This window comes from Roseburia sp. (genome assembly GCF_041325975.1).
GTDB lineage: Bacteria > Bacillota > Clostridia > Lachnospirales > Lachnospiraceae > Roseburia > Roseburia rectibacter.
In genome coordinates, this window is sequence record NZ_JBGLEJ010000004.1 from 1,517,672 (window position 1) to 1,575,342 (window position 57,671).

At 42.2% G+C, this 57,671-nt stretch carries 48 protein-coding genes, 1 tRNA gene, 1 other RNA gene and 1 pseudogene (2 of these 51 running past the window's edge); 36 read left to right on the top strand and 15 right to left on the bottom strand.

The annotated features are described in order from the left end of the window. From ACDD58_RS10665 to ACDD58_RS10690, 6 genes are all read left to right on the top strand, one after another. Window positions 1-487: the 3' portion of a glycerol-3-phosphate responsive antiterminator gene (locus tag ACDD58_RS10665; RefSeq protein WP_117920834.1), read on the top strand. It extends 83 nt beyond the left edge of the window; the window shows 487 of its 570 coding nt (coding positions 84-570); its start codon lies beyond the left edge, outside the window; it ends in the stop codon at window positions 485-487. A 119-nt stretch (window positions 488-606) separates the two neighbouring features. Further along, window positions 607-2,103 carry a glycerol kinase GlpK gene (glpK, locus tag ACDD58_RS10670; RefSeq protein WP_015519905.1) on the top strand — a complete coding sequence of 499 codons (1,497 nt, stop codon included), beginning with the start codon at window positions 607-609 and terminating at the stop codon, window positions 2,101-2,103. Window positions 2,104-2,175: 72 nt separating this feature from the next. After that, on the top strand, window positions 2,176-2,886 hold the full coding sequence (locus tag ACDD58_RS10675) for an MIP/aquaporin family protein (RefSeq protein WP_117920833.1): 711 nt from the start codon (window positions 2,176-2,178) through the stop codon (window positions 2,884-2,886). Between the two features lie 247 nt (window positions 2,887-3,133). Continuing rightward, window positions 3,134-4,570 (top strand): NAD(P)/FAD-dependent oxidoreductase, encoded by a 1,437-nt coding sequence (locus ACDD58_RS10680; RefSeq protein WP_370777372.1) that lies wholly within the window; start codon window positions 3,134-3,136, stop codon window positions 4,568-4,570. Window positions 4,571-4,587: 17 nt separating this feature from the next. Further along, a complete protein-coding gene (locus tag ACDD58_RS10685) occupies window positions 4,588-5,856 on the top strand; it encodes an NAD(P)/FAD-dependent oxidoreductase (RefSeq protein ID WP_118209267.1) in 1,269 nt (422 codons plus the stop codon). Between the two features lie 15 nt (window positions 5,857-5,871). After that, window positions 5,872-6,231 (top strand): DUF1667 domain-containing protein, encoded by a 360-nt coding sequence (locus tag ACDD58_RS10690; protein ID WP_006857089.1) that lies wholly within the window; start codon window positions 5,872-5,874, stop codon window positions 6,229-6,231. A gap of 143 nt (window positions 6,232-6,374) precedes the next feature. Here ACDD58_RS10690 and ACDD58_RS10695 read toward each other — a convergent pair whose 3' ends face one another. Together ACDD58_RS10695 and ACDD58_RS10700 are read right to left on the bottom strand one after the other, a co-directional pair. Next, complete coding sequence (locus tag ACDD58_RS10695) at window positions 6,375-7,343, bottom strand: hypothetical protein (RefSeq protein WP_370777374.1); 969 nt, start codon at window positions 7,341-7,343, stop codon at window positions 6,375-6,377. 295 nt (window positions 7,344-7,638) lie between these two features. Then, window positions 7,639-8,940 carry a fibronectin type III domain-containing protein gene (locus ACDD58_RS10700; protein ID WP_370777375.1) on the bottom strand — a complete coding sequence of 434 codons (1,302 nt, stop codon included), beginning with the start codon at window positions 8,938-8,940 and terminating at the stop codon, window positions 7,639-7,641. A gap of 493 nt (window positions 8,941-9,433) precedes the next feature. On the opposite strand from ACDD58_RS10700, the pseudogene ACDD58_RS10705 reads away from it, so the two are divergent. After that, window positions 9,434-9,745, top strand: a pseudogene (locus ACDD58_RS10705) (flavodoxin family protein); the annotation flags it as partial. A gap of 51 nt (window positions 9,746-9,796) precedes the next feature. On the opposite strand, the gene ACDD58_RS10710 reads toward ACDD58_RS10705, so the two are convergent. Continuing rightward, window positions 9,797-11,488 carry an EAL domain-containing protein gene (locus tag ACDD58_RS10710; RefSeq protein ID WP_370777377.1) on the bottom strand — a complete coding sequence of 564 codons (1,692 nt, stop codon included), beginning with the start codon at window positions 11,486-11,488 and terminating at the stop codon, window positions 9,797-9,799. A 47-nt stretch (window positions 11,489-11,535) separates the two neighbouring features. Then, window positions 11,536-13,254, bottom strand: a complete 1,719-nt coding sequence (locus ACDD58_RS10715; protein ID WP_370777379.1) for a methyl-accepting chemotaxis protein — start codon at window positions 13,252-13,254, stop codon at window positions 11,536-11,538. 299 nt (window positions 13,255-13,553) lie between these two features. Here ACDD58_RS10715 and ACDD58_RS10720 point away from each other — a divergent pair, with 299 nt between their 5' ends. From ACDD58_RS10720 to ACDD58_RS10745, 6 genes are all read left to right on the top strand, one after another. Continuing rightward, entirely contained in the window at window positions 13,554-13,742 is a 189-nt protein-coding gene (locus ACDD58_RS10720; protein ID WP_370777381.1) for a hypothetical protein, read from the top strand. A gap of 598 nt (window positions 13,743-14,340) precedes the next feature. Beyond that, on the top strand, window positions 14,341-16,338 hold the full coding sequence (gene metG / locus ACDD58_RS10725) for a methionine--tRNA ligase (protein ID WP_370777383.1): 1,998 nt from the start codon (window positions 14,341-14,343) through the stop codon (window positions 16,336-16,338). 129 nt (window positions 16,339-16,467) lie between these two features. Further along, complete coding sequence (locus ACDD58_RS10730) at window positions 16,468-17,871, top strand: DUF6056 family protein (RefSeq protein WP_370777385.1); 1,404 nt, start codon at window positions 16,468-16,470, stop codon at window positions 17,869-17,871. 186 nt (window positions 17,872-18,057) lie between these two features. Continuing rightward, on the top strand, window positions 18,058-18,927 hold the full coding sequence (locus tag ACDD58_RS10735; RefSeq protein ID WP_370777387.1) for a hypothetical protein: 870 nt from the start codon (window positions 18,058-18,060) through the stop codon (window positions 18,925-18,927). Between the two features lie 88 nt (window positions 18,928-19,015). Continuing rightward, complete coding sequence (locus ACDD58_RS10740) at window positions 19,016-19,807, top strand: methyl-accepting chemotaxis protein (RefSeq protein WP_370777388.1); 792 nt, start codon at window positions 19,016-19,018, stop codon at window positions 19,805-19,807. 134 nt (window positions 19,808-19,941) lie between these two features. Continuing rightward, on the top strand, window positions 19,942-20,715 hold the full coding sequence (locus ACDD58_RS10745) for a TatD family hydrolase (RefSeq protein WP_118209262.1): 774 nt from the start codon (window positions 19,942-19,944) through the stop codon (window positions 20,713-20,715). Window positions 20,716-20,982: 267 nt separating this feature from the next. On the opposite strand, the gene ACDD58_RS10750 is transcribed toward ACDD58_RS10745, so the two are convergent. Both ACDD58_RS10750 and ACDD58_RS10755 read right to left on the bottom strand, forming a co-directional pair. Further along, window positions 20,983-21,840 (bottom strand): TIGR03915 family putative DNA repair protein, encoded by an 858-nt coding sequence (locus ACDD58_RS10750; protein WP_370777390.1) that lies wholly within the window; start codon window positions 21,838-21,840, stop codon window positions 20,983-20,985. A gap of 127 nt (window positions 21,841-21,967) precedes the next feature. Next, the gene (locus tag ACDD58_RS10755; RefSeq protein WP_186899835.1) at window positions 21,968-23,248 is read right to left on the bottom strand and encodes a putative DNA modification/repair radical SAM protein; all 1,281 of its coding nucleotides are present in this window, start codon (window positions 23,246-23,248) and stop codon (window positions 21,968-21,970) included. Window positions 23,249-24,327: 1,079 nt separating this feature from the next. Between ACDD58_RS10755 and ACDD58_RS10760 the strand changes: the two genes are divergently transcribed. The 8 genes from ACDD58_RS10760 (at window position 24,328) to ACDD58_RS10795 (ending at window position 34,206) form a co-directional block, all read left to right on the top strand. Further along, window positions 24,328-26,421: a methyl-accepting chemotaxis protein gene (locus ACDD58_RS10760; RefSeq protein WP_370777392.1), complete on the top strand. Its 2,094-nt coding sequence runs from the start codon at window positions 24,328-24,330 to the stop codon at window positions 26,419-26,421. A gap of 206 nt (window positions 26,422-26,627) precedes the next feature. Further along, entirely contained in the window at window positions 26,628-27,047 is a 420-nt protein-coding gene (locus ACDD58_RS10765) for a serine/threonine protein phosphatase (RefSeq protein ID WP_370777394.1), read from the top strand. Between the two features lie 10 nt (window positions 27,048-27,057). Continuing rightward, complete coding sequence (gene rsmA / locus ACDD58_RS10770) at window positions 27,058-27,930, top strand: 16S rRNA (adenine(1518)-N(6)/adenine(1519)-N(6))-dimethyltransferase RsmA (protein ID WP_117920820.1); 873 nt, start codon at window positions 27,058-27,060, stop codon at window positions 27,928-27,930. 24 nt (window positions 27,931-27,954) lie between these two features. Next, window positions 27,955-28,548, top strand: coding sequence for a hypothetical protein (locus tag ACDD58_RS10775; protein ID WP_370777396.1), 594 nt, complete (start codon window positions 27,955-27,957; stop codon window positions 28,546-28,548). 58 nt (window positions 28,549-28,606) lie between these two features. After that, the gene (locus ACDD58_RS10780) at window positions 28,607-29,629 is read left to right on the top strand and encodes a SpoIID/LytB domain-containing protein (RefSeq protein WP_370777398.1); all 1,023 of its coding nucleotides are present in this window, start codon (window positions 28,607-28,609) and stop codon (window positions 29,627-29,629) included. A gap of 83 nt (window positions 29,630-29,712) precedes the next feature. Then, the gene (locus tag ACDD58_RS10785; protein ID WP_186899831.1) at window positions 29,713-30,492 is read left to right on the top strand and encodes a M23 family metallopeptidase; all 780 of its coding nucleotides are present in this window, start codon (window positions 29,713-29,715) and stop codon (window positions 30,490-30,492) included. 134 nt (window positions 30,493-30,626) lie between these two features. Continuing rightward, window positions 30,627-32,240 (top strand): GGDEF domain-containing protein, encoded by a 1,614-nt coding sequence (locus tag ACDD58_RS10790; RefSeq protein WP_370777399.1) that lies wholly within the window; start codon window positions 30,627-30,629, stop codon window positions 32,238-32,240. Between the two features lie 373 nt (window positions 32,241-32,613). Further along, window positions 32,614-34,206, top strand: coding sequence for a DEAD/DEAH box helicase (locus ACDD58_RS10795; RefSeq protein ID WP_117920815.1), 1,593 nt, complete (start codon window positions 32,614-32,616; stop codon window positions 34,204-34,206). Between the two features lie 138 nt (window positions 34,207-34,344). Here the strand turns inward: ACDD58_RS10795 and ACDD58_RS10800 are convergent, their stop codons facing one another. Continuing rightward, window positions 34,345-35,694 (bottom strand): MATE family efflux transporter, encoded by a 1,350-nt coding sequence (locus ACDD58_RS10800; protein WP_118209253.1) that lies wholly within the window; start codon window positions 35,692-35,694, stop codon window positions 34,345-34,347. A gap of 235 nt (window positions 35,695-35,929) precedes the next feature. Between ACDD58_RS10800 and ACDD58_RS10805 the strand changes: the two genes are divergently transcribed. From ACDD58_RS10805 to ACDD58_RS10815, 3 genes are all read left to right on the top strand, one after another. Continuing rightward, a complete protein-coding gene (locus tag ACDD58_RS10805) occupies window positions 35,930-36,622 on the top strand; it encodes a response regulator transcription factor (RefSeq protein ID WP_370777401.1) in 693 nt (230 codons plus the stop codon). Between the two features lie 3 nt (window positions 36,623-36,625). Beyond that, complete coding sequence (locus ACDD58_RS10810) at window positions 36,626-39,193, top strand: sensor histidine kinase (RefSeq protein WP_370777403.1); 2,568 nt, start codon at window positions 36,626-36,628, stop codon at window positions 39,191-39,193. A gap of 311 nt (window positions 39,194-39,504) precedes the next feature. Continuing rightward, window positions 39,505-39,927 carry an SseB family protein gene (locus tag ACDD58_RS10815; protein WP_118209241.1) on the top strand — a complete coding sequence of 141 codons (423 nt, stop codon included), beginning with the start codon at window positions 39,505-39,507 and terminating at the stop codon, window positions 39,925-39,927. 126 nt (window positions 39,928-40,053) lie between these two features. On the opposite strand, the gene ACDD58_RS10820 is transcribed toward ACDD58_RS10815, so the two are convergent. Together ACDD58_RS10820 and ACDD58_RS10825 are read right to left on the bottom strand one after the other, a co-directional pair. After that, complete coding sequence (locus ACDD58_RS10820) at window positions 40,054-40,596, bottom strand: NADH peroxidase (RefSeq protein ID WP_006857073.1); 543 nt, start codon at window positions 40,594-40,596, stop codon at window positions 40,054-40,056. A gap of 179 nt (window positions 40,597-40,775) precedes the next feature. Further along, the gene (locus ACDD58_RS10825; protein WP_118209240.1) at window positions 40,776-41,168 is read right to left on the bottom strand and encodes a transcriptional repressor; all 393 of its coding nucleotides are present in this window, start codon (window positions 41,166-41,168) and stop codon (window positions 40,776-40,778) included. Between the two features lie 135 nt (window positions 41,169-41,303). Between ACDD58_RS10825 and ACDD58_RS10830 the strand changes: the two genes are divergently transcribed. Continuing rightward, on the top strand, window positions 41,304-42,398 hold the full coding sequence (locus ACDD58_RS10830) for a DUF6128 domain-containing protein (protein WP_370777406.1): 1,095 nt from the start codon (window positions 41,304-41,306) through the stop codon (window positions 42,396-42,398). A 17-nt stretch (window positions 42,399-42,415) separates the two neighbouring features. On the opposite strand, the gene ACDD58_RS10835 is transcribed toward ACDD58_RS10830, so the two are convergent. Continuing rightward, the gene (locus ACDD58_RS10835; protein WP_370777408.1) at window positions 42,416-42,994 is read right to left on the bottom strand and encodes a GNAT family N-acetyltransferase; all 579 of its coding nucleotides are present in this window, start codon (window positions 42,992-42,994) and stop codon (window positions 42,416-42,418) included. A gap of 85 nt (window positions 42,995-43,079) precedes the next feature. On the opposite strand from ACDD58_RS10835, the gene tadA reads away from it, so the two are divergent. From tadA to ACDD58_RS10860, 5 genes are all read left to right on the top strand, one after another. After that, window positions 43,080-43,562, top strand: a complete 483-nt coding sequence (gene tadA, locus ACDD58_RS10840; RefSeq protein ID WP_117920806.1) for a tRNA adenosine(34) deaminase TadA — start codon at window positions 43,080-43,082, stop codon at window positions 43,560-43,562. Between the two features lie 33 nt (window positions 43,563-43,595). Continuing rightward, an RNA gene (gene ffs, locus ACDD58_RS10845) (signal recognition particle sRNA large type) lies at window positions 43,596-43,858 on the top strand. 72 nt (window positions 43,859-43,930) lie between these two features. Further along, window positions 43,931-44,389 (top strand): hypothetical protein, encoded by a 459-nt coding sequence (locus tag ACDD58_RS10850; protein WP_370777409.1) that lies wholly within the window; start codon window positions 43,931-43,933, stop codon window positions 44,387-44,389. Window positions 44,390-44,650: 261 nt separating this feature from the next. Continuing rightward, window positions 44,651-45,634, top strand: a complete 984-nt coding sequence (pta, locus tag ACDD58_RS10855) for a phosphate acetyltransferase (protein WP_186899825.1) — start codon at window positions 44,651-44,653, stop codon at window positions 45,632-45,634. A gap of 170 nt (window positions 45,635-45,804) precedes the next feature. Further along, window positions 45,805-47,142: an MATE family efflux transporter gene (locus ACDD58_RS10860; RefSeq protein WP_370777411.1), complete on the top strand. Its 1,338-nt coding sequence runs from the start codon at window positions 45,805-45,807 to the stop codon at window positions 47,140-47,142. A gap of 263 nt (window positions 47,143-47,405) precedes the next feature. On the opposite strand, the gene ACDD58_RS10865 is transcribed toward ACDD58_RS10860, so the two are convergent. Continuing rightward, entirely contained in the window at window positions 47,406-48,404 is a 999-nt protein-coding gene (locus ACDD58_RS10865) for an AAA family ATPase (RefSeq protein ID WP_118209236.1), read from the bottom strand. Window positions 48,405-48,419: 15 nt separating this feature from the next. Continuing rightward, complete coding sequence (locus ACDD58_RS10870; RefSeq protein WP_117920801.1) at window positions 48,420-49,862, bottom strand: sodium:proton antiporter; 1,443 nt, start codon at window positions 49,860-49,862, stop codon at window positions 48,420-48,422. A 250-nt stretch (window positions 49,863-50,112) separates the two neighbouring features. Between ACDD58_RS10870 and ACDD58_RS10875 the strand changes: the two genes are divergently transcribed. Further along, window positions 50,113-50,186, top strand: a tRNA-Pro gene (locus ACDD58_RS10875). 84 nt (window positions 50,187-50,270) lie between these two features. Here the strand turns inward: ACDD58_RS10875 and ACDD58_RS10880 are convergent. After that, a complete protein-coding gene (locus ACDD58_RS10880; protein ID WP_370777413.1) occupies window positions 50,271-50,816 on the bottom strand; it encodes a Uma2 family endonuclease in 546 nt (181 codons plus the stop codon). Between the two features lie 212 nt (window positions 50,817-51,028). Here ACDD58_RS10880 and ACDD58_RS10885 point away from each other — a divergent pair, with 212 nt between their 5' ends. From ACDD58_RS10885 to ACDD58_RS10895, 3 genes are all read left to right on the top strand, one after another. Further along, window positions 51,029-52,102 (top strand): 6-phosphofructokinase, encoded by a 1,074-nt coding sequence (locus tag ACDD58_RS10885; RefSeq protein WP_117920799.1) that lies wholly within the window; start codon window positions 51,029-51,031, stop codon window positions 52,100-52,102. Between the two features lies 1 nt (window position 52,103). Next, window positions 52,104-53,684 carry a DNA polymerase III subunit gamma/tau gene (dnaX, locus tag ACDD58_RS10890; RefSeq protein ID WP_370777414.1) on the top strand — a complete coding sequence of 527 codons (1,581 nt, stop codon included), beginning with the start codon at window positions 52,104-52,106 and terminating at the stop codon, window positions 53,682-53,684. Between the two features lie 64 nt (window positions 53,685-53,748). Beyond that, on the top strand, window positions 53,749-54,099 hold the full coding sequence (locus tag ACDD58_RS10895; protein ID WP_186899820.1) for a YbaB/EbfC family nucleoid-associated protein: 351 nt from the start codon (window positions 53,749-53,751) through the stop codon (window positions 54,097-54,099). A gap of 109 nt (window positions 54,100-54,208) precedes the next feature. Here ACDD58_RS10895 and ACDD58_RS10900 read toward each other — a convergent pair whose 3' ends face one another. Both ACDD58_RS10900 and ACDD58_RS10905 read right to left on the bottom strand, forming a co-directional pair. Then, window positions 54,209-54,979, bottom strand: coding sequence for a DUF6062 family protein (locus tag ACDD58_RS10900; RefSeq protein ID WP_370777416.1), 771 nt, complete (start codon window positions 54,977-54,979; stop codon window positions 54,209-54,211). A gap of 221 nt (window positions 54,980-55,200) precedes the next feature. Further along, complete coding sequence (locus tag ACDD58_RS10905; RefSeq protein WP_117920796.1) at window positions 55,201-55,779, bottom strand: tyrosine-type recombinase/integrase; 579 nt, start codon at window positions 55,777-55,779, stop codon at window positions 55,201-55,203. 105 nt (window positions 55,780-55,884) lie between these two features. On the opposite strand from ACDD58_RS10905, the gene ACDD58_RS10910 reads away from it, so the two are divergent. After that, window positions 55,885-56,145, top strand: a complete 261-nt coding sequence (locus tag ACDD58_RS10910) for a carbon storage regulator (protein WP_370777418.1) — start codon at window positions 55,885-55,887, stop codon at window positions 56,143-56,145. A gap of 162 nt (window positions 56,146-56,307) precedes the next feature. Next, window positions 56,308-57,671, top strand: the 5' portion of a protein-coding gene (locus ACDD58_RS10915; RefSeq protein ID WP_370777419.1) for a flagellin. The gene runs 262 nt beyond the window's last position; 1,364 of the gene's 1,626 nt are visible here — the first part of the coding sequence; the start codon lies at window positions 56,308-56,310; its stop codon lies off the right edge, out of view.

Genomic DNA, 57,671 nt, shown 5'->3' on the forward strand with positions numbered 1-57,671 from the left:
TAAGCATGATGATATCAGAGTCATATTTATTTTATTTGGAGATGTCTGTTCTATTGGATCAATTGTAAAGACGATCAGGGATGCAGGTAAGATTGCAATGGTGCATATGGATCTCATCAGTGGTTTAAGTCCAAAGGAGATTGCAGTTGAATTTATTAAAGAACAGACCGAAGCGGATGGAATTATTTCCACGAAGCCGTCACTGATCAAAAAAGCAAAAGAAATGTCTATGTATACAGTACTTCGTGTATTTTTACTGGATTCGATGGCATTTGAAAATATCAGGCAGCAACAGCACATGATAAAACCAGATTTTATCGAGGTGCTTCCGGGAGTAATGCCAAAGATCATTGCACAGATCAGTCATTCGGTAAAAGTACCCATTATTGCGGGAGGGCTGATCACAGATAAAGAAGACGTGATGGGAGCATTGTCAGCGGGTGCGATGGCGGTATCATCCACAAACCATAAAGTCTGGAATATGTAAGGTAAAAAATAATATATTTCAATAGAAAAAAAGAACAATCAATTTTACGAATATTTATAATGCTCTGGGGGGAGCAGTTTAAATATTAAATAAAGCCAAAAGAAAGAGGAGGAAAAAGTATGGCAAAATATGTAATGGCACTGGATGCTGGAACCACAAGCAACAGATGTATCCTGTTCAACGAGAAAGGTGAGATGTGCAGCGTGGCACAGAGGGAATTTACACAGTACTTCCCACAGCCGGGCTGGGTGGAACATGATGCAGATGAAATCTGGGCAAGTATGCTCGGTGTTGCAGTTGAGGCGATGAACATGATCAATGCGACAGCAGAGGATATTGCAGCAATCGGTATTACCAACCAGAGAGAGACAACGATCGTCTGGGATAAGGAAACAGGAGAGCCGATCCATCATGCGATCGTATGGCAGTGCCGCAGAACTTCAGAATATTGCGATACCTTAAAAGAAAAAGGACTTACCGATAAATTCAGGGAAAAAACAGGTCTTGTCATTGATGCATATTTTTCAGGCACGAAGGTAAAATGGCTGCTTGACAATGTACCGGGTGCAAGAGAGAGAGCCGAAAAAGGTGAATTATTATTCGGAACGGTAGAAACCTGGCTGATCTGGAAACTGACAAAAGGCGCTGTTCATGTGACCGATTATTCCAATGCATCCAGAACAATGTTATTTAATATCAACACTCTTCAGTGGGATGATGAGATTTTAGCAGAGTTAAATATTCCAAAATGTATGCTGCCGGAGCCGAAACCGTCAAGCTGTATTTACGGGGAGGCAGATCCTTCTTACCTTGGTGGACCGATCCCGATCGCAGGTGCTGCCGGAGACCAGCAGTCAGCATTGTTTGGTCAGACCTGTTTTAACGCAGGAGAGGCAAAGAATACATATGGAACCGGATGTTTCCTTTTAATGAACACAGGCGAAAAACCGGTATTTTCCAAGAATGGTCTGGTAACTACGATTGCATGGGGACTGGATGGAAAAGTTAATTACGCACTGGAAGGCTCTATTTTCGTGGCGGGGGCTGCGATCCAGTGGTTAAGAGATGAATTAAGAGTCATTGATTCTGCACCTGATTCTGAATACATGGCAAAGAAAGTAAAAGATACGAACGGCTGTTATGTAGTTCCGGCATTTACCGGTCTTGGTGCACCTCACTGGGATCAGTATGCAAGAGGTACGATCGTAGGTATTACCCGTGGCGTCAATAAATATCACATTATCCGTGCAACATTGGAATCTCTGGCATATCAGGTGAATGATGTTCTGGTTGCCATGAAAGCAGATTCCGGAATTGATCTTACCGCTTTGAAAGTTGACGGTGGAGCAAGTGCTAATGATTTCCTGATGCAGACACAGGCGAACATTATTGATGCGCCGGTAAATCGTCCGCAATGTGTAGAGACAACAGCGATGGGCGCTGCATATCTTGCTGGTCTGGCAGTCGGTTACTGGTCAAGTAAAGAGGATGTTATTAAAAACTGGGCAATCGACAAGACATTTGAGCCGCAGATCGATGCCGCAAAGAGAGAAGAAATGATCAAAGGCTGGAACAAAGCAGTCAAATATGCATACGGCTGGGCAAAGGAAGATTAAAAAGAAGGTTTTGTATAGGGAAGGTAAAGATTGTAATGTATTGGTAAAGTTAATTGAATAAGGGGGGATAGTATGTTACCATATATAGCAGAGTTTTTGGGAACTATGATTCTGATCATCTTAGGTGATGGAGTTGTTGCAAACGTAAATCTCAACAAATCTGGCATGAAGGGTGGAGGAACTGTCCAGATCACATTTGCATGGGGACTTGCGGTTATGCTGCCGGCATTTATTTTCGGAGCAGCATCGGGAGCATCGTTTAATCCGGCGCTGACGTTAGCACTTGCAGTTGACGGAAGTTTTGACTGGGCAATGGTTCCGGGATATATCATTGCACAGTTTGCAGGAGCGTTTGTTGGAGCGGTGATCGTATATCTTTTGTTTAAAGGACAGTTTGATGCAACAGAGGATCAGGCGACAAAACTTGGGGTGTTCTGTACAGCGCCTTCTATTCCGAACATGGGACAGAATATTTTCAGTGAGGCAGTTGGAACGTTTATCCTTGTATTTGCGATCAAAGGTATGGCAAATGTGCCGGGACTTACCGATGGACTTGGAAAGTTTCTTGTATTTGGAATCATTGTATCGATCGGTATGTCACTTGGTGGACTGACCGGATATGCGATCAATCCGGCAAGAGATATCGGACCGCGTCTTGCACATGCCGTTCTTCCGATTAAGGGAAAAGGAACATCCAACTGGGGATATGCAGTTGTTCCGCTGGTGGGACCGGTGATCGGAGCAATTGCTGCAGTACTGCTATATGGAGCAATTCCATGGTAGACCGTATGTTTGTCATGCGATAAGTAACTTTATATGACAATTTTATATTTATGACAGTAGATGTGCATGTGGAACCTGCAATCTATTGTTGAGGGGCAAGAGAGAAGAGAGCCTGACAGGATAATCGCAACAGCATGGGTGCGCTTACTTGTCAGGCTTTTTTATTCATAGGAGATTACATCTTATGAATGAAAAAGCCCTCCGGGTTAGATACCAGAAGAACAAAGTAAAAAAGGAGAGATGGAAAATGTATGACGTAATTATCATCGGAGCCGGTGTATCCGGCGCAGCAGCGGCGAGAGAATTGTCGCGTTATAATGCAAAAGTATGTGTGATAGAGAAAGAGGAAGATGTCTGCTGCGGCACATCCAAGGCAAACAGTGCAATCGTACATGCGGGATATGATGCAAAAGAAGGTTCCCTGATGGCAAAATTAAATGTACGGGGAAATGCCTTGATGGAGCAGCTTTCCAAAGATCTTGATTTTCCGTTTAAGCGGATAGGTTCTCTGGTTGTCTGCAAGGACGAGGAGGATATGCCAAATCTGAAGGCGCTTTATGACCGCGGTGTGGCAAACGGTGTGCCGGGACTGCGCATTTTATCGAAAGAGGAAGTACATGAAATGGAGCCAAATCTTGCGGATGATATCTATGCGGCTTTATATGCGCCGAGTGCCGGGATTGTCTGCCCATTTCATTTAAATATAGCACTGGCTGAGAATGCAAATGCAAACGGTGTGGAATTTAAGTTTGATACGGAAGTAACAGATCTGAAAAAAACAGGGGAGATCTGGGAGGTTCATACGAATCAGGGCGTGTTTGAAACAAAATATGTCGTCAATGCGGCAGGTGTTTATGCGGATAAATTTCACAATATGGTCAGTGAAAAGAAAATCCATATTACACCAAGACGCGGCGATTACTGCCTGCTTGACAAGAGTGCCGGAAACCATGTGAGCCACACGATCTTTGCACTTCCAGGTAAATATGGAAAAGGTATTCTGATCACGCCGACGGTACATGGAAACCTGTTATTAGGACCTACTGCGATTGATATTGAGGACAAAGAAGGAACGAACACGACAAGAGAAGGCTTAGATCAGGTTATCGCCGGGGCGAATCTGAATGTAAAAAATATTCCGATGCGTCAGGTTATCACTTCTTTTGCCGGACTTCGTGCACATGAAGATGGTCATGAGTTTATCATTGAAGAGGCAGAAGATGCAAAAGGCTTTATCGACTGTGCCGGAATCGAGTCACCTGGGCTTACGAGCAGTCCGGCGATCGGAGAAATGGTTGCAGGTCTGTTAAAAGAAAAAATGCATTTGGAAGAAAAGAAAGATTTTATCGCAACGCGCAAAGGCATCTTAAATCCAAATACTTTAAGCAAAGAAGAAAGAGTGGCCTTAATTAAGGAAAAACCGGAGTATGGCAATATTATCTGCCGCTGTGAGATGATCACCGAGGGAGAAATTATTGATGCCATCAGACGCCCGCTCGGTGCAAAATCACTAGATGGTGTCAAACGCCGCACAAGAGCCGGAATGGGACGCTGTCAGGCGGGATTCTGCTCGCCGAGAACAATGGAGATCTTAGCAAGAGAGCGCGGTGTGAGTCAGTCTGAGATCACAAAATCAGGCGGAAATTCAAAAATTATTGTCGGAACCAACAAGGACAGATTGTAAGAGGGAGGAGCCAGAGCATGAAAACATATGATATCGTAATCATCGGAGGTGGACCGGCAGGGCTTGCGGCTGCTGTTTCTGCAAAAAATAACGGAATTGATGACATATTGATTTTAGAGAGAGACAAAGAATTAGGCGGTATTTTAAACCAGTGTATCCACAATGGTTTTGGTCTGCATACATTTAAGGAAGAACTGACAGGTCCGGAATATGCGGGAAGATTTATCTCGCAGGTAAAGGAACTTGGAATTGAATATAAATTAAATACCATGGTCATGGATATCAGCCATGAAAAAGTAGTTACTGCAATGAACCGCGAAGACGGTCTGTTTGAAATTCAGGCAAAAGCAGTTATTCTTGCAATGGGATGCCGCGAGAGACCCCGTGGAGCGTTAAATATTCCGGGATACCGCCCGGCAGGAATTTATTCTGCAGGAACGGCACAGCGTCTGGTAAACATCGAAGGGTTTATGCCTGGACGCGAAGTTGTCATTTTGGGTTCCGGCGATATCGGCCTGATCATGGCAAGAAGAATGACACTTGAGGGCGCAAAGGTTAAGGTTGTGGCAGAATTAATGCCATATTCCGGTGGGCTGAAACGTAATATCGTACAGTGCTTAGATGACTATGGAATCCCGTTAAAGTTAAGCCACACGGTTGTGGATATTAAGGGAAAAGAACGTGTAGAGGGAATCACGTTGGCTGAGGTTGACAGCAAGGGAAAACCGATCCCAGGAACTGAGGAGGAATATAGCTGCGATACACTTTTACTTTCTGTCGGACTGATCCCGGAAAATGAGATTTCCAAAGGTATGGGGGTTGACATGAACCCGGTTACATCAGGACCAAAAGTAAATGAGAGTCTTGAAACGAATATTCCGGGTGTGTTTGCCTGCGGAAATGTACTGCATGTACATGATCTTGTGGATTTTGTATCTGAAGAGGCAAAGACAGCCGGAAAAAATGCAGCAGTTTATGTGAAAGCAGATGGCGTGAAGGCAGCAAGAGATAACGACATTGTTTTAAATCCGATCGAGGGTGTCCGGTATACGGTGCCGGGAACCATCAATGTTGCTAATATGGATGAGCAGATCACAGTCCGTTTCCGTGTGGGCGGTGTATACAAGAACTGTTACGTCAGCGCTTATTTTGATGATGAGAGAGTCATCCACAGAAAACGTCCGGTCGTGGCACCGGGAGAAATGGAAGAGATCAAACTGACAAAAGAGCAGCTTTTGCAGTACCCGGATCTAAAGACGATCACAGTCAAGATCGAGCAGGAATAAAATGGAGGTATATCAATGGAAGAGAAAAATTTAATCTGTATCGGTTGTCCGATGGGCTGTCCGCTGACTGTAAAAATGGAGAACGGTGAAGTTGTCAGTGTTACAGGGAATACCTGTAAGCGCGGTGATATCTATGCGAGGAAGGAAGTGACAAATCCAACCAGAATCGTTACCTCTACAGTAAGGATCACCGGCGGAAGCGAAGCAATGGTTTCTGTAAAGACAAAAGAAGATATTCCGAAAGGAAAAATATTTGACTGTGTCAAAGCATTGAAAAATGTTGAGGTTGCTGCTCCGGTGCACATCGGGGATGTGCTTGTGAAAGATGTTGCAGGGACAGGTGTAGATGTGATCGCAACGAAAAATGTGGAGTAAGTGCCGAAAAAATAAAAAATACATGATAGGAATTGATTTTTAAACTGGAGGGGCAAAACAGATACCTGAAATGATCTGTTCTGCCCCAACATCATGTTATTATAAAATACAAAAAGTGAGACTTGACTCAGGATATGATGTGTCTAATTGCTTTCTACAGCATCAAAAAGGTTGCTGTCGTTCCAATCAGGGTGAAGCTGGCATAACTGGTAGATATGATTTACAAAATCAGCATCCTCATCCAGCATGTTGATGCAGCTTTCAGCAGGAATATTTTTTTGGTACATCGTGTGAATGACGTGTATACGATATTGGCATTTTCCATCTTCATAGCTGTCCCTGCGTTCCATTTTGATATACTCTTCCATATCAAATTCTTCCAGTAACATTCCAACTACCTCCGATCTGTGTTTTATGAGGAAATCACGGAGAATATTATCATGAATACAATCCTGTACCGTGAAATCAATTGCCTGTTCTAAAGAAATTCCTTCCAAAATCTTTGAATAGATTCTGCTGATCAAAATAGAGTATTCCTCTAACGTTCTGCACCGAAGCATCAGTTCTTTATTGTGTCCGTAATTAATATTATAGACTTTTGCGGTACATTCCAGGCAAGGGAGTTTTGCTGTATCATCTGAATTATTTGTCAGTTCAAATGCGTCTGAAAGATGCAGCTCTGTATAATCAGCATCATTTTCCAAAGGGGCTATTCCGTTGTAGAAAATAACAAATTGAGGAGAAGGTATTTTAAGCTGTTTTTTCCCGTATATATTTAAGTTGTGCTGTTTGATGTAACTTTCATATTGTTTACCAAAATAAATCAACCCGCGAAGCGGCATATTTGGATTTAAGGTACTCTGATGCTCATACAGATTTAGTGTTCCACGAACGATGAAAGATACATCATTTTTGTAGCCAAGATAAATTACATCATCAATGGTGTAAACAGTAAGTTCCTTTTCGTCTGAGTAACCAGTGTTGTTCAGCGCGTTATATAATTCAAGCAGGACAGAACGCTCACTGAAAATTTTACGGAATAACGCATCCCGGTATTTCTTTTGTACAAAAACCCGTTTTGTATGATGGATTTTTCGTGTGTTTTTCCCCATATCATATTCTCCTTTGATTATAAAAAAATAAAATGGTTTTCACAATACTTTTCTGAAATAGCTGGCGAATTGCCGGGACATAAAAGACTGATATTCAGAAAATGAATTTCACAGAAATGAAATTTGAATTGCGATAAATGTAGAGTAACATGGGAAAGTTGAAACGGCAAGTGTTAGAAAAAAGTTTGTGTATAATCACCATAAAACCGGATGCTTAAAAAATGTATATAAGAGATTTGCATTTTTTAAACATCCGGTTTTATTTTTAACAATCAATCATTTTATGGTCAGCTTTTTATTTGCTATAAAATACTGATGTAGGATTGGATACATAAACAGTTGTGGAACAATTTTTCTTTCCGACTTTGCAGACCGGCTTGACACTGATGTAGTACATGGTATTTTTTTTCAGCTTTTTCTTTTTAAATTTTTTCAGGGTGTAGCTGGTGTTTTTACTTTTAACGGTGTCTACTTTCGTAAAAGTTTTCGTATCGTAGCTTGTGGAAACGTATATTTCATATGCGGAAGCACCGGAAACTTTTGACCAGTTGATCTTTATTCCTGAGCCGGACTGTTTTGCAGTAATCTTTTTAGGCGAGGTGCCAAAAGTAATGACGGTACTCCATGGACTGTAAACTTTTTGCTTAGTGCCTGCAAGTGTGACATAGGAACGGACTCTTGCTGAATAAAAAGTGCCTGCTTTGATTTTTTTTGAATTGGTATATGTTCCAAGGTAACTGTAAAATTTTGTTTCGTTTACAATCGGTTTTTTAAATTTTTTGGAATCAGAAACTTTTGTTATCTGCAACTGAAATGCTTTGGCACCATTAATGCCTTTCCATTCAAAGCTGGCATCTCCGGGATAAGCAGTTGTCACTTTAAAATCACGTATTTTCTTTGGAAGTGTTGTGGCATAGGTTTCTGTGTAAGTATTAGAAACAACTGTAAAGTCAGAATTGCTGTTTAAGGCATAAACGCAGATTGCATAAGAGCCATCTTCTTTTAAGTTTTTAATCGTACAGGAATTTGTACTTGTGGTAAGTTCCTTGGAAAGATCAGAAAGACCACTTGGATAATATACAACTTTATATCCGGATGCACCGGAAACGGCTGCCCATTTAAAGGACAGGGATGCAGCGGTTGCTTTGGTTCCTGTAATTTTTGATGTTTTATCGCTGATCCGTGCAACAACTTTTAAGGTGTCAGACCAGTTTCCAATATCACAGAGATTTTTATCGTCCGTATAGAAATAGTCGGCAGGAGCAGTGTAGGCGCAGACACGCGCATAAAAAACAGATTTGCCGGACGGAGCATGTATTTTCGCAGTCGGTTCGTAATAGGAACCTTCATCCTTCCAGGTGATTTTGTCCTCGCTTGTTTCAAGACGATAATAGATGGTCTGGTCACCTGACGAAACCGCATCCCAGGTAAGGGTAATATCTGGATTTTCGTAAGGCTCAATATCTGTTTCTTTTAAATTTGTGACAGTTGCAGTCTTTGCTTCGACATTTACATTTGCCAAAATAAGCAGAATAAATGCAAAAGTAAAAGCCAGTGCAAACTTCAATAAGGTTGGTACATAAGCTTTTGTTTTCATAAACTCTCCATTCCTGCGCATGCTGCGCAAATACTCCTGTCAGACAGACAGGGACTAAATTGCTTTTAGTGTAACATATTTTGATGATGAAAGGAATGGAGAAAAATATATTAATTTGCAGTTGCAAGGTCAGAATCCGTTTCCTGTCCGGTCAGATCATTGGAACTGAGGTCAGAGTTTGTTCCCGGATTCGAAAAATCATGTGAGAAAAGGGTAGGAATCGCATGTATCCCGAGCAGCAGTACAAAAGAACAGGCGATAACAGCGAAAATCTTTGCATAAGCAGAGCGTCTGTTTCGCGCAGTTTGCGATGATAGGTGTACCGTGGCAGCATAAGAGTGCAGCCGGGTGTACAGATTTTTTATATACTCAAACTTCGCACTTGAATAAGTGCCTATGCACCTTGAAAATTCAATAATAACTGGCACAAATATAGCATGAAACCGTCTGGTTTTGATATCATTGAGTTGCTCAAAATCAATCTGCAAATGTAGACAAAAGAACCAATGATACTGGGACGGTCCCCATTTTTATAACCATATTTGGGGGCAGTGATATCTATTTCCGGAAAATCCTGAGTCAGGTTAAGCAGTTCATTGATGCAGGCAATGTTATCGTCGGTGAGTATATGTGTCAGGGCAGAATGCCGCAGTCTGTCCGGGAACGCTACCTGAAAATGAAGGAGGCTCCCGATCATCCGCAGAATCTGGATGTATTGATCCAGAATTTTGACTGTGCATTGTCTCACCCTGATGCCAATGACCTGGAAAAACTGAAAGAAGCCGTTATAAATTCATCCTTCTGATAAGGCCATAAAATAAGGCAGCCCCATATAGCTGAGTCTGCCTTACCTTCTTTACTTAACGTTGATGCCTCTGGCATATTGTTGTAAAAACTGTTCTTTTCCACATGGTCTGCCCAAATAATATCCCTGCAGATAATCAACCTTCATTTCTTTCATTTTCAAGAGCCATTCCTTTTCCTCGATGCCTTCTGCGCATATCCTGACGTTAATGCTATGTACCATCGGGATGATATTTTTGTATAATTCATAATCTCTGGCACTGTTCATCGCCTTGGCAGTAAAATCCCTATCCATTTTCACATAACTCGGATTCATATCACGTATACAATGAAGATTCGAATATCCTGTTCCAAAATCATCGATCACGAAGGGGATCCCGTTCGTGTCCAAGCTCTTACGGAATTTGCAGAATGCTGGTGTCATATCCATAAATCCGCTTTCTGTCATTTCAACGCATAAACATTCCGGCTTTAAAGTGTACTTTTGAATCACATCCAGAATATCCCGCTCTACATTGCCCTGCAGGATCTGAACATAGGATACATTTACATTCATCCGGAAGTCCGGAATATATTTCTGCATTTCACAGCACATTGCTGCGGCTTCGTTCAAAATATATCTTCCGGCGGGAATAATCAATCCGGTCTCTTCCAACAATGGGATAAATTCCATCGGTGAAACAAGCTTCTGTCCTTCTTCCGTTATCATGGAAAAACGCATTAGCGCCTCTGCTCCAATGATCTGTTCCGTCTGGCAGTCCACGATCGGCTGATAATTGACTTCAAAGCCTTCGTAATTGTTTACAATAGCATTACGAAGTGCTGCTATGATTCTTCCTTTTCGTAAAAAGACCTCATAGTCATCCTGATTAAAAATATAGAATCCGTTTTTACCCATGCTTTTTGCCTGTTTCAGAGCAAATTCAAATTTTTTACGGCATTCTTCAGTCCCTTCACAAAATGTTGCTGCATTTATAACACCAATAGAAACGGAAAATACAGCTTCATAATTTTCGGCTACTATAAAATTATAAAGTTTATCTGTGATCTTTTCTTTCAGTGCCACAGCGTCTTCCGCAGAAGAAGCATCCAGATCCACGATCACATACTGATCCGCTACCAGATGGTAAATTCTCTGCTTGTCTGAAAGGCATTCCTTCATGCAGCCGGCTACACTTTTCAGGATATAATTACCATAATCAGCTCCCCTGGAGCTATTGATCGCTCCGAAATCATCAATTCCTACATGCATCAAAAAGCCCTTGGAAATAGGTGCCTTTTGTGAACACAGGTAAGCAAGGAATTCCGGACCACCAAGCAGTCCTGTAACATTATCGGCTCTTCTCTTGTTGCCGGTCTCATTCAGACATCCGACCAGATACTCTGCCCTTCCCTGCTGATCATTGATCACGATACCACGGCAGTTGATCCAGACCGGCATACCTTCTTTATCAAGCCACCTGTAATGAAGATTATGTACCTTTTCTCTTCCTTCGCATATATCCGCAAGATGCTTTGTAAGCATCCTGCGGTCTTCCTCATACACTACCTTCATAACTTCATTTGCAGCATCTGTCAGAAGATTTTTCGATATATTAAACCGTGTCACAGCTGACTGTGAGATCTCAAAGATATTATTCTGCAGATCAAATATAAACAGATAATCATCCATACATTCTGTAATAATCTCAAATAAGATTTCTGCTGTCTGCTCTCCAAACACATTAAATATATCATTAATCACAACAAGTACCTTCCTTTTGACAACTTCACCCTATCCCTGCCATTTTTCTAGAATAACTTAAAGATATTCACGCGGTCATGCATCTTGGCTGCTCCCTCTGCCAGATTAATACTGATCGCAGTATTCTCTTCTGATGATGCCGCATTGCCCTGTACCACACCGGACAGCTGTTCAATTCCCTGACCGATCTGTTCCAAGGACTCTGCCTGGGAGTTGGCTTTCTCCATGGTGTTCTGTGCAAGCTCTGCAAAGGACTCCATATCTGCAATGATCTGATTGAATGCGTCTGCTGTTGTTCTTGTGATCGTATTTCCCTTTTCAATTTCCACTAAGGTCTTATCGATCAGATCTCTCGTATTTACAGCAGACTTTGCACTGTCTGCTGCCAGCTTGCCGATCTGATCCGCAACCACTGCAAAGCCTCTTCCTGCTTCTCCTGCTCTGGCAGCTTCTATGGAAGCATTCAGGGATAACAGATTGGTCTGGGATGCAATAGTCTCGATATCGGTGATAATATTACCGATCTCTTTGGAGATTTCTGTAATGTGCTCCATTTCCGTGAGCAGCTCATTCATTTTTTCTTTTTCTTCGTTCGCTTTGTTTGCAGAAGCTTTTACACGTGCTGATGCGCTCTGCGTTTCTTTCGCTGTATCTGCAGCCAGATCCACGACAGTGTCAATGGTGGCATTCAATTCCTCGATGACTCCTGCCTGCTCTGTTGCACCGTTCGCCAAGGATTTTGATGCATTTTCCACCTCGGATGAATTCGATGATACCTGTTCTGCCAGATCGCTGATCTCGGTCAGGGTACTGTTAAAGCGCTTCAGAATATACAGCAGTGATGTCTTCAATTCTGAGAAATCTCCCAGGAAATCTGTAATCTCATCACCATTTCTGGTCAGGTCACCCTGCGCGATTGCCTTAACCTCCGCGGAGATCTCCCTGACATAATCTGCCAGAATACCCATGGCTTCTTTCAGATTCCTGATGGTATCGCCAAACTCATCCTCAGACTCATAGGTAAGCATTTCTACGTTAGACAGTTCACCCTTACGCAGACTGGCAACCGCTGCTTCTATCTGTTCTACCGGCTCTGTAATGGAATTGGTAATGATGCTTCCGATCAGTGTCGTCACTACAGCAATCGCAAGACCCGCTGCCACGATCACAACAAATATGATTATGGTGCATACCTTGGCCATGGTCTTTGCCCGATCTAATTCTACCTGGAACTCATCACGCAATGAAGTTAATTTCTCAGTAAAAGACTTATATTCTTCATACACCTCTCCGATCATCAGCTTCGCTGCTTCCTGCTGTTTACCCTCACGGCTTAACTTCAAAATTTCATCGGAAGCAGCCCTATATTTTTCCCATGCAGCGCTTGCCACTTCATAATCATCCCGTCCTTTTTGAGCTTTGCTGTCTGCAGACATGATTGCATCCAGCTTCGCAGAGGTATCCTGAATCTGACTCTCCAGCTTCTGGATTTCTTCTTCGCAGGAGTTCATGTCCGCGGTATCTGATTCTACCAGATGCTGATACTGTTTGATTCTGTATTTCGCAGTCATTGTCTCTAAATCCTGCAGATATTCCAATGACGGAGACCAGACCTCCGTGATCTTCTCTATATTTGAGCGAATTACTAATGTCGAGATCAGTGCCACCAACACTAAAAATAATGTCATAACAAGCACTGTCATTCGATATACTTGTAATTTTCCTGCAACCTTTAAGTTAGCTATACGCTTTTTGATCTTTTCCATGATGGTTTGCCTTCCTTTGTAAATTATTGATCTTTTATAACATTTATTTGTCCATAGACGATTAAAAGATATCATACTTTATTGGAATAATCCATAAAAAAAATAAATTATTTTCTGCTAAATATTAGTGACTCAAACTCCGCACTTGAATAAGTGCCTATGCACCTTGAAAATCCAATAATACCTGGCACAAATATAGCATGAAACCGTCTGGTTTTGATATCATTGAGTTGCTCAAAATCAATCAAGCTGCAAATGTAGACAAAAGGACCATTGGATACAAACGCAGGAAACTGTCCATGGAAAAAGGAACCTCCGCCATGCTTTCGCTTTTGGAAGCTGCTAAAAAGGCGGTAATCCCTACGGAATATGTTCTCTTTGACAGCTGGTTTTCCTCTCCAGGTACGCTTCATGCTGTAAAAGAGATTGGATATGATGTAATCGGCATGGTTAAGAAAACTCCAAAGATGTTCTTATGGATCAATTAAAGGTACTTTGATATCGTAATATGGAAGTAAAATGCTTCCCGGCATACTTTCCAATGCCGGAATTTGAGCGGGTAAACTGGTATTGCGTGATCGCACAAAAAGGGTCAGGCGCTTGACTTTTTACACATTCCATGCTAGATTGAAAATAATCGTAAAAAATAAAACACCATGAAAAAGAGAGTACATCTGTTGGAACTTTACAGAGAAGTTTCTATAATTCCGGGAAAGGTGTTGTGAGACATGTATTTTAAGAAAAACTGTGTCACAGAAAATGAAAGGTCGAACCGGAATGAGGCTGAGAGGAAACGGGCGGACATAGATGGAAGATGGCTTTGGAGTGGCAGGACTGAACTGTTTTAGAAAACGACAGATAAGTCCCGACAGGTCCGCCTGTTACAGCGGGAGATATTACAGCAGATGCGCACCGGGGCAGTATGTATCCGGGCAGTCCGTGAGATATCAGAATGAGGCTGGCATTTTATGCCGGTAAATGGGAGTGGTACCACGGGATAACGTCTCGTCTTCTTTTTAGAGGACGGGACTTTTTTGTTATAATCCGCATCCATAAGCAAATTATTTAAGAAAGAAGGAAATACACATGAGCAGCAAAGGGAAATTTTATATGACAACAGCGATTGCCTACACATCAGGCAAGCCACACATTGGAAACACCTACGAGATCGTACTTGCAGATGCAATTGCAAGATTTCGCCGTCAGGAAGGCTATGATGTTTACTTCCAGACCGGAACAGACGAGCATGGTCAGAAGATCCAGGAGAAAGCCGAGAACGCTGGTATCACTCCGAAGGAATATGTAGACAACGTTGCCGGAGAAGTAAAACGTATCTGGGATCTGATGAACACTTCTTATGATAATTTTGTCCGTACAACGGATGAAGATCATGAGAAACAGGTAAAAAAGATCTTCAAAAAATTATATGATAAAGGTGACATCTACAAAGGTTCCTACGAGGGACTTTACTGTACTCCGTGTGAATCTTTCTGGACAGAGTCACAGCTTGTAGACGGCAAATGCCCGGACTGCGGACGTGAGGTCCAGCCGGCAAAAGAGGAAGCATATTTCTTTAAAATGAGCAAATATGCTGACAAGCTCATCGATTACATTAATGAGCATCCGGAATTTATCCAGCCGGTTTCCAGAAAAAATGAGATGATGAACAACTTCCTGCTTCCGGGATTACAGGATCTTTGTGTATCCAGAACCTCATTTTCCTGGGGTATTCCGGTTGATTTTGATCCGAAACATGTTGTGTATGTTTGGTTAGACGCGCTGACAAACTATATCACAAAGATCGGATATGACGCAGATGGCAATTCCAGTGAGCTGTTCAACAAAAACTGGCCTGCAGACTTACATCTGATCGGAAAAGATATCATCCGTTTCCATACGATCTACTGGCCGATCTTTTTGATGGCACTGGATCTGCCGCTGCCAAAACAGGTATTTGGACATCCGTGGCTTTTACAGGGTGGCGAGAAGATGAGTAAATCCAAAGGAAATGTGATCTACGCAGATGATATGGCTGATTTATTCGGTGTGGATGCGACACGTTACTTTGTACTGCACGAGATGCCGTTTGAAAATGACGGAATCATTACCTGGGATCTTGTCATTGAGCGTTACAACTCTGACCTTGCAAATATTCTTGGAAACCTTGTAAACCGTACGATCTCCATGAGCAACAAGTATTTTGACGGTGTAGTAAAGAGTACAGGTGTGGCTGAGGAAGTTGATGCAGATTTAAAGGCAGTTGTAACATCTACAAGGGATAAAGTTGCAGAGAAAATGAAAAACCTGCGTGTTGCAGATGCAATCACAGAGGTATTTAACTTATTCCGCCGCTGCAATAAATATATCGATGAGACAGCACCATGGGTACTTGCAAAGGACGAGGCAACAAAAGACCGTCTGGCAGAAGTTCTTTACAATCTGGTAGAATCCATCACCATCGGAGCATGTCTGTTAAAGAGCTTTTTACCGGAGACAGCAGACCGTATCTTAGCGCAGCTTAGCACAGGTATGCGTGAATATGATGATCTCGATAAATTCGGACTTTATGAGAATGGAAATAAAGTAACGGAAAAACCGGAAATCCTTTTTGCACGTCTGGATGCAAAAGAGATCATGCCAAAGATCGATGCGATCCGTGAAGCACAGAAAGCAGAGTTTGAGGCAGAGCAGAGAGCACTTGGTGAATTGCCAGAGACAACAGAGGAAGCAGGCGAAGCAATCGATATCGAGGCAAAACCGGAGATCGAGTATGATGACTTCATGAAAATGCAGTTCCAGGTCGGAGAGATCATTTCCTGTGAAGCAGTGCCGAAGTCAAAGAAATTATTATGCTCCCAGGTAAAGGTCGGAAGCCAGGTAAAACAGATTGTTTCCGGTATCCGTAAATATTACACACCGGAAGAGATGGTCGGCAAAAAAGTCATGGTACTTGTAAACTTAAAACCAGCAAAACTTGCCGGAGTTTTATCGGAAGGAATGTTATTATGCGCAGAGGATGCAGAGGGCAATCTTGCGCTGATGACACCGGAAAAAGCAATGCCGAGTGGAGCAGAGATCTGCTAACATATTGAAAAATAAAAATCTGTCATGACAGTTGCGATAAATCTATGATGTTGTGCCGGATTTGTGAGGGAAAAAGAGATAGTGTATGCGCTATCTCTTTTTCGATATCACACAGGGAGGAACAAAAGAGTGAGAAAAAAAATACAGGGGATATTTCAAAGAAACCTGCCATTTGTGCTGGTGTTTATGGTGGCACTTATCTGGCATCTGGTCATTAAAATTTCTGCCGGTGATGATGTTGTCTATTTTCAGACGCTGATGGATGGAAGAAGTATCTGGGAGATTTTAGCGCACCGCTATGCGACATGGTCTTCAAGAATGGCAATCGAATTTGTTCTTATACCACTGGTACAGGTTTCGTGGCTGTGGAAAATCCTGGATATTATTATTTATACACTGATTCCTGTATTGTTATACCGCTTATTAAATAATTACACGGAATATATTGATGAAAATGTAAGCTGGTCAGATAAAGATTCAGACAGGGAAGAATCTAAGAGTATATTAAAATGGCTTGTCTGTGCGTTTATGCTGCTTTACCCATTTTCGGATATGGTATCAGCTGGCTGGATCGCAACGACGGTCAACTATCTGTGGCCGCTTTTTGGAATCTTATATATCGCCCTGATTTTACAGAAACTGGCACAAAATAAGTTTTTGCACTGGTATGAGGGCGCAGCAGGGGTGATCTGTTGTATTTTTTGCAGCAGTCAGGAACAGGTGGCAGCAATTTTACTGGTTATGATTTTTCTTGCGTTACTTTATAACTGGCATAGAAAAAAAGCGGGGAGTCTGTGGATTTACGGATATTTTGCCGTTGATCTGATCTCACTTTTTACGATTTTGTGCTGTCCGGGAAATAGTATCCGCAGCATGCAGGAAGTCGAAGGGCGTATGCCGGAATTTGCACATTTTTCCATTTGGGAAAAGATTTATATGGGAGTTGTAAATATAGAACGCATTTTTATTGCGCAGGTTAACAGTATTTTTCTGATCGTCTCGGTTATACTGGCAGTACTGGTCGGACTGAAAACGAAAAATATGATAAAAACATTGCTGTCATCCGTTCCTGTATTTTGTATTCTTGGATATGCACTGATCCGCACCGGGCATCCGTGGTATGAAAAAATATTTATTATACCGGAACAGACAGCAGGGTGGAATTTTAAAGATCCGGTGAACTGGCTTCCGGTGTTATTTTTGATCGTGACGGTGGCGGGGATGTCCTATGCACTGTTTTGTCTGATGAGAGAGAAGCTGGAAATATATCTTTATACACTTGTGATGCTTGGTGTGGGACTGGCATCCGGCATTGTCATGGGATTTTCTCCGACAATCTATGCATCGGCAGACAGACCATATATTTATCTGTATTTTATTCTGATGGTAACGTGTCTTTTTTGTATCCGGCAGATGTATGGGCAGATCAGAAAAGAAATTCCGGTACTGGTTCAGAAGATTTCAATGGTTGTGCTTGGAATGTTTTGCATGGTCAATATCGCAGAAACACTTTGGATGTGTCATATTATGTAAAAGAAACAGATGGATAAGGTAATCATTTTATACAGTTTTGCCGATGTTAAAGATATATGAACGGTTTCATTTTCATGACGGGCATGTTTAAATTGATCCATATAATGTTTGTTTACAGAATGTACGATTTATCTGCAAAGAGATATTCTGGGATTCCTGTCATGATTTCAGGGAGGAATATGAGCTATGGGATTTTCAGTAAATAGTGCTGGGAGCACCAGTGGAGCTATGGCAATGGTTGGAACATTGACCATTAAAAATGCGAATAAAGATGCACGTGCGCGTATTGATTATGTCTGTGGAAAGAGTAAAAGCAGCACAAAGAAAAAAGTAAATTATAATTACAGGGAAGTTTCGAATCAGCTTTTGCGTGCGAAAAAGCCGCAGGGCGCAGCAAATGCGCTGACAAAGGCAAAGAGCAGACTTGCCACTTTGCAGCGGTGTGCAGCAACCGGGGAATATGACAGCAAGGAGATATCTGCAGCAGTTGCGCATGCGAAAAGAATGGTAGAGTGCGCACAGTTAAAAGTCCGCCACTTAAAGCAGGAAGAGATCGAAAACAATAAATATAAACGCGAGAACCGGGCGGATAATATGCAGAAAAAAGGTGAGATCAGGCGCCGGGCTGCAAATAAAGAGCGTGAGTTGAAAGAAAAGATTGCGATTGAAGAAATACAGAATGTACAAAAGGAAAAGGCAAAGCGTGTTGAAATACGGCAGAAGCGCAATAATCACAGACGTCAGGAGCAGAGTAAGATCAGCGAAGCGGATATGAAATATATAAAAGCACAGATGGAAAACCACAACACATCTGATATATCTCCTGATTCCGGCGTGATCGTGAGCCTGTCTGCCGAATCTGCAAATCTGCAGATGACAGAGGCACAGATCAAGATGCAGGCACAGCAGGATGCGGAGTTAGAGACAGATCTGACATTGACGGATGCTGCCGGTGCATTGCCGCAGGGGATGTCTGCTTCTTATACCGGTGATCCATCGGGAAGCGCATCTGCCACAGGGCAGGGAATGACAGAGAATATTAATATTTCGATTTAATAAAAAAAAGATACTCAATTAACAAAAAGACATTTTATATAACCTCTCTTCTTTTTAAGATAAAAATAAAAAAGATGGGAGGTTTTTTATGTCGAAAAAAAGAAAACTACATCATGCAGATTTAATTGTGCCACACAGTTCTATTCGATTGCAGTCTGGGGAATGTGTCATGGAGACAAGCGGTAAAGTCAATGAAATGGTGGAGAGTGTCAGCGGACAGATGGAGGAGCTCTCTGGGCAGATAAAAACGGTCCGGGAGCTGGTACAGGGAACAATTACAGGACTTGAACATCAGAAACAGCAGATTGAGGGTGGAATGAACACTGTAAATATGATGATGCAGCAGTCAAAAGATACGGCAAATATAAATGGTGAAGTTGAACTTCAGGTAGAGATGCTGGGATTAAAATTAGAGCAGATCACAGATTTTGTAAATAATATTGAAGATATTGCATCACAGACGAAGTTATTATCCTTGAATGCATCGATTGAAGCAGCACGTGCAGGAGAGCATGGCAGAGGATTTTCCATTGTTGCAGAGGAGATCCGCAAACTTGCAGACAATTCCGGTGAAATTGCAAAAGAAATCCAGATTGTGATAAAAGAAGTAATGGAATGTTCTAAGAATGCAGTGGAAAAAGTGGCTATGGCAGGTGATTCTGTCAAAGTACAGGTAGAAAGTGCCGGACATACTATAGAGGCATTTGGAAATATGAATGATGTTATGGAACAAATGATACAGGATCTTGATCATATATCCGGAAAAGTAGATGAGATGAATGGAAGAAGACATGCAGTGTTAGATAAGATACATGCAATAGGTGCTTCTTCTGAGCATACGGTAAGATCTACTGAGTTTTCATTTAAATTAAGAAAATAAATTATGAAAAAGAGATCATCGAAAAAGGTTATTAAATTTGCCAGTTACCGTGTGTTAATGATATATTGATATTATAAAAGTGTATCCTGTAGGAAAAAATGATTGACATATAAGAAAAAAGGAGAAACACAATTATGATATTTGAGACACATGCACATTATGATGATGAACGGTTTGAAGAGGACAGAGAGGAATTGATCACATCCATGCCAGAACGTGGCGTTGGAACGATCATCAATGTCGGTGCATCGATCGAATCCACCAAAACAACACTTGCGCTGTCAGAGCGGTATGAATTTGTTTATGCGGCAGTCGGAGTGCATCCAAGTGATATCAGTGGTCTGAATGAGGAAACATTTGCATGGCTGAAAGAGCAGACCAAAAGAGAAAAAGTGGTTGCAGTTGGAGAAATCGGGCTTGATTATTACTGGGATAAGGAGCCGGAAATACAAAAACAGCAGCGATACTGGTTTGCTGAGCAGATGAAGTTAGCGAGGGAAGCATCACTTCCTGTAATCATTCATTCGAGGGATGCGGCAGCAGATACCATGGAAGTGATGAAATCTGTATATGCGGAGGAAATTCCGGGAGTCATCCACTGTTATTCTTATTCGAAGGAGATGGCACAGGAATTTATAAAAATGGGATATTATATCGGTGTCGGAGGTGTTGTGACTTTTAAAAATGCCAAAAAGTTAAAGGAAACCGTACAGGAAATCCCGCTGGAACGAATCCTTTTAGAAACCGACTGTCCATATATGGCACCGGAGCCGCATCGCGGAGAGAGGAATGATTCATCCTATATCCCGTTTGTGATCGCCAAGATTGCAGAACTAAAAGGAATCACACCGGAAGAAGTGGAGCAGGTGACCAGGGCGAATGCAGAACGGTTATTTCGTATAATGTAATTTATTTTCTGTACATGATAAAAAGTCTATGTTATCATAGCACCATAAACTGGTTGCGTAAAAGAGCGTAATCACAAACCTAAAAGAGTTATAGGAAGAAGGGAAAAAGATGATATACAATCAAAATTACATAGGAGAGATTATTTGAGGTGGTAAATTTCGTTGCAACCACGCACCCTATGGGTTAAAAGAGATGCAGGAGCCGCGACGCCTGCCAAATAATCTCTTTCATCTATAAAGATATGCTCTGTTTATGGTAACAGGGCTTTATTTTTTACCAAGTTCCAGGGTATCATCCCAGAAGCGCTTCGGGATATTCTGCGCCTGGAGTTCTGGATTGATCCGTGCCTGGATGGCGATGTGGTCGAAAAAGGTCTGCCACAGCTCCTGGTATTTGGTCTCGCTGTCGGAGGTATGTTTTAAAAGCTCCTGATCTATACCGGAGGCGTCCACTAACAAAAAATTCTTTCCGGCGGCGTGAACTGCGGCAAGCTGGCGGTTCTTGTCATATATCAAAAAATTCTCCTGCGGGAGACGATCGGTAAAGTGCTCTGCCAATATCGGCAGGGCATTATTTTTGGGGTGAATCGTGGAAAACAGTACACCATTTTCCAGTTCTGAAAAACGAAGAAAACCGAGCAGGTGATGTGCCTCATTTGCTGTAGCACGGGACAGAATAAACAGGCGGTGGACATAAGGGTTGGCAAGATCACAAATGGCGCGTGCTCCGGCAGGTGTATTCAGACCAAGTACAAGAGTATGGTAGATGGCGTCCGCTTTGTCTAAGTTATTCTTTTTTTCCGGAACAATGGAAAGAATCGCATTTAAAATGGTATCGTAAAATTCACTGCCAAGTTTGCGCTGTATGGTGCGAGCGACTTTCGATGCTTTATCAGAGGAAGTTTCCACATGGATATACTCACAAAATAGTTGATAATTGTCCGGTTCATGACACAGAATGTGGATATCATCGTGGGTGCAGGCGCTTTTTGGGGCACTGGAAGAACTATCAGCCGATGTGCTGCGGGCAGAATATTTTTTGTTTTCTTTTACCTTAAAATCCCATGCATCATAGATGCCGGATAAGATTCCATTGGGGGAATCTTCACAGATAAATGTGTACATATTATAAAATCCTCGTTATAGAAAGCCATTAATGCATCGGATTAATGATCATTAAGATGATGTTACAGCGAAATAGCAGGTTTTAATTTGCCAGCCGCTAAATTATGAATCGCTGTAGGTTCCGTCATCAGGAGAATAAACTGAGCTGCTGGTATCCCGCTTCACGTATTTCACGTGGAATCTGGGTGCGGTCTGCGATCAGGCTGCGGCAGATATAGTCCTCATCTAACTTTGTAGGGTACATCATGTGACCGGAACAGGTAATAAAGTATAGTGCACGTTTTAGTACGACACCGATCTTTTTCAGATCAGAGAAATCGAGCTTATTCATACGTCTTGCCTTTACGATGCGCGAGGCAGACTTTGCACCGATGCCGGGAACACGCAGAAGTGTACGATAATCTGCACGGTTGATCTCTACCGGAAAACATTCTAAATGGCGGAGCGCCCAGTCACATTTGGGGTCCAGATAAATATTAAAATCAGGCCGGTCTTCTGTTAGTAATTCATCTACTTTAAAATCATAATAGCGCAGCAGCCAGTCTGCCTGATAAAGCCGATGTTCCCGTAAAAGAGGCGGGCCACCCGGCAAAACCGGCAGATTTGAATTGTGGTTGACATTGACAAAGGCAGAGTAGAACACTCTCTTTAAGTCAAATTTCTGATAAAGCGTTTCGGCAACACGCATAATCTCATAATCGTGTTCCGGAGTAGCGCCAATGATCATCTGGGTGCTCTGTCCGGCTGGAACAAAACGTGGTGCTTTGCGGTAAATGGCAAGCTCGTCTTTATTTTCCGTGATACGGTTTTGAATCTGGCGCATTGGTTTCAAAATAGTGGTTCTGGATTTATAGGGAGCCAACTTCTTTAAGCTGTCAGCAGTCGGAAGCTCTAAGTTGATACTCATGCGGTCGGCAAGAAATCCTGCTTTTTCTACAAGCACGGGATCTGCACCCGGGATAGCCTTGACATGGATATAGCCGTTAAAATGATAGACATTGCGCAGCCGGTAGAGTGTCTGGTAGATCAGATCCATCGTGTAATTTGGGCTGACCATGATGCCGGAGCTTAAGAAAAGTCCCTCAATATAGTTACGCCGGTAAAATTCCATTGTCAGTTCACAGACTTCGTCGGGGGTAAAAGAAGCCCGTTTCACGTCAGAGTTACAATTATTCTGACAATAGGCGCAGTTGAAAATGCATTCATTGGTAAAAAGTATTTTGAGAAGAGAAATACAGCGTCCATCTGCAGAAAAAGTATGACAGATTCCGCATGCAAGGGAATTTCCCATACCGCTGCCATTGCCGCTGCGGTCTACTCCGCTTGAAGTGCAGGCTACATCGTACTTTGCAGCGTCGGTAAGTATGGCAAGTTTTTCCATAAGAGACATATTTTGCTGAATGTTCATGTTGATCTTCATCTCCATCCTTAAGGTCTTTGTCAAAAATATGATTGTAAGTTATGATCCGGTATTTGCATCAAATATTACGAAACATGTACTGCAAAACAAATGATGGTTTGTTGGGATATGAGTTCCCCGGCGAAGGGTGGTTCCGGGGGATTTCGATTGGCAAATTGCATCAAGCCGGGACTGTTTTGTTCCGTTGTCCGAAAATAAGGCAATCGATTTCACTCTGATTATTATCAGAGTGAAATTAGTCTGCCTGATTTAGTGTTTCTCGGAGTGACGTGTGCGTCTTAAACGCCCCGTCCGGGGGCATTAAGACTTGTGCTGCCGTCCGTGGCAGCACAACACTGTGTTACGGACAGGCAGACTAAGATTGCCTAATTTTCTCCCAAAGTCACAAAACGAATCCCGGCTTGATGCGATTTGCCAGCCGCAAGGTTGTGAACCACCCTTTGCCGGGGAACTCATTTTACAACCTTGGGGGTGCGTAAATTTTGGTAACATTCATTTCAAAAATGTCGCAAAATCTCGATGCAATCTGTTATACTTATGCTTTTAACCATACATACTTGGAATAGTAATCTGCATTATTAGTCTGTTAATTTATGAAATGATTAGTGTAATGCAACAGAGCAGATGAAAATTCAGACAAGTCATTAGGCTGAATATCAATGATACAGCACCTTAGGATTTTAAGCATATTTCCATTCGTGCGAATATCAAAAATCCGCACCTACGACCCCGATTTTGAGATGAACCGCCCGCCCCAATGGTGTTCATAACCTGAAGTCTGGCATCTTGCGCAAGATGCCACTCACAAGCCTGCGATACACCATTTGGACGGGCGACTCATATCATCAACAAACAAGAACTAATGTTCGATAAAATTAATATAACATATGACAGATTTATTTGCAACAGAAAAAACGAAAATATGTTCGATAAAATATGCGAAAACAAAAGTGTAAGATTGAAAATCTACGAAAACATAACGAAACAGCATGCATTTTATTGAAAATACAGTCGAATATGGTAAAATTGAGTAAATGGGAGGAATTTTTACAGAGGGGGAATTTTGTATGAAATCAATAAAAACCAAGATCATTGTAACTGTAATACTTTGTTCGCTGGTATCAACTTTTATCTGTGGGGCGATCAGTATTGTTAATTCAGTCAGTACTTCTTATGAAGACTCACAGCGGGAGATGCAGCTTAAGTGTGTGAGCCAGAGCAGTGAACTTGATACCATGATGCAGAATGTTTCACAGTCAGTGGAAATGGTATACAGCATTGCAGTTGCCAAACTGGAACATGCAGCATCTTTCCGGACAAGCAAGGATTATGTGGATACTTATACAAAGCAGATGCTGCCGATTTTGATGCAGTCTGCACAGAACACTAAGGGAGCACTCACGGCGTATATCCGTTATAATCCTGAATTTACGGAACCAACAAGCGGACTTTTTCTAACAAGAGATAACAGTGACAGTGAGTTTGAGAGTGTGACGCCAACGGACTTTTCCATGTATGATCCGAGTGATGTGGAGCATGTCGGATGGTATTATATTCCGGTACAGAATGGAAAAGAAACCTGGATGGAACCATACTTAAATTCCAACATTGGTGTATATATGATCTCATACGTTATTCCAATCGAGGTGGACGGCGAGTCTATTGGTATCATCGGAATGGATATTGATTTCAGCGAATTTACGGATACGATCGATTCTTTAAGTATATTTGACAGTGGATATGGATTCCTTGTCAATGAATCTGGTAAGGTCATGTATCACAAAGATCTTGAGATTGGAAGTAATCTTGCGGATGCAGACAGCGGACTGCAGTCAGTAGTGGATGCGCTTGGAAATGAGCAGACGGAGGAGACTGCCGTTTCCTATACTTATCAGGGAAAAGATAAGGTCATGTATTATAAGACATTGGAAAATGGCATGAAATTTGTCCTTACGGCACCAAAAACTGAACTGCAGGAAAAATCCAGACAGCTTGCAAAACAGATATTCGGAGGAGCTGCTTTTGCAATGATACTTACCATAATTATCGGTACAGTACTCGGATTTACAATCACAAAGCCGATCACCCAGATCGACGGTATCGTAAAACAGACGGCTGAATTTGAGTTTGCGAGCAATCCGGCAAACCAGCACCTTTATAAAAGAAAAGATGAAACCGGAAGAATGGCGATATCACTTCACAACATGCGCAAGAATCTGCGTCAAATGGTAGCAAATATCCGTCATGTATACACAGATCTGAAAAATACGACAGAACAGCTTTCTGATACAACGAAACGTGTGCGTGAGATGAGCAGCGTCAACACAGATACGACGCAGGAACTTGCAGCAGCAATGGAAGAGACAGCGGCGACGATGGAGACGGTCAACACCACGGTCAGTGACATCAAAGAGCGCGCAACGGATATTGAGCGGTATTCAAAGGAGGGACGGGAGTCTTCTGTTGAGGTAAAGGAACGTGCAGATCAGCTTAAGTTAAAGACGCAGGCTGCAAGCGAAAAAACGGTTCAGATGTACGAAAATGTACAGCAGAAAACAGAAGCTGCCATGGAGCAGGCAAAAGCAGTAGAAAAGATCAACCAGTTTACACAGGCAATCCTTGAAATTTCAAGTCAGACGAATCTGCTGGCATTAAATGCCTCGATCGAGGCGGCAAGAGCCGGAGAGGCAGGAAAGGGATTCGCAGTCGTTGCTGGAGAGATCGGTAAACTGGCAACCCAGTCATCCACGACTGTCGGCAGTATTAATGAGATCATAGCTGAGGTCAATGAGGCTGTGGCGAATATGACAGGATGCTTAAAAGAGAGCACAGATTTCTTAGAGCAGACGGTGCTTAAAGATTATGAGGATTTTATGGGAGTTGCAGACCAGTATACAAAGGATGCGACGGTGTTCGATGATGACATGTCTGCCATCAGCGGACAGATCAATACACTGTTAAAATCTATTGTTGAAATCGCGGATGCCATGCAGGGTGTCAGCTCGACGGTTTCCGAGGCGGCTGACGGTGTGGCGGATATCGCACAGAAAACACTTGAGGTTTCCGGAATTGTGCAGGGAAATGAAACGCTTGTGGACAATAACCGTGAAAATATTGTGCGACTGAACAGTGTCATCGAAATGTTCCATGATGAAAAATAAATCTTTGCCTTATATATGATTTTTGTATATAATGAGAGACAGGGTGTCAGAGACGGACAGACCGTGATGGCATCCTGTTTGTATATTTATGGCGATAGGTCTGCCCATGGAATGCGCAGTCTGTTTATTGTATACAATATTTTATACGCAGAAATGGAGAATAGTGTGAAAAATAAGAATTTTCACACGCAGGAATGGAGAATAACATGGATAACGATATTTTTTCACAGTTCCCGGACAGGGAAACATTTGACAAATACTGGAATGAGAATTATGTTCCTGTTACATACGAGGATGTGGCAGTGGTATTTCGCGATTTTGTAAAATCTGCAGAGGGACATATTTATCTTTCTGATTATGAGGAGAAAGGATGTATTTCCAAGGAAGATTTCAAGGATAATCTTTCCCAGGAGGCGCAGTTTGCTTTTCAGGATGGACTGACGGAAGTATTTTATGATAAAAATCCGGAGCTTTATGAAACGGCATTTGCGCTTTTTGAGGAAGCACAGATGACAGGTCAGGGAGATGCAAGTGTGGCACAGACTTTTCATGAGACATTTAACGGGTTGTATGCAGAGTTTTTAGATACGCTGTTTGAGGAAATGTTAAGTAACCGGGAGGATTGAGAGGAGTTTTATGGCTACATTAGGGATTCCGCAGAATACGATTGCGGTTTTGCAGAAATATCATTTTAATTTTCAGAAAAAATTCGGGCAGAACTTTCTGATCGATCCGCATGTGTTAGAGAAGATCGTTGAGGCCGCGGGAGTGACAAAAGAAGATTTTGTCCTTGAGATCGGTCCGGGTATCGGTACGATGACGCAGTATCTGTGTGAAAATGCCAGAGAAGTGGTTGCGGTAGAAATCGATACCAATCTGATCCCGATCTTAGAGGATACACTGAGTGCTTATGATAATGTGACGGTGATCAATCAGGATATTTTAAAACTGGATATCGCAAAACTTGCGATGGAAAGAAATGATGGAAAACCGATCAAGGTTGTGGCAAATCTTCCATATTATATTACAACGCCGATCATCATGGGACTTTTTGAGAGCCATGTGCCGATCGACAGTATTACGGTTATGGTGCAGAAAGAAGTTGCAGACCGTATGCAGGTAGGACCGGGAACAAAAGATTACGGTGCATTGTCTTTGGCTGTGCAGTTTTATGCAAAACCGGAGATTGTTGCGAATGTTCCTCCAAACTGTTTTATGCCAAGACCAAATGTCGGCAGTGCGGTGATCCGTCTGACCAGACACGAAGAAGTACCGGTGCAGGTGGATGATGAAAAACTGATGTTTAGCATTATCCGCGCATCTTTCAATCAGAGAAGAAAAACACTTGCAAATGGATTGTCAAATGCGCCTCAGGTACATCTTTCCAAGGAAGAGATACAGCAGTGCATCGCAGAGCTTGGTGAACCGCTTACGATCCGGGGGGAGGCACTTACATTAGAGCAGTTTGCTACACTTTCCAATATCATTGGAAGCAGACAGAAAAAATAAAATAGCATCAAAAAGGAGAAGGTTATGGACGAAAATCAGAACATGAACAATGGACAGCAGACTTATGGGAACCAGCAGTATAACAATGGACAGCAGACCTATGGGGACCAGCAGTATAACAATGGACAGCAGATGTATGGAAATCCGCAGTACAACCAGAATACCTGGGCACCGCAGGAACAGCATGGACCGGTTTCAGATATTTTCTGTTATCTGTTACTGATCATAATGCCATTGCGGGAGATCATCAGCATGGTTTCTGCCTCATCCATATTTCAGTCGATGACATATGAAAGCATTATGGATGGCAGCTATATGAATGTGATGTACAGTGGAAATTATGTTATATTTTCCCTGCTCAGTTATGCATTGCTTGCAGCATTTATTATTTTTGTGGTAATCGATATCGTAAAGATCAATAAGCAGAATTACAAAATACTTGGACTGATCTTGTTTGCAATCTTTTTAAAACCGGGATATTATGTGTGGCGTGCACATCTTCTGAAACGAAAAATGGCATTTCCGATCGTGTACACAGTACTGTATTCTTTACTCATCATAGCTGAGATCGGATTTTCCATGATGCAGGCATTTGGTCTTGTAATGAATATGATGTAAAAAATCTGAATGAGAAGTCTCTCTGTTTCATATATTAAATGGACAGGGAGATTTTTTTATGGGAAGACGAAGAAAAAAACGTACAAATTCCTGGTTTACAGGAATCTGTCTGATACTGTTATTGCCGGTTTTTATCACGACACTGATGCAGAGAATGCGGTTGGAAAATCTTATATATGGAAAAGATGGAGTGCAGGAAGTCTTTACTACAGCCGATAGTGAAAAAAATATGGAGGGAGAAATCCGGCAGCATCTGGAAAACAGGAAGAGTCTATTAGCGGAACAGACAGAGACGACAGACGATGGCAGGAAAGAAGAGGATGACGCAGTTGAGATAAAGATTTTACAGATTGTGGCACAGGAAATTGGTGTCGATAAGCCGCCGGAAACAATAAAGGCACAGTGTGTGATCGCCAGAACGAATCTGTATGATGCAATGCAAGCAGGTACAAAGGAGCCGGAGAAAATGACACCGGAGCGCCAGCAGGAATTATGGGGAGAAAATTATGATAAAAATTATCAAAAACTAAAATCCTGCGTGGAGGCAACGGCGGGGGAGGTGCTTTTATATGATGGAACTTACATATATGCAGCGTATCACGCAATTAGCAGCGGACGGACACGCAACATGTCAGAACTATATGAAGATGCAGACATGCCATATCTGGTTATGTCAGAATGTCATGCAGATACCACTGCGGAAGGTTATCTTTCTGTGTTTTATTATGAAAAAGAGGAGTTTCTGGAGAAATGCCGGGCAGCGTATCCTGATGCAGAACTGACAGAACCGGGACAGATTGAGATCAAAAGCCGTGATGCAGCAGAATATGTGACAAAAATCAATGTTGCCGGAGAGACATATGATGGAGAACAGTTCCGTCATGCTTTAGAGCTTCCATCGGCGTGTTTTTCAATCACAGAAATGGATGGTCATGTACGTATCGTGGCAAAGGGAATGGGGCACGGATTTGGCTTAAGTCAGAATACAGCAGAAGAACTCGCAAAAGAAGGGTATGACTACCGGGAGATACTTGAATATTTTTATAAAGGAGCCGTGATCGGGCAGGCTGGGAATTTATAGACAGGAAATAAAAAACAATCGTATAAACCATCCGGAATGTGGCAACACTATGGTTAAAAATAAATAATGGATGGTGAGAAATAATGAAAAAGAAAGGTTTTTTTGGGTACAGACAATATGTAATTGCAGGATTGCTGATCGCTTTAGCAGCGGTTGGAACGACCGCCCTATACAGCAGCAGACAGGAAGAAGAACGGGAGCAGATGGAAGAAGAACTTGCGAGAGAAATGCAGAAGCAGTCAGATGACATTGCAGCGCAGGAAGATTCGGAGCAGTCTGCAGAAGCATCCGCTCTGGTTCCACCCAGACAGTCTTATGATGAGATGGAGAATGAATTAGACGACCCTGCAGTGACAGCAGAAATCGCAGAGGAAGATGATACAGCAGAAACAGAAGAATCAGAAGAGACGGAGCAGCAGACCGTTCAGACCGCAAATACGGCACAGTCACTTCATTTTTCCGAGGAACTGCTCTGGCCGATGGAAGGTAATGTCGTCATTAATTACAGTATGGATTCCACAGTTTATTTTCCGACACTGGATCAGTATAAGTATAATCCGGCAGTGATCATCGCAGGAGAAGTCAACGATAAAGTCTATGCCGTTGCAAAAGGGCAGATCAAGAGTATTAAAAATGATGAGGTAACAGGCTGTACGGTTACAGTTGATCTGGGTGATGGTTATGAGGCAGTTTACGGTCAGTTAAAAGAACTGAATTTTGCAGAGGGAGATTATGTGGAGGCTGGACATGTATTAGGTTATATCGGTGAGCCGACAAAATACTTTACCGTAGAGGGAAGCAATCTGTATTTTGAGCTTGATAAAGATGGAATACCGGTTGATCCGATCGCATATTTTGAATAAAAGAATCAAATAAAACAAAAAGCATTCTTCCTTGAATAAGACACAGTTCTATTTTATAATAAAAGATAGTATTCTTTTTATGGGAGAAAATCTTAGAAAAAATGTCTGGTGTGGAATGAGAGGAGGCAGTGCACATGGAATATGACGGATATGATGAAGTTGTCCGTGCATGGATACAGGGAGTGTACGACAGCCGGGGAAACGATGCGAAACGGACATTGAAGTTTTGTTATGATATCGAACAGTATGCATTGAAAAAAAACGATGCAAAATTGCTTGGATTTGCATACTACTACAGTGCAGAGACCTATTATCTGTTAAATGAAAGTGAAAAGTTCTTTTTCTGCATTACCAAAGGCGTATCTTATCTGAATGAATCCAATCAGTGGAAGCTAGTGGCGCGTGCATATAATCTGATGGCAATTACAGCGATCAATCGGGGAAATGAGCCAATTGCGCTTGATTATTATCTGACCGGATTAAATTTCTGCACAAAATATCAGTTAAAAGAAGAGGAAACCATGATAGATATTAATCTTGGAAATTTATATCTATCATGTGGACAATATTTAGAAGCACAGAGATATTTTGAACATTGCGGACAGCATGTAAAAAAATATGTGAATGATGACAGAAACAATCGTCTGATCACCTGTGTTTATATTGGCATGGGAACAGGTTTTTTGTTCCGTGACATGCCGGATCGGGCAGCACATTATGTGGAGCTTATTTCTGACGAGTGCGCAGGTCGGATTGATGGCATAGAACTCCTTAGTTTTCGCTGTTTTAAGGCACGTGTATGTCATGCGACTGGAAAGGCAGAGGCACGTGATGAATGTATCCGGTTAATCTGTGAGGAGATCAATACAGATATTCCGATCATGGATATTTTCGGAGATCTTTATGAAATCAGCCAGCTGCTGCTTGATATAGGAAATGATGATGCTTTTTTGCGGGTTATGGGAATCTTAGAGCCATTGACGTGGCAGTCAAAGATTGTTAATCTGCAGAGACAGATCATTTCCTTAAAGATCAAGTTTTACCGTATGCATAAAAATAATGATGCATATTTAGAGGCAGCAGGGCAGTATTATGAGTTGTCTGAGGTCATGGAAAAAGAAAAGCAGGCGATGATCGCAAATATGCTTGATGTCCGTGAATCTTTAGAGCGTGCAAATAAAAAAAGACGCGAGATCGAAGAAGCAAATATCAGACTTCAGGAAAAATCAGAAACGGATGCACTGACACGTTTAGCAAACAGATTCCGTCTGAATGATTATTTAGACAACGCATTTGAACGGGCACAGTCGGATCAGACAGCACTTGCGATGGAGATTTTGGATATTGATTATTTTAAGCAGTATAATGATAATTACGGACATCAGGCAGGGGATGAGTGCATTAAGCGGATTGCCGGACAGCTTGAGATGATGCAGAATGACAGGATTTTCTGTGCAAGGTATGGTGGGGATGAGTTTATTATCCTTTACCAGAACATGACAGAAGAAGAAGTCAGACATGCGGCAGAAGGGTTGAGACAGAGGATTATGGATCTTGCGATCCGGCATGCATATTCGCAGGCAATGTCTATTGTGACGATCTCCCAGGGAATCTGTTATGATATTCCGAAAGATGATACAAAAAGCTGGGACTTTTTACATGCGGCGGATGCAATGCTTTATCATGTTAAGAAAAAATCCAGAAATGATCTTGCAATGGGATATTTAGCGGATGCAAGCGATAAATAAAACAGGAAACATTTCTGAAAATGCGGCATAGAATATAACAGATACAAACAAAAATCCGCAATCGAGTTTTTCACACGGAAAACCGGAAGTAAAAATTGATGCAGTAGAATGGATAAGATACAGGATTGTCGATTGCTTTTAAATAGGAAGTAATACCCGGACCAGAGGCTTTGTGACAGATTCTGCCAGATGTCGTGGTTTGGGGTACATAATTCCCGAAAATCCGCGGTTGTAATGAACGTTGAACCGGGGAATTTCTTGACAAAAGTACGGGCACCGTGTTATCATTCAGACTGTTGCGCTTATGGGGGCTGTTGATCAGCCCCTTGTTTTACGCGCGCCTATGGCGCACGTTTCTATAGAAAGGAAATATATGGAAACAGTTAGATTCGACCAGTTAGATTTATATCCGCAGGTATTGCGTGCAATAGCAGAAATGGGATTTGAAGAGGCAACACCGATACAGAGTCAGGCAATTCCAGTTGTGATGTCCGGTGTGGACGTCATTGGACAGGCACAGACAGGAACCGGAAAGACGGCATCATTTGGAATCCCGGTACTGCATAAAGTAGATCCGAATAATAAAAAAACACAGGTTATCATCTTATCACCTACAAGAGAACTTGCAATTCAGGTGGCAGATGAGATCCGTAAACTTGCAAAATATATGCATGGAGTGAAAATCCTTCCGGTATACGGCGGACAGGAGATCAGCCGTCAGATCAAAGCGTTGAAGGGTGGAGCACAGATTATTATCGGTACACCGGGACGTGTCATGGATCATCTGCGAAGAAAAACGATCCGCTGTGAGGCAGTGAATACGATCGTACTTGACGAAGCGGATGAAATGTTAAATATGGGATTCCGTGAAGACATTGAAACAATTTTGGAGTATATTCCGGAGGAAGGCAGACAGACAGTATTATTTTCTGCTACCATGCCAAAGCCAATCTTGGATATTACCAAAAAATATCAGCATGACGCGGTGACGATCAAAGTAGTAAAAAAAGAGCTGACCGTTCCAAATATCGAGCAGTATTATTATGACGTAAAGAGAAAAGACAAGATCGAAGTTTTAACCAGACTCCTTGATTATTATAATCCGAAACTTTCCCTCGTGTTCTGTAATACAAAACGTATGGTGGATGAACTTACCGAGGAATTGCAGGGACGCGGATATTTTGCTGAGGGACTGCACGGAGATATGAAGCAGACACAGCGAGATCGTGTAATGCGCGGTTTCCGTACCGGAAAGACAGAAATACTGATCGCTACTGATGTTGCAGCGAGAGGCATCGATGTAGATGATGTGGAAGCGGTATTTAATTATGATATTCCGCAGGATGATGAATATTATGTACACCGTATCGGAAGAACAGGACGTGCCGGAAGAACAGGACGTGCATTTACTTTCGTCAAAGGAAAAGAAGTATACAAATTAAAAGATATCATGCGTTACTGCAAGACCAAGATCGTTGCAATGCCGATCCCGTCCACGGATGATGTGGCACAGATCAAGGCTGAGAAGGTCATGGAAGAAATCGGAAGAATTATCGACGAGGAAAATTTGAAAGATACGATCGATATCATCGAAAAGCAGATCAATGAATCCGATTATACCGCAATGGATATTGCAGCGGCATTTTTAAAACAGGCACTTGGTCAGATCAATCTTGACAATGACAGAGATGATTCTTTTGACTTTGATAATACCGGAGCGGAAGAGGGCATGGTGCGTCTGTTTATCAATATTGGTAAAAAAGACCGCGTAAAACCAGGCGATATCTTAGGTGCTGTTGCAGGTGAGTCCGGCATGCCGGGTAAACTTGTCGGAGCGATCGATATGTATGATAAATATACATTCGTGGAAGTGCCGAGAGAATATGGCAAAGAAGTTTTAGAAGCTATGAAAAATGCAAAGATCAAAGGCCGTTCCGTTAATATGGAGCCGGCAAACCAGAAATAAAAAGTTTAAGTCCATGAGTGAAAATATTTCCGGTCAAAAAAATCCCGTGGGAAATGATTTTATAAATCAGTTTCCCACGGGATTTTTTTGGTTATAGGATTGTGAACCACTTTTTTACACCCGAAACTTCGTAGAAGATTACTGCCCAATTTTACTTACGATCGTGCGGTTGATCTTTACTAAGAAGAAGGCAGTTGCACACACAGATACCAGCTCGGCGATCGGAAATGCCCACCATACCAGATTGACATTGCCGGACTGTGCTAACAGGTATGCTGCCGGGAGCAGGATCACTAACTGTCTTGCAATGGATATGCACATACTGTAGACTGCTTTTCCAAGTGCCTGAAAAATACTGCTGCAGGAAATTCCAAAACCGGCAAGCAGGAAACTTAAACTGATGATACGCAGCGCAGGGACACCGATGGAGAGCATTGTGTCGGAAGCCTGAAACATGGAGAGAAGCTGCTTTGGAAAGAGCTGGAATAAAAGCAGGCCGACTGCCATGATGCTGACTGCATAAGCGACACAGTGTTTTAAAGTTTTTGTGACACGCTCTTTGTTTCCGGCACCGTAGTTGTATGCCATAACCGGGATGACACCGTTGTTTAAACCAAAAGCCGGCATAAATACGAAGCTCTGCAGTTTAAAGTAAACGCCGAACACCGCGGTTGCAGTGGAGGAAAACGCGATCAGGATACGGTTCATACCGTAGTTCATCACGGAACCGATCGCCTGCATTACAATAGAAGGAACACCGATCACATAAATCTGTCCGATAATATTTTTGTCCGGGCGGAAATGGTGCAGGTCAATCTGTACTTCCTTATTTTTTGTGTGGTTTAAAACAACTGCCAAAATACCGGCAATCATCTGTCCGATGACGGTTGCAGCAGCAGCACCGGAAATGCCCATTTTCGGGAGACCAAACAGACCAAAGATGAGAACCGGATCGAGAGCGATATTGATGATCGCACCGACACCCTGTGTATACATGGTATAAATGGTTTTTCCGGTTGCCTGCAGCATACGCTCAAACATAAGCTGTGTAAAGATTCCAAAAGAAAGACAACAGCAGATCGTCAGATATTGTTTTCCGTAAACAATGATTTCTTCAATATCTGTCTGGCTGCGGAAAAACGGCTCTGCGAAAAACAGACCGATGATTAAAAAGAGCAGATAGCTGACAACAATTAAAAATACAGCGTTTTCTGCGATCTTATTCACTTTTTCTGTATCCTTTTCTCCTAAGGAGCGGGCTAAAAGTGCATTGACACCGACGGCGGTTCCGACACCGACAGCGATCATAAGGTTCTGGATCGGGAAAGCCATAGATACGGCAGTCAGTGCATTTTCACTGATCATGGCAACAAAAATACTGTCAACAATATTGTAGAGTGCCTGCACAAGCATGGAGATCATGATCGGCAGGGACATTGAGATAATAAGTTTGTCAATCGGCATGACGCCCATTTTATTTTCTTCCATATAAAAGCTCCTTTGTAAAAATTTCCATAATTTACTCCCGGAAAATTAAAAACTTCCGGGAGCACTACTTTCCTATATTAGCATTCCTTCTATCTGAATACAAGGTACAACTTCATCAAATCTTAATGTTTTGACTGATTGGAAATTCATAATTATTCCGTTACAATAAGAGCATGATCATAAAGAGACAGGTTTATGTAAAAATCTATCAGAAACCTGCGGAAAAGGGGACAACATGTACAGTATACTGGTGTGCGATGATGAAAAAGATATTGTTTCGGCATTAAAAATCTATCTGATGGCAGATGGCTATCAGGTATTTGAGGCATATAACGGAAAAGAAGTGCTTGAGGTGTTAAAGTCGCATGACATCCATCTGGTACTGATGGATATCATGATGCCTGAGATGGATGGAATCTCTGCCATGGTAAAAATCCGGGAAATAAGCAATGTTCCGGTGATCTTACTGACGGCAAAAAGTGAAGATACAGACAAAGTTTTAGGACTCACGGTCGGAGCGGATGATTATATCACAAAACCATTTAATCCGGTGGAAGTTCAGGCACGTGTGAAATCACAGCTCAGACGCTATATGCAGCTTGGAGGCGGAGCAGTCAAAAAAGATGTTCTCTCAATTGGCGGGATCGAACTTGACGACCGCAGCAAAGAGGTGTCGCTTGATGGCGAAAAAATCTCGCTGACGCGCACGGAATACGATATTTTAAAACTTCTGATGGAGCATCCCGGAGAGGTGTTTTCCCCGAATCAGATTTACGAGCAGGTATGGCAGGACAATCCATACGGAACAGAGAATACCGTAGCAGTACATATCAGACATCTGCGGGAAAAAGTAGAATATAATCCGGCAGAGCCGCGGTATCTGAAAGTTGTGTGGGGACGTGGTTATAAAATGGAAGGACAGGTGTAAAAAGTGAAAAAGTGGAAAGGTTCGATCATGGCAAAGATCATTGCCTGGATCGTGCTGAGTGCAAGTGCACTTTGTTTTATATTTGGTGCGGCAGGCTCAGTTTTTATGATAGAGGAAGGTGTTTATAACAATTCAAAAGATGATATAAGAAAGCAGTGGTTTGAACAGGTATCCTTTCAATATGGGTTGTCTGCAATCGATGATCTAAGGAGAGAGCGGACAGAAGGTATGGATACAAGTCCGTATTTTAAATATGGAATTATCAAGGCAGAGAGCTTGGACGGAATCGACTTAAACGATGAGAAATCGTATGCAGTCCGCAATTTTTCCGATAAGATAAGCATAGATGATGTATATACGAACAGTGTGGAGCTGTCGGATGAGGATCAGATCGTTTATACAAATGGAAATTTCCTGACCGGCGGCGGTGTGGAACTCATGTATTCCGGGGATGATTCATATGTCAGCATTTATGCGGACCGGATCTGTTATGATGAAGCGAAAGGCATTTTTGTATATCTGGCAGGAAATGAGTATTACCCGGTGCAGCAGATCGAGGTGGAATCAGAAAAATCCGGCAATCTGATTTTTACTTATGATGCAGAGAAAAAAATGTACCGGAATGAGCAGACACAGACAACAGACAGCGGGTTTATGACAGATGGGACAGGAGAGTATGATATAGCAGAATCTACAGAATCCTTCATCACGGATGTGGCAGGTGAGTATGTTTCTGCAGAGTCAACGGAAGAAACAATTACGGATGTAAAGGAAAACGAAAAAGTTGCAGCAGAATCCACAGAAGAACCGATTAAAATGGATGTGCTGGATCAGGAATATATCACATTTGATATGCTTGATGGCACACAGTGGGATGTGAAAAACTGGGATTATCTGCTGTTAGACGGTGTTCGTGGGATATCCATGGATGAGATTGACCGGGTAGATTCCTCTGAAAAAAACGCGGAAAATGCAGATATTTCTTATACAACATATGATGATTATTATCTGGATGGTAATTATACACTCTGGGTAAATATGGGGCAGAAGACACCGAAAATCACTTATCAGTTGATCGTACTTCTTCCGCAAAATGTGGGAATAGACAAGAACAGCACAGACTGGTATGTACAGGCAAATACCCTGCTGGATTTTGTATACAGCATGCGCTATACAGCGCTGGTTGTGATGTTTTTCAGTTTTATCATCGGAGTTGCAGCGTTTGTATTTCTGATGTGCGCAGCGGGACACCGTAAGGGGACAGACAAGATTGTTACGACCGTCTGGGATCACATGTGGTTTGATGTTTTTGCAGTACTTATTGTGCTGGCAGAGGTATTTATATTTTACGTGGCATTTATGTTTCTGGCAAATATAGATATTATGTATCTGCCATTTATCCTGTTTGTGACTGCGATTGCAAGTCTTTGTATGGGATGGCTGCTGTTACTGTTTTTATTGAGTTTTGCAGTGCGGGTAAAACTTGGAAAATGGTGGAGACATACTCTGTGTTACCAGATCTGCAGCAAAATCAGAAAATTTTTTCATATGATATGGGAAAATATCGGATTTTTATGGAAAGTGATTTTAGTCATGCTGGTGCTTGCGTTTCTTGAAGGAATTGCAGTGCTCATGTTTTTGAATACAGGCATTGCTTTCTTTCTCTGGCTGGTGGAAAAACTGATTTTATATCCACTCATTCTGTGGTACTGCGTACAGTTAAATCAATTAAAAACCGGAACGGAAAAAATTGCAGGCGGCGAGCCGGGCTATCAGATCGGTACAAAGCATATGACCGGTATATTTAAGGAACAGGGAGAGCAGATCAATCACATCAGTGATGGCATGACGCATGCGATCGAGGAGAGGATGAAGAGTGAACGGTTTAAGACAGAACTGATCACAAATGTTTCCCACGATATCAAGACACCGCTGACATCTATCATCAATTACGTTGATCTGTTGGAAAAAGAAGATCTGCACAACGAGACAGCGCAGGAATATTTAGAGGTATTAGACCGTCAGTCGGGACGTTTAAAGAAATTGATCGAGGATCTGATCGAGGCATCAAAGGCATCTACCGGAAACCTTCCGGTACATTTGGAAAAGTTGGAAGCCGGAATATTTATGACGCAGACCGTCGGGGAATTTGAGGAAAAGACAAAAGCTGCAGGACTTGATCTTGTGATCGAAAAGCCGGATACACCAGTCTATATTATGGCAGACAGCAGACATTTCTGGCGTGTTATCGATAATCTGATGAATAATATCTGCAAATATGCCCAGAACGGAACGCGTGTCTACATCAACCTTGAGGTAAAAGAGGCACAGGTGTCCATCACCTTCCGCAATACTTCAAAATACCCGCTCAATATCAGCAGCGAAGAACTGATGGAGCGTTTTGTGAGAGGCGATGAATCCAGAAATACGGAAGGAAGCGGACTTGGACTTTCCATTGCAAACAGTCTGATGGATCTTATGGGTGGCACATTCCGTCTGTATGTGGATGGAGATCTGTTTAAGGTTGTGCTCGGATTTGCCGAGGCAAAAGAGAAAAAAGATGAAAACTAATTACCAGAAAGCATGGATGTCCGGAGGGCACCATGCTTTTTGTCTTAAACTTTGTTATTTGACGTTAGCATTTGTAGATTTTGCTGTTAAAATCAGATTGTGAAAAGGAATACCGGAGGGTATAATATAAAGTAAGAATTTATTGAATTAGTGGAAAAATACTGTATGGAACAATTTGAATAAAAAATTACACGGAGATCAGTGTGAAAAATAACATTTTTCACACGCAAGATTTGTGCTTACGCACAAACTTGATATGCAAATAAAAACGTTGTTTTTATTAAAAAGACAGCGCAAGAATGGAGATTTTTATGGACAACAATAAAATTGATGAAGGATTACAGGGAAACGAAAAAATAGAGACTGCGATTGCAGCATTACAGCAGGAACCAAGCGAGGAGATGTTAGCACATACCCTGACTGTAATACGCAGGCGCATGAAAGAAGGCGGTCAGTTTATCATAGCGGTAGAACCGCCAAAGGGCGATGATCAGATGCAGGTGCAGGCAATACAGACACCAGACGGCAATCGCTGGTGGGCGGCATTTACCAGTTTCGAGGAAGAATTAAAGGGCAGCGGCAGTGTGATGTCCACATTTTTGACGGGGATGGAGCAGGCATTTCGCACCGTTCTCATGGCAGAAGAGGTTAATGGGATCATTGTAAATCCGTGGAATCGGACGATTATGTTAGATAAGAATCTGATACGGATCATACTTGGGGAACAGGAATAGTTTTATTATTTAATTGCAACAGCATTTATGCAGAAAATTTTGAATGATAGTTAATGGCTTACGAAAAAAGAGGAACAGGTGTTTTGTACCTGTTCCTCTTAAAATGCTTATTTTTGCGTTCGCCAATTAGCCAAAGTATCTATTTAATAATCCTTCGAACGCTTTACCATGACGAGCCTCGTCACGAGCCATCTCATGAACGGTATCATGGATTGCATCAAGGTTTGCAGCTTTTGCACGTTTTGCAAGATCAGTTTTTCCTGCTGTTGCGCCGTTCTCAGCGTCAACTCTCATCTGAAGGTTCTTCTTGGTGCTGTCTGTTACAACTTCACCGAGCAGCTCTGCAAACTTAGCAGCGTGTTCTGCTTCTTCCCATGCAGCTTTTTCATAGTAGGAACCAACTTCCGGATAACCTTCACGGTAAGCAACACGAGCCATTGCAAGATACATACCAACTTCAGAGCACTCGCCCTCGAAGTTTGCTCTTAAATCAGATACGATATCTTCGCTTACGCCTTTTGCAACGCCTACAACGTGCTCAGCAGCCCATACTTTTTCACCTTCCTGTAATTTGAACTTCTCAGCTGGAGCTTTACATACCGGGCAGATCTCCGGAGCTGCATCGCCTTCATAAACATAACCACATACTGTACATACATACTTTGCCATAATCTTAATCTCCTTTTTGAAAAATATTATTTGTTTACTGTAATAGATTTCCCCGCTTATTTGAAATCTATTATTGTGTGCTTAAATTAATATCAGTAACTATTACTGATTTTAAATGAAAAACTTCTTTTTGTCAAGACTATTTTTACGTCATTTTTGAAGTTTTTGAGGGAAAACAATCAGGAAGTCTGTATTTTGCCTTTGCAGGAAGGGCATTTTCCATAAAAATATGTTACATGTCCTTCAATCTCGCCGTTAAAGTCCTGTGCGGCAAGAACATTGATATGATCCAGTCCTGTTACATTAAGATCCAGAACGCTTCCACATTCTTTACAGATAAAATGGTAATGTGGTTTTGGATTACCGTCAAAACGATCAGGTCCGATTCCTGTAGACAGCTTCTGGATCTCACCGATATCTGCAAGCAATGAGAGATTGCGGTATACCGTGCCAAGGCTGATATTCGGAAATTCTTCCTTGATATTCATATAGACGGTCTCTGCGGTAGGGTGGTCATAACGCGAGATTAAAAACTTCTTGATGGATTCCCGCTGCTTACTTCGTTTCAGCATTTTACCATCCTTTCTTAATAATAGTAATTGTTACTAAAATTATCATATGATAATTAATAAAAAAAGTCAACAGTATATTTGACATAGAACAGAAAAATCAGCATATAAATAGAAAAAAAGTAACAGAGAGTGCCTATGGCGGGAATGAAACGGTTTATTACATATATATATGCCTATGAAAATACAAAAAAAGCAGGAAATACAGGATTTGCCCGAATCGAGCTGCGTGGAGAAGAATGCAGATTAGAAATCCATCTGCGGGGTGTCTATGCGGCACAGACTCATTGTAAGATTTATTTGTTCCGTAAACAGGGCAGTGGGATAGAAGGAAGCCTGATTGGAGAAATGGATGTCCGTAATGGTGCAGGGGATTTTAACGTAATTATGAAAACAGCACATATACCGACATCATTGCTTAGCTTTTTTGAGATGGAAGGAATTTTTTTGTGCAGTGAAGATGGACGTATTTTTATGAGCCGATGGACAGAGGGAGAGCCACTTGCTGTGGATATGGAACACTTCATAGTGTGGAAGGCAGAGCAGACGGAAGAAAATATATATGCAGAAGAAAGTCTGCATGTAGAAGAAAATATGTATGCAGAAGAAAATATGCATGCAAAAGAAAATATGCATGTAAAAGAAAATATGCATGCAAGAGAAAACATACGTGCAGAAAAAAAACAACATGTAGAAAAAAATCTGTATGAAACAGAAAATATCATATCAGAAACAGAAAATAAACCAGAAGCAGGCAAAACGCCTGTGCAGGACAATATGAAAAAACAACAGGAAAATAAAATTCAGACCGCCCAATTTGACAGGGAATCTGACAATGAACTCAGAGCAACCGAACTTCCAGCCCGTAATTTCTTCCCACAGTACCAGTGGAAGGATATCTGGGAACAGTTTTTAAAAAGTCATCCGGCAAGCATGCCTTTTTCAGAAAAGAATATTACCTGCATTAAAATTGAATTAAAGGATATCAGAGAGCTTCCGAGGAAATACTGGTATCTTGGAAATAATAGTTTTTTGCTGCATGGATTTTTTAATTACAGATATCTTGTGCTTGGAAAAATAGAAGAAGATAACGAAGATAAATGGTTTCTCGGAGTGCCTGGAATTTATCAGAATCAGGAGCGTGTTATGGCGATCATCTTTGGGTTTCCGGAATTTATGCCGGAGCAGGTGGAAAACCGGTTTGGCTGCTGGTATCGTTTTATAGAGGAATAATTATAAGTAAATAATCCTTAGCTTTCATCAGATGGGTTGAGGTATGCGTAGCGCAGATGGTCTTCCCAGCGGTTCTGAATGAGAAAGCAGCCGCGTTCTACACCTTCGTATTGGAAACCAATTGATTCTAAAAGATATATGGATGCTTTATTTTCCGGCATAACGCGAGCAAACACGCGGTGAAGATGGAGATCATAAAAGGCAAGACGCATAGCACCTTTGACAGCTTCTGTGGCATACCCCATGTGACGAAATGCTGCGTCAAATTTATAGCCAATTTCTGTACAGGAATATGCGGCAAAGCGGATGTCATGAAGGCATACGGTTCCGATGATCGTAAGAGGATCTTCTTTCCGGAAAACATAGAAACGGATGCACTGCTGTTTCAGGGCGAGATCCCATTCACATTTCAAAACAGCCTGCTGGTAGGATGCAGTATAAAAATTATCCGGTCTAGCCGGTTCATAGGCTTCAAAACTTTCGCGGTTGCGGTTCTGGAAATTTAAGACTGCATTGGCGTAGTTTGGAGTCAGGACTTTTAGGAGCAGGCGCTCTGTCTCAAATTCATATTTTAAAGAAGCGTTTTTTCGCTGCATGCAAGGTGCTCCCTTCTCGACAAAAATGAAAAAGTGCGGTAAAATACTGCATATTATATAGTATAACATTTTGGGGAAACTGTCCATGAATCAGGATGAAAAATACATGAAAGCAGCGATCCGGCAGGCAAGGAAAGCATACGCCTTAGATGAAGTACCGATCGGCTGCGTGATCGTGCAGGATGATAAGATCATTGCACGCGGGTATAACAGAAGAAATACAGAAGGCAATACGTTAGCACATGCGGAACTGACTGCCATACGTAAGGCAAGCAGGAAAACGGGAGACTGGCGGTTAGAGGACTGTACGATGTATGTGACGTTAGAGCCGTGCCAGATGTGTGCAGGGGCGATCGTTCAGAGCCGGATGAAAAAAGTGGTGATCGGAAGCATGAATCCGAAGGCGGGATGTGCCGGTTCGGTGCTAAATCTGCTTCAGATGCAGCAGTTCAACCATCAGGTCGAGATTGAAAAAGGAGTGTTAGGAGAAGAGTGTTCGGAAATGCTTTCCACATTTTTCAAGGAACTTCGCCAGAAAAAGAAGTCCAAAGAGCTGTATCTGTCTTGACAATACAGGGCAAAATAGGCTATACTTAAATCTCCGAGCAGCCGGGGTGGTAGCGGTACCCTGAACCAGCAATCCGCTATAGCTGGGGTGATGCCGAACGGAGGGTTGTCAGATTGTGGAGCTGCCCTTCATAAGTGGCGTTGAAGTTTGGGTCTTACGCAACAGGAATCTGTGAACCGGGTCAGGTCAGGAATGGAGCAGCCCTAAGCAGAAGCTCTTGTGTGCCGTAAGGGTGCCTGGGCCGAGTTAACTGTGGAGGTAACGTCTGTGGTCTGGATTCGATGGGAGGCGCTCGGTTTTAATTTATGACAATCGGAATGTTCGCAGAGCGTGCATTGGATTGATTTTGATAGTTGAAAGGAATAACAGTGGATAAACTCAGAAAAGGACTGTATCAGGTAAGTGAAGGTTTAGAACTCATCATAGCATTAGTTGCCGTGATCGGTGTGGTCATTGCAACACTTAATCTTTTTCCGGAACTCTTATTATACTGGCAGAACCGGACGGACGCGGAAGCGTTTCTTATCTTTCTTGATGCCGTTTTTGATGTGGTGATCGGGTTGGAGTTTATCAAGATGCTCTGCAAACCGAGTTCCCAGAATATCATGGAAGTGTTGATCTTTTTGATCGCGCGCCATATGATCGTGCAGAAAACATCAGCACTGGAAGATCTGCTTTCGGTTGTCAGCATTGGAATATTATTTTTCTTCCGCAGATTCATGCTTGCAACAAAACCGGATAAAGAGCAGCATGTGCCGGAACTTTTTGGGGCAATCCGAAATGCAGGAAATAAAAAGGAGAGAGAATCCACAGACAGTGAAGAGTAAACGGGTTTTCATGTGATAAATAAAAGGTACCGCAGGTCATAATCTGATCTGCGGTACCTTTTTGTATGAAGAAAAATACAATTTACGTTAATTTTTTCACAAAGATACTGACAGTATATCAAAATTGAGAGAATATGTCAAATAAAACTGCATTTATTTGAATACAAATATTGAATTTCAAAAAAACTGCTATATAATGAAAACATGACACGCGCTGGTAGAGAGCGCCAATTACATTATATAAAAAGTGAGGAAATAATCATGTTTGGATTTGGACAACTGATCGACATCTTAAAAAAAGATCCTAAGAAAATCGTATTTACAGAAGGCGATGATCCTCGTATTTTAGAAGCTGCTTCCCGTCTGTTAGCAGGAACATTCCTTCATCCGATCTTAATCGGTAGCCCGGAGAAAATCGCTGTAGAGGCTGAGGAGAGCGGTTTTAATATCCGTGGAGCAGAGATCATTGATCCGGCTAACTACGACAGAATGGATGAGATGATTTCTTTATTCTGCGAACTTCGTAAGAGTAAAGGTGTGACACCGGAGCAGGCAAAAGGTATCCTTTCTCAGGCAAACTACTTCGGAACAATGCTTGTAAAAATGGGCGTTGCTGATGCACTTCTTGGTGGAGCTACTTATTCAACAGCAGATACTGTACGTCCGGCATTACAGCTGATCAAAACAAAACCGGGCAATACAATCGTATCTTCCTGCTTTATCATGGTTCGTCCTGCAGCTACCGGTGAGAACGAAGTTCTTGCAATGGGTGACTGTGCGATCAATATTCATCCGACAGAGGATGAGTTAGTTGAGATCGCAGGTGAGACAGCACAGTGTGCGAAGATTTTCGGTGTTGATCCTAAGGTTGCATTCTTAAGCTACTCTACACTCGGTTCCGGTAAAGGTGAGGATGTAGACAAAATGCGCAACGCAGCAAGCAAAGCAAAAGCAAAATACCCGGATCTTCCAATTGAAGGAGAACTTCAGTTCGACGCAGCAGTTTCTCCGCGTGTAGCACGTACCAAATGCCCGGGTAATCCGGTTGCAGGTCATGCAAACACATTTATCTTCCCGGATATCAATGCAGGAAATATCGGATACAAGATTGCACAGCGTCTTGGTAACTTCGAGGCTTATGGACCGATCTTACTTGGATTAAATGCTCCGATCAACGATTTGTCCCGTGGATGTAATGCAGCAGAAGTTTATTCTATGGCTATCATTACAGCAGCACTTGCATAAGATAATGTGTAAGAAACTGTTGGCATGAATCAATCCAGTGCATAACAGTATATTTTAAATAAAATATCAGTATGACGAGAGAGTAACGTGGCATGGCGTAAGCTGTGCCACGTTTTGCATGGGGATAAATTTTAAAATAAGATTTTTATATGCAGGAAATGAGGAGAAATATGGAGCAGCCGCTTTTTACAAGAGAAGATTTAAAAAAATTGATCATACCACTGATCATTGAACAGATGCTGGCACTCAGCATTGGTCTGTTTGATACTTTAATGGTGTCATCCTGCGGGGAAGCTGCGGTTTCGGGCGTATCGCTTGTAGACAGTATCAGTGTGCTGTTGATCCAGATATTGTCGGCGCTTGCGACCGGTGGAGCTGTTGTGTGCAGCCAGTATCTCGGTAAAAAAATGCCGGAGAAGGCAAAACTTTCGGCGGGTCAGTTGATGTTTATCATGCTCACATCATCTGGTACTGTGATGATACTGGTACTGTTTCTGCACCGTTTTTTATTGCGTGCAATTTTCGGACAGATTGAAGCAGATGTTATGGACGCAGCTCAGATTTATTTTCTGATCTCTGCGATATCTTATCCGTTCCTCGGCGTGTATAATGCAGGAGCAGCACTGTTTCGAAGCATAGGGAATAGTAAGATCAGCATGTATACAAGCCTTGTTATGAACGTGATCAATATCGGAGGCAATGCGATTTTGATCTATGGGTTTGGAATCGGTGTGACAGGTGCGGCGCTTGCGACACTGATCGCACGAATGGTATCTGCACTTGTTATGGTAGTGTTGTTGTCGAAAAAAGATAATCCGCTCTGCATCACGACACCGGGATGTATACGTCCAAAGAAAGACGTGATCGGGAAAATTCTTAAGATCGGTATTCCAAGTGGTATTGAAAATGGAATGTTTCAGATCGGCAAACTTTTAGTATCAAGCCTGACTGCAACATTTGGAACGGCTGCGATCGCAGCAAATGCCGTAGCAAACAGCATCGCAGGCTTTGCAAATATTCCGGGAATTGCCATCGGGCTTGCAATGGTCACAGTAATCGGACGATGTATCGGTGCAGGGGAAAAAGAACAGGCAAAACGGTACAGTAAAAAACTGCTGGGACTTGCATATGGCGGCATGTGTCTGACGGACATTACGTTATTGATCCTGGTTCGGCCATTGGTTGGCTGTTTTTCTCTTTCCGGGGAGGCATTTACGATTACAGTGCAGCTTCTGCGGACATTTTCCATTTGTGCCATGCTGATCTGGCCATTAAGTTTTGCATTGCCGAATGTCCTGCGTGCTGCGGGAGATGCAAAATATACCATGGAGGTCAGCGTATTTTCCATGTGGGTATTCCGAGTTGCAAGCAGTTATTTCTTTGCGGGTACGTTAAAAATGGGAGTTCTTGGTGTATGGATCGGAATGTATGTGGACTGGGTGTTCCGTTCACTCCTGTTTGTAATACGGTATAAGCGGGGAAAATGGCTCAATAAACGTGTTGTATGAGAAGTTATAGATTGAAAAACCTAGATATACAGGCAAATAAAAATTATGCGACAATATATAAAATAAAAATGAAAATTTAGATAATAAGTGGATAACTCTGTGGATAATGTGGATAAGAGTGTATAATAGTGGAAAACAGTAAATTTGTTGCACAATTATAAGTTATATGTAAAATAAAAGAAAAATATACATAAAAATATAAAAAAGAGACATATCGCAGTCACCTTAATTGGTTTTTGCAATATGTCTCTTGTTTTTAGGTATTATTTTTCAGGATGTCTGTCGATCATACGCTCAATCAGTTCTACGGATTCTTCGATACCGTAGCATGCACTGTTGATACAAAGATCATAGTTTACGGCATCGCCCCATTTACGTCCGGTATAAAAATGATAGTACTGCTCATGTCCTTTATCAATCTTTTTCAAACGGCGAACGGCTTCCCTGAGTGGAAGATTGTTTACCTCCATCATACGGTGCACACGCTGTTCAAACGGAGCGGTGATGAAGATACTGATGTGTGGGATGCGGTTGTTTGTCAGAATCACATCTGCACAGCGTCCCATTACGATAAAGTCTTCTTTTTTTGCCATTTCCACGATCAGATCACTCTGATTGAAAAATACTGCATCTTTTTTTGGCAGACCGTGATAACGGCTGAAATCTTTTAAGAAACGCTTGGCGTTGGTATCGTGTTTAGCTACTTTATCAAGTTTGGCTGTAAAACTGTCGCGGTCTGTAACGGAATCTTTTTCTGCCTCTAAACGCTCTAATACGCGGTTGAAAATCTCAACATCATAGTAGTTGATCTTTAATGCATCTGCAAGTGCAAAACCGATATCAGTACCGGCACTTCCGTGTGTTCTTCCGATACAGATGATCAGATGATCGTCTTTGGAAAATTTCTGGTGCAGGTTGGATGTATTTAAGGAAGCAAGATTCTGGTCAAGGATATCGACCGAACCAAAACTTGCAGGCAGTTCTGCAATCTGGTGTAAAATCTCATTGTATTCATGCATCATACGGCTGCGGTCCTCTTTATTGCGGATCGTACGTGCCATATTACCGATTAAAGCAATCTCACTGCGGAGCAGGTGTCCCTGCGGGTGTGTGGAGATCAGGGTTGTCAGGTTACGAATGCTTGTTTCTTTGTCGCCGGTAAAAGTGCGTCCAAGGGAAGAACCTATCAGACGGTAAACTTCACTGTCGAGATCATAAATGCGGGTAGCAAGTGCCCGTGATGTTTCGATATTATTTTCCATTGTGAAATCCCCCCTTTATAAAAAGAATACCAGAGTGTCAATGATAAACACCGGAACTAAAAATACGATTGACCATAATAAGTATCCGAAGAACGATGGCATGCGCACACCGTTCTCGTCAGAGATGGATTTTACCATAAAGTTTGGTGCATTTCCGATATAAGTGTTTGCACCCATAAATACGGCACCACAGGAGATCGCAGTGAGCATCTTGACCGGAATTGTTCCGACTGTAGTTGCAATGCCCTGCGTAAAACCAAGTGTACCTGCGGTTGTCAGGAATACCAGATAGGTCGGTGTGTTATCAAGGAAACTGGAAAGTGCACCGGTTGCCCAGAACATTTCAAATGGTTTGGAAAGACCAAGCTCCGGTCCCATGGATTTAAGAAGCATCAGCGCCGGCTGCATGGTAATAAAAATACCGATGAAGAGAACGGCAACTTCTTTGATCGCACCCCAGGTAAAGTGGTTGCTGGTACGGATCTGCGGGTCTGTTGTTTTAAAGGAAAGTAAAGCGGCAAGCAGGATGATGGCAACCTCAATAATAGAAGGAAAACCAAGAGTTACTTCACGGAATATACGGATACCACGTACATTTCCGGCTGCATCCTGAAATGCGGCAAGGTTTGGAAGTGTTCCGCTTAAAATAACGGCAGCAACGATCATAACCAGGAAGATGATGTTGTGCAGACCATCGATTTTTAAAGTAGTACCGGCTTTGCTGATATCCGGTTTTCTGCCGTTTGCGATATCTTTGCGGTAATTGTGACGGTCTAAGAGATAAAATACAGTCAGTAAAATTACCATATTAAAGATTAAAGTCAGGAACAGATGCATGCTCCAGAAGAACGGAACACCACGCATAAATCCCATTAAAAGTGGCGGATCACCGATTGGGGTTAAGCATCCTCCCATATTCGAGATCAGGAAAATGAAGAATACCATAATGTGACTCTTGTGCTGACGCCAGGAGTTCATCTTGATCATCGGACGTACCATTAACATACTGGCACCCGTTGTACCGATACAGCTGGAGAGTAAGGTACCGATTGCAAGGAAGATTACGTTGACACGCGGGGAACCTGCGAGATCGCCTTCTAAAGTGATGTTACCGGCAACACAGAACAGACCAAATAACAGGACGATAAAAGTCAGGTAATCGTTTAAAATACACTCAAGTACTGTTTCGACCGCATCGCCGGCACTATAGGTCACTGCAAATGGAATAATAAATAACAGGGACCAAGCAGCTACGGCAAGCGGCTGGTTTTTCTCCCACCATTCCGGTTTTACAAGCGGAAGTACTGCGATACAGAGTAACAGACCGGCAAATGGGATACAAAGCCATACCGGAACGGTTGCAGTACTGCTTTCGCCGGATTCTGCTGCGAGAATCGTTAGCGGTGTGAAAAGCAGCATAGTTGCGATGCTTCCACAAAGAGCAAGTAACTTTTTCATAAAATCAGCCTCCAAATTCTATGATATATAAATTCATATCATTATTTGTTGATTGCAAAAAAATGTCAATAGATAGTCTTTTTGCAAGGTTAAATCTTAACACAATCTGAATTTTTTTTCTACCAGAAAATAAAAAAAGCGTAAAAACAATAAAAAAAATACAAAATTCATTTCAAACTTTAAAAAAACATGTAAATATGGTATACTGAATCTCTGACGGCTTCATATATTAATATAGGATCGTTATTTGCGGGGTATGGCGTAGTTTGGTAGCGCGCACGGCTGGGGGCCGTGAGGTCGCAGGTTCAAATCCTGTTACCCCGATGAAATAAAACAGCCGGAAAGTCGAGATTTTGCAGTAAAATCAAGGCTTTCCGGCTATTGTTTTGCTTTAAGCAGAATGCTTTCTTATTTCAGCAATTCTGTAATATTAATTGTCAGATCATCATAAATACATACCTGTATATCATCGTCAAAATTGTACTGGTCACTTAATTCCTCTTTTTCCAAATCAAACACGTTTACTGTTTTGGTGAGCGGATTTACAATCCAGTATTCACGGACTCCGGCAGAACGGTATTTGAATAATTTTATTCCAAAATCGAGGCGCTTCGTGCTGGGAGATGCAATCTCAATGATCCAGTCCGGTGCACCGTTACACCCACGGTCGTCAAGTTTTGATTTGTCACAAATAACGCTGATATCCGGTTCAACGTAAGTTTTATCGTCCTGATTCAGAAAAACGGCAAATGGTGCCGGATAGACTTTGCAGGAACCATTATTTTTTTTGATATAATCACGAATTTCTGCTGATAAATTCATCACAAGTTCCTGATGCAGTCTGTTTGGAGGTGCCATATCATAAATAACACCATCGATCAGCTCTGCGCGTTTCCCTTCTGGAAGGGAATAGATATATTTGGTTGTAAAAGTGTTTTCTTTTGATAATGGCATGGCGTGTACCTCCTTTTCGGCAGATTCTTATACATCCATAATACAATTTAATTTTAGTATAGTCAAAAAATATATTTTTAGATATTTGATTTTGCCAGAAATATTGCAAAATATCTGTGAAAAGGGTAATATTTTAAATAGAGCGAAAGACACAGAGTCTGCACATGTAAAAATTGTGCAATGCAAATATGGGTATACAGGAGGAAACGCAGATGAAGAGAATCGGTATGTTGACAAGCGGTGGGGATTGCCAGGCATTAAATGCAGCAATGCGTGGTGTGGTAAAAGGATTGAGTGAAAACGTAGATGAGCTGGAGATTTACGGTTTCTTAAATGGTTATAAAGGATTGATCTACGGAGATTACAGATTACTGACATCAGCGGATTTCTCAGGAATCCTTACCAAAGGAGGAACGATCCTCGGATCTTCGAGACAGCCGTTTAAACAGATGCGCGTTCCGGATGCAAATGGATTAGACAAAGTAGAAGCTATGAAATCTACCTATTATAAATTAAGACTTGACTGTCTGGTTATCTTAGGCGGTAATGGGACAGAGAAAACAGCGAATCTGCTCCGCGAGGAAGGTTTAAACGTGATTCATCTTCCGAAGACTATTGATAACGATATTTATGGAACAGATGTTACATTCGGATTTCAGAGTGCGATCAATATTGCAACAGATGCGATCGACTGTATCCACACAACAGCAGCTTCACATAACCGTGTATTTATCGTGGAAGTTATGGGACATAAAGTTGGCTGGCTGACTCTTTATGCAGGGGTTGCCGGTGGTGCAGATATCATTTTGCTGCCGGAGATCCCATATGATATTGAAAAAGTGATTGCAGCGATCAATAAGCGTACCAAGGCAGGAAAAGGATTTACTATCCTTGCAGTTGCAGAGGGAGCAATTTCCAAGGAGGACGCGGCATTATCCAAGAAAGAATACAAAGAGAAAGTGGCAAAACGCAAATATCCGTCCGTTTCCTATGAGATTGCAGACCAGATTTTTAAGGAAACAGGAGTGGAAGTACGTGTGACTGTTCCGGGACATACACAAAGGGGTGGAAGTCCATGCCCTTATGACCGTGTACTCTGCACCAGACTTGGTTCCGCAGCAGCACAGGCTATTATGGATGAGGATTACGGCAATATGATCGCCATGATCAATGGAAAGACAAAGCGCGTGCCATTAGGTGAAGTGGCAGGCAAATTAAAAACAGTAGATCCGGATTGCCAGATGATCAAAGAGGCAAAACGGATCGGAATCAGTTTCGGGGATTAAGATGTCATATACAGCATTATATCGAAAGTTCCGTCCGCAGGAGTTTGAGGACGTCAAAGGACAGGAACACATTGTTACAACATTAAAAAATCAGATCAAAGCAGACAGAATCGGGCATGCATATCTGTTTTGTGGAACGAGGGGAACCGGTAAGACCACCATTGCAAAGATATTTGCAAAAGCGGTTAACTGTGAGCATCCCGTAGACGGCAGCCCATGTGGAGAGTGTCCGACCTGTAAGGCGATTGCAGCGGGCAACTCCATGAATGTGATAGAGATTGATGCGGCGTCGAATAACGGTGTGGATAATATCCGCCAGATCCGTGAGGAGGTGGAATACCGTCCGACAGAAGGAAAATACAAAGTCTACATCATCGATGAGGTTCATATGCTTTCCATAGGTGCGTTTAATGCACTGTTAAAGACACTCGAAGAACCGCCGTCATATGTGATCTTTATTCTTGCAACGACGGAGGCTCATAAGATTCCGATCACGATCTTATCACGTTGCCAGAGATACGATTTCAGACGTATTTCTATTGAAACGATCTCAGCGAGACTGATGGAGCTGATGGAGAAAGAACATGTCACAGTGGAGGAGCGCGCGATCCGCTATATCGCAAAAGCAGCGGACGGCTCCATGCGCGATGCGCTTAGCCTGTTAGATCAGTGTATTGCTTTTTATCTTGGTCAGGATCTTACTTACGACAAGGTGCTTGAGACACTTGGTGCGGTTGATACCGAGATTTTCAGCAGACTGCTCCGCCAGATTTTAGAGAAAAATGTGACCGGTGCAATCGGTGTGATCGATGAGATGGTCATTGAGGGCAGGGAATTAGGACAGTTTGTCAATGATTTTACATGGTATCTGAGGAATCTCATGCTTGTGCAGAGCTCGGATGATATGGAGGATGTGCTCGATATTTCAACGGAGAATCTTGCTCTGTTAAAAGAAGAGGCGCAGATGGTAGATACAGACATTCTTATGCGCTATATCCGGATTTTTTCAGAACTGAGTAATCAGATCCGTTATGCCGTACAGAAGCGTATACTGATCGAGATTGCGGTGATCAAATTATGTAAACCAGAGATGGAAAAAGATTATGGTTCACTGGTCGACCGCGTGGACAGTCTTGAAAAAAAGCTGGAGAAGGGTGTCGTAGTAACGCAGGCATCCGGTGAGATGGCTGCGGGGACAACAGGTTCTTCTGCCGCATCGGAAGTGTTAAAAAAAAAGGAACTTCCCAAGGCAATCCCTGAAGATATTAAGCAGGTCATGAGCAGCTGGAGCGGCATTTTATCACAGCTGACAGGAATTACAAGAACCTATCTCAAAAAAGCAGTTCCGACATTAGGAGAGGGCAGTACGCTGATACTGGCATTTGAGGATGCCAACGCGTATACTTATATAGAAGAGAACCGTTCCAACTGTCAGGATGAATTTCGGGCAGCAGTTGCAGAAAGACTTGGCAAAGAGGTAGAGATTCTGGTAAAATTAAATGACACTGGCACGCCAAGCGGGGAGATATACCCTGATTTGCGCCAGTTGATTAATTTTGAAATAGAAGAAGACGATTTTTAGGAGTAAAATCCTCTGCTCCTGCATAGGCAGTCGCATTTTGCTCCGCAAAACAAGGAGGATTCACATGGCAAAAAGAGGCGGTTTCCCGGGCGGTATGCCGGGCAACATGAACAACCTTATGAAACAGGCGCAGAAAATGCAGCGTCAGATGGAAGAGGCACAGAAAGAATTAGAAGAAAAAGAGATTACAGCAGCAGCAGGTGGTGGAGCTGTTGAAGTTACTGTTTCCGGTAAGAGAGAAGTAACAAAAGTAAAATTATCAGAAGAAGTGGTTGATCCGGATGATATCGAGATGTTAGAGGATCTGATCATGGCGGCAACCAATGAGGCACTTCGTCAGTTAGAAGAGTTCTCTTCGGATTCCATGTCAAAAATCACCGGTGGCATGGGTGGTCTTGGAGGACTTCCGTTCTAGGGAAAAAGGCATAATGATTCAGGGAAGACGAGGAATGTTTTTCACCTGAACCATTATGCTTTGTTTGATTTATTGGAAATTATGTTCCATGAATCAAAAAGACCTCATTTTACAACTTTGCCCGGAACACTTCATCTGCCGGATAGCCGCCGGCACATTTCTGCATACCTCGCTGAATGCTGTCAGCGGAATTTCCCCAGTCTTTATCTTTGTTCCGGTAGTCATTTTTTTCTACAAACCATGCGACTTCTTTTTGCAGGCGTTCCATATTTTCCTGCATCAGTGCAAATGCCTTCGGGTAAAATTCCCTTTTCTGCGCATCGTTCAATTTGTTTTCTGCAGTCTCGATCAGATCCCCGAAATGAGGCAGACAAAACCCTTTGCTCTCTTCAAAAAGCTGATGGAATTCTTCATTTTTCAGATACAGGTCGAAAAATGTATCCAGATATCTGCCATAGATTTTGTGGAAATGATCGCAGACATAGCAGTCCGTCGTCTTTTTGGAGATCCATGCGCCAAGCGCGGTCTGCGGTTCATGCTCTGCGGTTGCGTCTGTGCGTTTCATGCGTTTTAACAGACTTGATTTGCCTGGGGCAAAATCGGACATTTCTTTTGCGAGTTCCTGATTCAGTTTCTTCAAATGCGTGCTTAAGATCAATGCATTTCCAAGTCGATTGCCGTAATCGTACATCATTTTAAAGTGATGGCGGCAGAATCCGGTTGCATCTGTTTTTTCACGGATATCATCCTCCATATAGGCGGAACCTAAAATAAATGAGACCGCATGCTGCTCGGCTTCGCGCTCTAAATTGCAGAAAGGGCATTCGTCTTTGGCGTTGAATGCTTTGATTAAAGGGATGGTTGCAATATTTTCTTTCATAAGATCTATGACTCCTTTGACCAGTTGATCCACTTTTTTATTTAAAAAATTATAACAAAGTCTGATAATTCAAACAATAACACATAATAAATTTAAAGTTATGCCATAATAAATAAAAAACGCAACATTTCATATAAAATGTTGCGTTTTTTATTTACAATTATTATTTCGGCATAACAAAAAGAAACTTAACCCCAAAATCTAAATTTTTTTAAATCTGTTCAGAAATTAATGGTATGAAAAATACTGTCCCGCTCGTCCTGAGAAATTCCCAGATAACGCTTTGTGATATAAAACGAAGAATGATTATACAGATCCATCAGAAGAACCGGCGAAATTCCCTGTTTCCATGCATGATAACCGAACGTCTTGCGGAGCGAATGACAGCTGATATGCGTTTCGCATAAGGTTTCGTCCGCTGCTCTGCGTACAATACGATATGCCTGGGAGCGGCAGAGTGGCTGCGTGGGATTAGTCTGTTTTGAAAAAATATAATCCTCTGCGTCAGGTTTTCTTGTTTTCCGGTAACAGTCCAGTGCCTTGATAACATGTGAATTTAAGGCAATCTCATTGACCTTTCCTGTTTTCTGTTCATGGATCAGAAGATGATCTAAGAAACAGTCTTTCTCAAAATAATACACATCTTTCCATTTTAAATTCAATACATCACTGATGCGCAATGCGGTGTAGAGTCCAAGAATGATCATCGTATAATTGCGGATATTCGGATGTGCAGCCTCGTAATATGCAATGAAATTTTTTAGTTCGTCCTTGTCACGGATCGGTTGTGTTGTACCCATAATGACTCCTTTCTGCGGAAAATACCGCAAGCCTGTAAACGCAACATTTTATATGGAATGTTGCATTCAGGGAGAAACAGATAATCAGGGAGGAAAACAGATTTTATGCTCAAGTTAACGTTAAAGCCCGGTGACTATATTGACATCGGTGAAAACATCAGGGTCGTTTTTTCCGGCGGTTCTGCAAATAATATTCATCTTCTGGTGGATGCGCCGAGAGAGATGAATATTGCGCGTAGTTCTGCAGAAAGAAAAAGCAACCGCATTCACTACTATAAGGAACAGGGTATTTCGGAACAGGCACAGAAAGAGATTGCTGCAATTCTGATGAGGGAGCGCCGCAGCAGATCAGAAGAAGCAAGGTAATAAGGTCAGGCTAACCTAGGGGTCGGGCTTATTATAAATCTTTTTAAGACGTATGTCTTAAAAATTAAGAAAAATTTCCGCATATCACGGAAAAAAAGGGAAAGGATTCCCGGATGCCGGGTAACGGCAGGACAAATTTTTTATCACACGGAGGTAAATATTATGGCAATGGTAGTACAGCACAACATGTCCGCAATGAATGCGAACAGAAATTTAGGCGTTACAACAGGAATGCAGGCAAAATCATCTGAGAAGTTATCTTCCGGTTACAAGATCAACCGTGCAGCAGATGACGCAGCAGGACTTTCTATTTCTGAGAAGATGAGAAGCCAGATCCGTGGCTTAAACAAAGCATCTGACAACGCACAGGATGGTATCTCTCTGATCCAGACCGCTGAGGGCGCATTAAACGAATCACACTCCATCTTACAGAGAATGAGAGAGTTATCCGTACAGGCTTCCAACGGTACAGAGACAGATGACGACCGCGAGGCAGTACAGAACGAGATTTCCCAGTTACAGGAAGAGCTGACAAGAATTTCTGAGACAACAGAGTTCAATACGATGAAGCTGTTGGATGGTTCCCAGAGTGGAAGTACATCTTCAACCGGGTCAGGTCCGAAGTTTGGTGTTGTAGATGCAACATTAGACGGTGCACTTGTAACATCTAACGTGAAAGGTATTAAAGTAGCAACAGCAGCTTCCACAACAACAAAGGCAGGTCAGGAGACTGCTATCTGGGCTGCTGATGGAAAGACATTAACTTTAAATCTTTCGAAAAATAAGGTATATACACAGGACGAAATTGATGACTTGATCGCAAATGCAAAACAGGAAGACAGTACCGCAACTGGTGCACCGGCTGAAGTGAAAGTATCTTTAAAGAATGGTATTTTTAATGCAGATGCAGACACAACTGCTGGAACTGTAACAGCCGGTGGTGTGAAGGCAGTATCTGATGATGGAACTGTAACTGGATTTGTTGGTGCAGATACAATTTCATTTACGGCAAATAAGTATGGAGCAGAGTTCAATGATACTGTGTTTAAATTTGCATTCGATAAGGCGGCAGGCAAAGAAGAAGTAGAGACAAATACAGCAATTGAAATCAGTGGAACAAATACGGTAACAAATGGTGAGTATACAATTCATCTTGCAGCAGGCAAAGAATATACGGCAGAAGATTTAGAGGATATTCTTAAAACGGCAGGATTCGACTTTGATGTTAAATTAAGTGGAAATACACCAGATGAGCCAAATACTTTATTTGCAACCAGTGGCGCATCATCGGTGAGCGATATTACAATGGGTGGTGGCACCGCCGGAGCTGGTCTTGGAAGTACAGATGCTATGTGGGGGCAGGCTGGTTATGACAGTGTATCTTCTGGTGCCGGCATTACCTTGCAGATTGGTGCAAATGAAGGTCAGACCATGAGTTTCTCTATCGATGACATGAGTGCAAGAGCACTTGGCGTAGATGGCAACAAAGTTGATTTAAGCACACAGTCCGGTGCCCAGAAAGCTAC

Bases quoted from the DNA above. Each gene is read 5' to 3' on its own strand.
- ACDD58_RS10910 (WP_370777418.1), top strand. From the start codon at position 55,885: ATGCTCAAGTTAACGTTAAAGCCCGGTGACTATATTGACATCGGTGAA.
- ACDD58_RS10905 (WP_117920796.1), bottom strand. From the start codon at position 55,779: ATGGGTACAACACAACCGATCCGTGACAAGGACGAACTAAAAAATTTC.
- tadA (WP_117920806.1), top strand. From the start codon at position 43,080: ATGAATCAGGATGAAAAATACATGAAAGCAGCGATCCGGCAGGCAAGG.
- ACDD58_RS10795 (WP_117920815.1), top strand. From the start codon at position 32,614: ATGGAAACAGTTAGATTCGACCAGTTAGATTTATATCCGCAGGTATTG.
- ACDD58_RS10785 (WP_186899831.1), top strand. From the start codon at position 29,713: ATGAAAAAGAAAGGTTTTTTTGGGTACAGACAATATGTAATTGCAGGA.
- ACDD58_RS10675 (WP_117920833.1), top strand. From the start codon at position 2,176: ATGTTACCATATATAGCAGAGTTTTTGGGAACTATGATTCTGATCATC.
- pta (WP_186899825.1), top strand. From the start codon at position 44,651: ATGTTTGGATTTGGACAACTGATCGACATCTTAAAAAAAGATCCTAAG.
- ACDD58_RS10895 (WP_186899820.1), top strand. From the start codon at position 53,749: ATGGCAAAAAGAGGCGGTTTCCCGGGCGGTATGCCGGGCAACATGAAC.
- ACDD58_RS10860 (WP_370777411.1), top strand. From the start codon at position 45,805: ATGGAGCAGCCGCTTTTTACAAGAGAAGATTTAAAAAAATTGATCATA.
- ACDD58_RS10865 (WP_118209236.1), bottom strand. From the start codon at position 48,404: ATGGAAAATAATATCGAAACATCACGGGCACTTGCTACCCGCATTTAT.
- ACDD58_RS10690 (WP_006857089.1), top strand. From the start codon at position 5,872: ATGGAAGAGAAAAATTTAATCTGTATCGGTTGTCCGATGGGCTGTCCG.
- ACDD58_RS10680 (WP_370777372.1), top strand. From the start codon at position 3,134: ATGTATGACGTAATTATCATCGGAGCCGGTGTATCCGGCGCAGCAGCG.
- ACDD58_RS10760 (WP_370777392.1), top strand. From the start codon at position 24,328: ATGAAATCAATAAAAACCAAGATCATTGTAACTGTAATACTTTGTTCG.
- ACDD58_RS10700 (WP_370777375.1), bottom strand. From the start codon at position 8,940: ATGAAAACAAAAGCTTATGTACCAACCTTATTGAAGTTTGCACTGGCT.
- ACDD58_RS10815 (WP_118209241.1), top strand. From the start codon at position 39,505: ATGGACAACAATAAAATTGATGAAGGATTACAGGGAAACGAAAAAATA.
- ACDD58_RS10825 (WP_118209240.1), bottom strand. From the start codon at position 41,168: ATGCTGAAACGAAGTAAGCAGCGGGAATCCATCAAGAAGTTTTTAATC.
- ACDD58_RS10835 (WP_370777408.1), bottom strand. From the start codon at position 42,994: ATGCAGCGAAAAAACGCTTCTTTAAAATATGAATTTGAGACAGAGCGC.
- dnaX (WP_370777414.1), top strand. From the start codon at position 52,104: ATGTCATATACAGCATTATATCGAAAGTTCCGTCCGCAGGAGTTTGAG.
- ACDD58_RS10720 (WP_370777381.1), top strand. From the start codon at position 13,554: ATGGAAAAAGGAACCTCCGCCATGCTTTCGCTTTTGGAAGCTGCTAAA.
- ACDD58_RS10715 (WP_370777379.1), bottom strand. From the start codon at position 13,254: ATGGAAAAGATCAAAAAGCGTATAGCTAACTTAAAGGTTGCAGGAAAA.
- ACDD58_RS10765 (WP_370777394.1), top strand. From the start codon at position 26,628: ATGGATAACGATATTTTTTCACAGTTCCCGGACAGGGAAACATTTGAC.
- ACDD58_RS10805 (WP_370777401.1), top strand. From the start codon at position 35,930: ATGTACAGTATACTGGTGTGCGATGATGAAAAAGATATTGTTTCGGCA.
- ACDD58_RS10820 (WP_006857073.1), bottom strand. From the start codon at position 40,596: ATGGCAAAGTATGTATGTACAGTATGTGGTTATGTTTATGAAGGCGAT.
- ACDD58_RS10695 (WP_370777374.1), bottom strand. From the start codon at position 7,343: ATGGGGAAAAACACACGAAAAATCCATCATACAAAACGGGTTTTTGTA.
- rsmA (WP_117920820.1), top strand. From the start codon at position 27,058: ATGGCTACATTAGGGATTCCGCAGAATACGATTGCGGTTTTGCAGAAA.
- ACDD58_RS10735 (WP_370777387.1), top strand. From the start codon at position 18,058: ATGGGATTTTCAGTAAATAGTGCTGGGAGCACCAGTGGAGCTATGGCA.
- ACDD58_RS10800 (WP_118209253.1), bottom strand. From the start codon at position 35,694: ATGGAAGAAAATAAAATGGGCGTCATGCCGATTGACAAACTTATTATC.
- ACDD58_RS10775 (WP_370777396.1), top strand. From the start codon at position 27,955: ATGGACGAAAATCAGAACATGAACAATGGACAGCAGACTTATGGGAAC.
- glpK (WP_015519905.1), top strand. From the start codon at position 607: ATGGCAAAATATGTAATGGCACTGGATGCTGGAACCACAAGCAACAGA.
- ACDD58_RS10685 (WP_118209267.1), top strand. From the start codon at position 4,588: ATGAAAACATATGATATCGTAATCATCGGAGGTGGACCGGCAGGGCTT.
- ACDD58_RS10780 (WP_370777398.1), top strand. From the start codon at position 28,607: ATGGGAAGACGAAGAAAAAAACGTACAAATTCCTGGTTTACAGGAATC.
- ACDD58_RS10870 (WP_117920801.1), bottom strand. From the start codon at position 49,862: ATGAAAAAGTTACTTGCTCTTTGTGGAAGCATCGCAACTATGCTGCTT.
- ACDD58_RS10750 (WP_370777390.1), bottom strand. From the start codon at position 21,840: ATGTACACATTTATCTGTGAAGATTCCCCCAATGGAATCTTATCCGGC.
- metG (WP_370777383.1), top strand. From the start codon at position 14,341: ATGAGCAGCAAAGGGAAATTTTATATGACAACAGCGATTGCCTACACA.
- ACDD58_RS10830 (WP_370777406.1), top strand. From the start codon at position 41,304: ATGGCGGGAATGAAACGGTTTATTACATATATATATGCCTATGAAAAT.
- ACDD58_RS10740 (WP_370777388.1), top strand. From the start codon at position 19,016: ATGTCGAAAAAAAGAAAACTACATCATGCAGATTTAATTGTGCCACAC.
- ACDD58_RS10880 (WP_370777413.1), bottom strand. From the start codon at position 50,816: ATGCCATTATCAAAAGAAAACACTTTTACAACCAAATATATCTATTCC.
- ACDD58_RS10790 (WP_370777399.1), top strand. From the start codon at position 30,627: ATGGAATATGACGGATATGATGAAGTTGTCCGTGCATGGATACAGGGA.
- ACDD58_RS10745 (WP_118209262.1), top strand. From the start codon at position 19,942: ATGATATTTGAGACACATGCACATTATGATGATGAACGGTTTGAAGAG.
- ACDD58_RS10885 (WP_117920799.1), top strand. From the start codon at position 51,029: ATGAAGAGAATCGGTATGTTGACAAGCGGTGGGGATTGCCAGGCATTA.
- ACDD58_RS10755 (WP_186899835.1), bottom strand. From the start codon at position 23,248: ATGAACATTCAGCAAAATATGTCTCTTATGGAAAAACTTGCCATACTT.
- ACDD58_RS10900 (WP_370777416.1), bottom strand. From the start codon at position 54,979: ATGAAAGAAAATATTGCAACCATCCCTTTAATCAAAGCATTCAACGCC.